The organism is Rhizobium sp. BK399 (assembly GCF_014194695.1).
Lineage (GTDB): Bacteria > Pseudomonadota > Alphaproteobacteria > Rhizobiales > Rhizobiaceae > Rhizobium.
The window spans coordinates 167,992-225,380 of record NZ_JACIAH010000004.1; the positions used below are offsets into that span (position 1 = coordinate 167,992).

Sequence of the window (57,389 nt, forward strand, 5' to 3'; positions counted from 1 at the left end):
CCCTTCTCGTCATGGAAGCGGTGCGCCTGACGTTCTTCGTGTCACCCGTCACACCGGATCCATCCGTTCTGTTCAATCTTGGGGACTGATGACCGACCATTCCATCCGATGGAATGCGGTAAACCGTTGGAGATGCTTGGCGGGCCTATTGGGTCAGAAAGGGCGGTGGCTTGTTGGCGTAGTATTTGGCCGCCTGCTCGATCTCTTCCGCGCTCATTGCGCGAGCGACGTTGCGCATCTGCTTGCTGATGTCGTTCTGCCTGGATCCGGACACGAACGCCTCAAGCTGCGTTTTGAGATACAGATCGGACTGCCCCTCCAGCCATGGGCTGCCAAGTTTGTTCTCGATATTGCCGTGGCATGATCCGCACGGAGCAATGCCACGCAGCGGAGCGCCGCTTTCGACAATTCTCGGCACCTCCATGCTTTCCGGTGGATGGAACCCCGGTAGTCTCGGCAGGTAGGCGTAGTAGGCGGCCAGATCCTGCATGTCCTGTTCCGACAATTTCAGGGCGAAAGGAGTCATTACGGCGTTGACGCGCACGCCATCCTTGAAATCGCGGAGCTGTTTATAGACCACACTTGCGTACTGCCCGGCGAGATTGGGCGAGTCGGCGCGGCTGACACCCGTCGGTCCATGACAAATGGCACATTGTTGCGCCAAGGTTGCGCCTCGACCGATCGCCTCCTCGTCGCGCTTGTGAGACACCGCAGTCGCAAGCTTTACCAATGATGTCTTATAGTCTGCGGTTACAACGTCGCCCGGATCCTGTTGCCGCGGCAGGCCTGCAGCCCGGCAAATCGAGTCCCAAATACCGGCGACCTGGGCCCCGGCCTCCCATCGGGGCAGCAACACAAAGCCAAGGACTGCGGACACTAGGAAGATTGCGGCCGTGATGGCAACACTGGTGGTTGTCCAGCGGTCCCGCGACGTCGTGACCTTGCGGCTATCTCCCATCAGCGTTCTCCAACGTAGACTGCCGGAACCGATGTGTCGTTGCGAACGGCCAGTTGGAGGATCGGATAGCCGTAATTCGTAACGGTCAGTCCGACCATTAATGCAATCCAGATCCCATGGCTGTTCAGGGCCGCTAGCACACGGACCGGCGGATGGACGGCTACGGCGAAGCGGTATTCCTCGATTTTGTCAGGTGCCCCCAGATGCGACCTCACCAGGACGACGATGAACAGGATACCCGACGCCACGAGGATGAAGCCACCGAGTGCCGACAGCACGACAGAAATGGCGTCGATAGCGAGCGCTGGATCGGAGTAATCGAAATACGACATTCTGCGGGGCATGCCGAGGATTCCGACCCAATGCCAAGGAAAGGTCGTGATGATCATTCCGATGAACCAAAGCCAAAGCTGCAGGCGGACAAGGTGCAGGCTCGCGAGAGGCCGGCCCGTGAGGTGGGGCCAGAAATCATAAGCGATCGCAAAATACATGATCACGATCGCGCCGCCGAAGATGAGGTGAAAATGCCCGGTGATCCACTGCGTGTTGTGTATCGAGGTGTTGAGCTGGTAGCTCATGTTGATGAGACCACCTGCTCCGCCGAACCCGAGCATGATGAACGAAAAGGCCATCGCGAGCATGATAGGATTTCGCCACGGCAGCGCCTTGATCCAGCCGAACGCCCCCTTCCCTCCTCGCAGCCTTGCGGCGATCTCGATCGATGCGCAAATCGTAAAGACCGTGAGAAGCGTCGGAAGCGCGACAAGCGCCGTGAACGCCGAATGGATGAACTTGAAGCCGGCGCCGACCTGCGGATCCTCGAACGCATGATGGATGCCGATCGGCATCGCCACGATAAGAAACAGAATGAAGGAGACCCTCGCCATCGTATCGCTGTAGATGCGTCCGCCAATGGAGCGCGGCACGATCGTGTAGTAGGCGATGTAGGTGGGCATCAGCCAGAAATAGACGATCGCATGCAGCGTCCAGGAGAAGAAGACACGTGCGAGCCCTGCGTCTATCGTGGATCTGAGGCCAAGCGCGACAGGAATGATCTGCAGCAGAAGTTCAAGCGCCGCGCCGACGGCGGTCCAGGCCCAGAGATACGATCCCGCGACGTTCGCAAACATGGCCAGCGGCACCGGCTTTGCCGGATTCGCCCGCTTCCATATCCTGAGGTTGACGGACATCAGGGCAACCCAGAACCAGGAACCCACCACGACCATCACCACGCCGATATAATAAAACGGGTTGCCGATTAGCGGAGGATAGAAGGTATAGAGGACCGAAGCCTGACCGAGTGCCACCGGGATCATCGCAACGACAGCACCGACGGCGATCAGCCAAAAACCTGCCCAAGCCCACCGCCCTCCGACGAGTTGCTGCTGGAGCGCGGCTTCACTGATCGCATATCCGAAGCCCATGGCAACGAGCGTCGGAAAGACATAACCCATGACGGTGCCATGCGCAGTCAACGACCGGTAGTACCATTCCGGATTGCTGATCCACGGGGAAAGTGGGCTGCGGATATACATCTGCCATGCGCCGAGCACCAGCGCGAGCGCGAATACCGCGAATGCCAGCCAGAAATGTGCGAGGATCAATTTCCGGTTATGGAGCACAGGAAAGCCTCCTCTTGTCCCCCATCTGTGAAAGGAACTGCTCTTTCGTGACAACCTGGACCTTGCCCCACATGCCCTCATGGCCAACGCTGCAGAATTCCTGGCAAGGCATCAGATGCTCGCCGGGCGCGTCAAACGTCGCCTTCTGAACGGACACGTAGCCCGGGACCAGCATCGTGTTGATGTTGGTGCCTTGGACGAGGAAGCCATGGACGACATCGGCGCTTGTCGCGCGGAAGGTAATCGGCGTTTCCGCGGGAACGAGAATGCAGGGCGGCGAGAAAGAATACTGCTGCCCGATCGCTCGCACCGTCACCGTGCCATCGCCCTCGACGGCGCTCCCGAGGTTGGATTCGATAAATTCTCCGGCCAAGTGAATGCTGGTCGGGTCGATCGTTTCAACGGTTGCCTGCGGCATCGTCGCCTGATGGATGCCCGCAAACGCGGCCATCCCGGCCAAAAAGACGATGATGAGGACCGAGACCGATGCCCATCTGCGCTCGACCCGTTCGGCGACGCCGGCGGAGGGATTGTGACCGTTGGCCATCAGCCGCTCCTCGGTATGAAAACAAGCAGATAGAAGAGCACCCAGATCAGCACCACGATAGCGGTCGCGATACCCGCAAGTGCAATGGCTCCGCTCGGTCCCTCTGACACGATGCGCTCGACCGTGGCATCATCTGGACCAGCGTTTGGTTCTTCCGAATTGATCATCGCGTCCTCACTGAAGTGGAGCCGATCGAAGCTTGTTTGCCTCTGCCGCATTGACGGGCGTGCCCCGGTTGCCCCAGGCGGTCCGGATGTAGGAAACGACCGCGGCGACTTCGTCGTCCGACAGACTGACCGCAAACGGCGGCATTCCATGCGGCATCGGATTCTTGTAGGTCGCGGGTGGGTACCCACCGTTCAACACCATCCGCACAGCGTTTACGGAGGATTCCATCTGGATCGACTGGTTCCCGGCGAGCGGCGGATAATGCGGCGGCCTGCCCTCGCCTTCCGCGCCGTGGCAGCTGGCGCACTGTTTGTCGTAGACGGTCTTCCCCAGGCTTCGAAGCAGACTAGCTTCCTGCGATCCGACGGAGGCGCGCGCCGGCTTCGGTTCGTCTTGCGCTATGCTCTTAAGATAGACGGCCATCGCGCGTGTATCTTCGTCGGTCATGTATTGAAGGCTGTTGTAGACCACCTCGGCCATAGGGCCGTAAACCGCACCGCGCGCGGAAATGCCCTTCTGCAGCAGGTCGGAGATTTCCTCGATGGACCAATCGCCCAAACCCGCCTCCTTGTTGGAGGTCAGAGAGGGGGCGTACCAGTCCTGCATGGGTATCAGTCCACCCTGAAAGGCTTTGGATTCCGAGCTACCGCCCAAGGCGTTGATCGGTGTGTGACACATTCCGCAGTGTCCTAGCCCTTCGACCAGATAGGCGCCACGGTTCCATTCATCCGACTGCTTCGGGTCGGGCTGGAACTCCCCTTCCGTGAAGAACAGCGTCCTCCAGCCAAGGATCAGCGATCGGTTGTTGTAAGGGAACTGCAACTCGTGGGGGTGGTCCGGCTGCCGCACGGCGGGGACGGTCTTCAAGTAGGCAAAGATGGCGTCGCTGTCTTCGCGCGTCACTTTCGTGTAGGACCCGAACGGCATCGCCGGGTAGAGCAGTCCTCCATCCGGGAAGCGACCGTCGTGCATGGTCTTGTAGAAGTCGTCTGCCGTCCATTTGCCGATTCCGGTTTCCGGATCCGGAGTAATGTTGGAGGTGTACAGCGTCCCGAACGGGGTTGGCATGCCACGGCCGCCGGCAAACAGTTTGCCCTCTGGTGCGGTATGACAGGCGATGCAATCCCCTGCACGCGCGAGATACTCACCTTTCTTGACGATGGCCTCAGGCGGTTGCTGTGCTTCCGAGTTCTGTGCGCCGGCGGGAACTAGCGTTCCGACAACAATCGCTGAAATCGTGGTGAGCAACAGTTGGCAACGTCGATTTTGCCTGCTCATGGCTTGTGTCCCCCATCTGGCTGGCTGCCACAAGCAAAGGGCAAGGCGAACGAACCGGCAGGTGCTGGCACCGGGTCCGTCGGAAGAGGCTGCCCGGCGAGATAGGCGGCAACAGCCCTGACATCGTCCTCGGTAAGCCTCCCGGCCACGAGTTGCATACAGTCGGGCGCGTTCGCCGTTCTGGTCCCATAACGCCAGCCACCCAATTGGGCGCTGATATAGCTCGCGCGCAGGCCGAGAAGACCGGGAATTCCCGGAGACTGACCTGTTAGTGGCCCACCGTGACAGCTGACGCAGGCTGGAATGGCCCTGTCCAGATCCCCTTGGGTGACTAGCGCTTGCCCATGTTCGAGGACGCTTTTGCTCGCGTCGGTGGCGGGGGGGCCGGGCAGCGCGGGGTGTTGATCGGTGAAGTAGTCGGCGAATTGTCGGAGATAGTCGTCAGTCAGAAAGGCCAACAGGTAGTTCATCGGCGGGTATTTCCGCCTGCCGCTCTTGAACGCTTCCAGCTGGTTGTAGAGGTATCCGGCGGGCTTCCCGGCCAGACGTGGAAAGTACGGGTCGTTCGTCCCCCTGCCTTCCTGCCCGTGGCACGGGGTGCAGGCCTGCACCCGATCCGCCATGTCGGCAGGATAGCTCTTGCCTTCCTGGGCAAGTCCTACGTCAAGACCCAGGAAGCTGAGACAGCACGTTAGAAGCAACGTCTTCACGAACACCGCATACCCTCCGTAGCAGTATCACATGAAATTTTCAGGCTTGAGCCGTAACAATATTCCCTTCCGGTAAAGCTGCAAGAGGCAATCGCCGGCACGAAGTAGCCCAAACGCCAAAGTGGTGGCACGCCTCGTCGGCGCGCTACGGGTTGTTGTAAAACGACCCGCTGTCGTAGGTGCAGGCGTAATCTAGGACGCACTGTTTACCGGTCGCATCCCGGAAGCTGGCGGTGGTGCGCGCATAGCCCAAGCCGCATTTCGCGGGCGGATAGCGGAAGCTGCTGCCGCCGAAACCGGACCGGACGAACACCTTCTTGTTCTGGCGGATGATCTGCGAGATCTGGCTACAGGTGTACGAGCGCGCATCGACGTTCAGCGCCGCGGCCGAAAAGGCTGTCGACGGCATCAATAACACAGTGGTTAGTATCGCGGCATTGATAGTGCGGGATGCGGCGCCCATTTCACCCTCCGAGAATGAGCATGGCGGGAAGACTATACTCGTTTTTGGCGAGCCGATAAATCGGCTGAAGGATCCCCGAAGTCGCGACAAGGCTCGAGGCTCGCCGGCGATGCCGGGCGATCGCAGAAAGCAGAACGCCCGCCAATGCGCGGGCGCTTCGTTCGATTTCATACGCAATGCGAGCCGCACTACATGCAGGCGGATGCGGTCTTCATGGCCGCCTCGGCAAGCGCCTTCGTCTTGTACGCACTTCCGACCGCCATCGCGTTCTTGCCGTCAGGACGTTTCGACACGACGCTACATTTGTTGCTGTTTGCAGCGTGCTCCACATAGTAGTGGCTACTTGCGGCCAGCGCCGGAGCGACGCCAAAGGCAAGGATGGCAACACTCAGAGCAATCTTCCTGATCATCGCATTCCTCCATCTTAGCTAGACCGGCGGTCTTGCTGCCGGTCCAACCGGTAGCTATCGCGCATGCTGGCTTTGACCAAGCGTCATTTCACCGCATGCCCAGGCTACCGAGATCTAGAGTCGTGCCTGTCGACCAATTTCGAACACAGAAGAGTGGCAAGTCGCTGCCGATACAACAGCACTGCTGAGACATGCATTACGAGGTAAACACATGAGACTGGCAACTTTGGCCGCTGCTTCGCTGCTCGCCGCAACACTGACCACGACGGCGGGCGCGGCGCCGCAGAATTTCCCTGGCGCCCCGGGGGCGCTGACGCTTGCCGGCAAGTGCGCCAAGCTCGTCGTCGGCAAGCTCGATGCGACGAAGGGCTGCGAAGGCGAACTCGCAAGTGTTACGCTGGTAAACGGCCAGGTCACCTTCATCTTCACTTCAGGCGGCAAGATGCTCGGCTTCCAGGGCGATGGTACTGCCATCAAGCCAGCCTCCAACGGCAACGCCCGCATGCCGCTCAACCTCGTGGTGACGGGCGTCGGCCAGAAGATGACAGGTCAGGTAAAGGTCGCCGGAACCTGCACGATGGGCAACCCGTACGGCGGCAAGCCGGTCGCGATCGAATGCACCGCCGAAAGCAAGGATACCGCCTTTACCGGCAGCTTCCGCACCAACGGTAAAGCGCCGAAGCAAAAATAGGCCAACGTTCGCAATTGCTGGCTGCGCTCAGGCGCACCAGCTGTTGCTCGCTCCGGGTTTGCGGGCCAATCCCTCGTTGATCATCTGCACGCCGATCGACCGACCCTCGCGCGACACGACATGCGGCGCGCCTGCTTTGCCGGGCTGCCCGGCGGGATTCATCGAGAAGGATCCGGAGTTCAGAATGTTGAGGAGCCGCAGTTTGGCGGCGAACCCCAACCGCTTCTCGTTGTCGCAACGGGCTGTCTCGATGGCGGGGCTGACGACGTCGGCGATCGCGACCTTCTCGCCCTTGTACCAGAACGTGCTTCCATCGGCGACGCAGTTGATGTGCTCGCCCTGCCCACAATAGCCGAAGGCCGCGCGGCCGGTCTGTGCCTGTGCCGGCGAGATGGAGACCGGGATTGCCTTTTCAGGCACGACGGGTGCCTTCGCGGGAATGGGGACCGCAGCAGGCGGCACCATTCGCGTCGCCGTGGTGATCGAAGCCGTCTGCCGTGGGCTGGGATCGCTCGCAGGCTCGCTTCGCGCGTTCGAGACCGGGCGGGAGACAATCGAGGCCGGCGCATGCGCAGCCAGCATCGGCTTCACGCTCTTCCAATTGTCATAGGTTGCAATGCCGCCCACGGCGATCGCCCCGATGACGACCCAGGGGAGCGCGCTGCCGCCGCCTCCCCTTCCCTTTGATCGTGCCGATGATTTGCGGCGGCGTGTCGCAGTCTTTGCCATCTGTCCGATTCCCGTGAACGCACGGGATTATCGCCGGGCAATCCTTTCCGAAAGGTTGGCAGCCGCTTCATTTCCAGCACTGATGTGACGATCCCGATGCTGCAGAGTGCTGCGACGACACGGCTGCACGGTCGCCACGGCTTTAAAGCCGCACCACCGCAGATGCCGTGTCCGCCTTCAAACGTATTGCCGGTTCCCAACGCGAACCCAGCGAATTAGTGATCTCGACTCTTTCCAGATCGATCTGAATATCTGCGGCTGCGCGAAGCGCCTGCCATTCGATTTCATGCTTCATGTAAATGTCGTGCGGCACCAAAGTCGTTTTCATCTTTTCTCACCGGTTGTCGCGAATGGAAGCGTCGAAGTTGGGAACACCGAGACCTCAACGGGTCGGCTTAGCGATCGTGGAATCGCCATCCGTGACCGGCTTTGGGCCGCCCTTCGAAAGGTCGCCACCGGTGACGTGGGCGGGAACGTGGACGTCATCGAAAACGCCATGTGGCAGTGTCAGGTCGACGTGATGCGGCGGCAATACCTGCGCCTTCTGCATGCGGTTCGGGCGCGCCCGCTTCATTCGGTCGGACTTTTCCGTGCGCTTGTCGGGGGTATGGGTCGAGGGATGCATCATCGGCCTCCTTGTTATTGCGCGTGACACTGGGGAACCTAGGACTAACGACCGCGCCGTCGGATGGTTCCAAAGAAAAGAACAAAGCCCATGGCGTCGATCTTGACTGGCGTGGCAAGATCACTACCTTCGCCTTATCCCGCGGCCTCGGACATCGGCCGATGGGTCAACCTGGTGCCGGGCCCCTCTGGCGAGAGTTTTTACGGCGCTCTCGTGATGTCGGTACCGCCTGCAGCTTAAGCCGGCGGATTTTTCATCGATGAAAAAGCTCACCATGCCTTACGCGCATGCCCTTTGTGGTATGTCGCGTTTTTCACGTACACATTCTCTGTTCGACATCGTTCTTGGTTGCGAGGTGCGGCCATGACCAACGGTATCCCGCAAAAATCGGCGCTCAGCTATTTCACCTGGGCCTTCATTGTCACCGGCCTCGGCCTTGTCCTCGGAGCGGCCCTTGGCTGGCAGACGACAGGCACCATCGGCGGCATGGCGACCGTCTTCTTCATCTGCACGGTGCTCGCCGTGCTGGAGATTTCGCTCTCCTTCGACAATGCCATCGTCAATGCCAACAAGCTCAAGGAGATGACGCCGGTCTGGCAGCATCGCTTCCTCACCTGGGGCATCGTCATTGCCGTCTTCGGCATGCGTATCGTCTTCCCGTTGGCGATCGTCGCGATCGCAGCACAGATCGGTCCATGGGAAGCCCTGGTGCTCGCAGCCCGGGAGCCCGCGGAATACGCCCGCATCATGAACGATGCGCACCTGCCGATCGCAGCCTTCGGGGGCACCTTCCTGATGATGGTCGGCCTCAACTACTTCTTCAACCATGAGAAGGATGTCCACTGGATCGCTGGACTTGAAAAGCTGATGGCCCGCTCGGCCACGATCAAGGGTATCGAGATTGCCTTCGTTCTGGCGCTGGTCCTGGTGTTCTCGTCCTTCCTTGGCGAGGAAGAAGCCACGACCTTCGTGCATTGCGCCATCTATGGACTTCTGACCTTCCTGGCGGTCGAGGTGATCGGCGGTCTGCTCGATGCCTCGCAACAGACGATGAGCGCTGCCGCCAAGGGTGGTCTTGGTGCCTTCATCTATCTCGAAGTGCTGGATGCCAGCTTCTCCTTCGACGGCGTCATCGGCGCCTTCGCATTGACGCAAAACCTCTTCGTCATCGCGATCGGCCTCGGCATCGGCGCCATGTACGTGCGTTCGATGACGATCATGCTCGTCGAAAAGGGAACACTTGCCGAATATCGTTATCTCGAGCACGGCGCGTTCTATGCGATCCTGATCCTCTCGGTGATCATGTACGTGCAGACGATGTTCCATATCCCCGAGGTGATCACCGGCCTTGGTGGCGCGGCCCTGATCGGCATCTCGCTCTGGTCGTCGATCCGCTACAACAAGAAGGAGCAGGCGGAAGAACGCGCCGAGACGCACAAGGAACTGCACGCCTAATCCTTGCAAGCCGCATCGGCCGATGCGCCTTCATCACCAAAAAATAAAGCCCGCGACCATCCGGTTGCGGGCTGTTTCGTATCTGGCGATCCCAGATCGCCAAACCGCGCCGAGGCGCGCGGATAAGTTAGTGATTGATTCTGCCGAACATGCTCGGATCGATGCCGAGCTCGCGCAGATCGCGTGCTTTCGGACGGCGGCCAGATTCGACGGAGGCGCTTACAGCATTTGCAGCACCGATCATCGCAAAGGCGCGGCCAAGGAAACCATCGCGAATGGACTTACGGAAGGACATTTTCTTTCTCGCTTTTCTTTATGATTGACTGCTCACATATGGCGAGGCACCGGCTGGCCGACAAGCGGCGGGAATTCACCCCTGCCATGCAAGAATAGGCGATCAGAGTAGGCACGCGACAAGCGCGCTTAGCGGATACGAATCTAGCCAGATGGAATTTATTACTTTAGCATCCCTACAATAAGGGGAGTTAGTCTATGAAGTTGCACTTAGCGGCCGGAGACCCGGCGCCGCGCTTTATTCAGCGTACACTTTCCAACCCGCGTTATGTTTTCGACGTCGCTGCCGGGCGATACATGGTCCTTTACTTCTTTGGCTCCACGGCAAGTCCCAACGTCACCCAAGCGCTGGAAAAGATCCGGTCGAGACCGGCAGTCTTCAACGGAAGCAAGGTTGCCTTCTTCGGCGTAACAGTCGATCCGAAAGACGAAACCCATCAGGGCATTGCCGATCAGAAGCCCGGCATCAAGTTCTTTCTCGACTTCGATTTGAGCGTCAGCAAGCTCTACGGCGCAGTCAGCGCCGATGCGCAGCAAGGCGGCGTCGGCGTGACCTACCGTCAGGTATGCGTGGTTCTGGATCCGACGATGCGAGTGCGGGCGACCTTCGTGCCCGGCAAGGAAGGAAGCGGCATAGACGAATTGATCGCCTATCTAGAAACGCTACCACCGGTGGAGCGGTCCAGCGGCCTGGAAATGCATGCCCCGGTCATCGTGCTTCCCGATGTCTTTGAGACCGATCTCTGCCACGAACTGATCAACCTTTACGAACGACATGGCGGCCAGGAGTCCGGATTCATGCGCGAGATCAACGGAAAAACCGTGCTCGTCTCGGACCACAATCACAAGCGCCGCAGAGATCACACGATCGAGGACGATGCGCTGATGGCCGAATTGCGTGGGCGGTTCATCCGGCGCATCATTCCCGAAATCAAGAAGGTCCACCAATTCGAAGCCACGCGAATGGAGCGATACATCGTCTCCTGCTACGATGCCGATGAAGAGGCTCACTTCAAGCCGCATCGTGACAACACCACGAAAGGCACCGCGCATCGGCGCTTCGCGGTTTCGGTCAATCTCAACAATGATTTCGACGGCGGCGAGGTCAGTTTTCCTGAGTATGGCAACCGAACCTACAAGGCCCCTCCGGGCGGCGCGGTGGTATTTTCCTGCTCGCTCCTGCATGCCGTATCAAAGGTCACCCGTGGCCGCCGCTATGCGTTCCTGCCCTTCCTCTATGATGAGGCTGCCGCCAAAGTGAGAGAGGAAAACAGCGCAAACATCGAAGATGGCGCCAACGCTACGGCGTGACCCGCGGCGAAGTCCGCCGAACGACAACAAAGGGGAGTGCAAAGCCGTTCGTCTTGACGAGGCGGCAAGTCATTCGGTACCTGCGCTGGTGGATTTATCCAATGCCTGCCATAGCTTATGCGTCAGGAGGCGCCTGATGGCTGAGGTCTTGCTGTTTCATCACGCACAGGGATTGACCGCTGGCCTGCACGCCTTCGCTAAGCAGTTGCGGAACGCCGGGCATATTGTTCATGCGCCGGACTTGTTCGATGGGCAGACCTTCCGAAGCATCGACGAAGGGCTTTCCTACATCAACGAGATCGGGTTCGAGGAAATGCGCGAGCGCGGCGTCCGCCTGGCGGAGGAACTGCCCTCGCGGCTCGTCTACGCCGGCTTTTCCTTTGGCGTGCTGCCGGCACAGAAGCTCGCACAGACGCGATCCGGGGCGCGGGGAGCGTTGCTCTTCTATTCCTGCCTGCCGATCAGCGGCGAGTGGTCGTTCGGACCATGGCCGGAGGGCGTCCCTGTTCAGATCCATGGGATGGACGCCGATCCGATCTTCGTCGGCGAAGGCGATATCGATGCGGCCCGCGAAATCGTCGCAACAGTCAAGGATGCCTCGCTCTTTCTATACCACGGCGACCAGCACTATTTTGCCGACTGCTCGCTACCATCCTACGATGCCGAGGCCACCGCAGTGCTGACCCAGCGGGTGCTTTCGTTCCTGGAGCGCCTGTAACGCGCGTGGACGGCGCATCGGCATAGATCGCATCCATATTCCCCAACATAGAGCGCAAGGATCGATTGGACACCGATTGCTAACGCGAGGCATCAGCGTGCATGTCATCTGATCGTTCGTCTCGATGGACTTTCCTGATCAGCCATGCCACCGGTGCGTAATGGAGGCGAGGAGGCGCTATGTCCGAAGATCCGATAACATGCGAGGTTCGTTATCGCATCGATGCGAGCGCGCTCAGCGAATTCAAAGCCTATGCGCAAACCTGGATCAGGCTTATCGAACGTCACGGCGGGACACACCACGGATACTTCATTTCACGTGAGCCGCCGAACGGGGCCGGGGTGAGCTTCCGGGGCCTAGGAAAGGACGGTGGTAACGACATCGCTATCGCGCTGTTCACTTTTCCAGACGACGCAACCTATCTTCGGTATCGTGATGCAGTCGCCATCGACCCTGACGGTATCGAGGCAAACGCACGGTATGGGAAAAATCCGCCGTTCAGCAGCTATGAGCGTGTTTTCTTTCAACCACTTGAATAAGTGACATTTTTTGCAAATGCGCTCATTTGGCGAAGCCTCGCGAGACAAGAGTTTGGCCCTGTCGACGTAGCTGCCTTCCCCCTGGGGGTCGACCTTGGTCTCAGGTTTGCCGCGACCAAGGTGCCAGACCGCTCACTCCTTAGTCGCAAAGACCGCGGGACCTTGTTCTCTACAAGGATCGCGCGAGCGATGCTGAAATACGGGCAGCGTTTCAAAAAACCTCGTTGCTGAGCGGAGGGCCACCGCCTTCCGAGCGGTTTGCTGCGTCCAAATCCGGAGAGCAGAAATGGCTACGTTCAAGTTCAACGTTCAGGACACGATATTCAGCACAGCACGGACCGACGAAGGTCCGCCATCCCCTCAAGTGGCGAGCATAAGGGCCTATTTCACCCCGCTTCTCCTCGAGGCAACCCTCTGCATTCTCGCGATAGCGACGTTGATGGTGTGGTCAACACCCGCCGAAGCCCATGTCAAATGGTTCACATCATTTGACATCGCTACGCCCGCGAGACCTTTTTCGGAAACGCTGGCAAGCCCCTGGTTCTGGCTTGCCGTCGCCATCGCGGTCCCACTTTTCGCAATGACCGCCGTCGTTGAACGGACCGTCATCGGCACCAGAATTCTGATGCTGATGGACAGCGTGTCGGAACCGCTGTGGAATCGGGCCGACGACTTTGTTCGCGCCATAACGGCAGCCTTTTTTGTCGCCATCTTCGTCATTGGTGGCGTCTACCTCACCCCTGATCTTCCGACCCCTTCGGAGTGGGTTTCATGGAGCCAACTGGCAATTGCAGCCGGTCTCTTCTCCCGCCGAACAATGTGGCTTTCTGCCATCGGTGTACTCGGGCTTTGGATTGCCGCTCTTCATCAGTATCAGATTTTTCATCTTCTCGACTATGTTGTGCTTGGGGTCGGCGTTGCCGGCTATCTGGTGTTGTTTTCGGTCAGCGAGTCCCGGTGGCACAAACAGCGCTTCAACGTTCTACGCTGGGCGATCGCCGTCACGCTGATGCGCTCCAGCTTTGAAAAATTCGCCTATCCTGAATGGTTCCAGCCGCTGGCGCAGCAAAAGCCGTTCCTGACCTTCGGGATGCCGATCGATGTATTTCTGCCGATGGCCGGTGTCGTCGAATTCACCCTTGGCCTTGGATTGCTCTGGACACCACTTATCCGCCGATCTTCAGCCATTGCGTTGATTGTCATCTTCAGCGCGGCGGTGGTGCCGTTCGGAAGGCTGGACTTGGTGGGCCACAGCCTGATCATCATGATGTTGGTGATTGCGACCGTTGACCCGACACGCGATACACAGGTCGCACCCGCATTCAAAAGGGCGATTGTCGGTGTTCCCGCCGGTTTTGTCGCGGCTCTGGCGATCTTGGCGCCCACCTATTGGAGCCTGCACATGGCGCTCTATGGTCACTAAGGCCAAAAGCGGGTCGACACGCTCCGGCATCCCCCTTACCAGATGAAAAGGCCGGCGAAGGTTTCCCATCGCCGGCCACAGTAAGAGAGGTTCGGGCAGTCTTTTTCTTTTAATCCTCGTTTGCCGCAAGCTGCGACAGAACCTCGCCGCGTCCACGCAGGCGCAGGATCAGTGGGATGATGAAGGCGGCAGCTGCGACGATCAGCAGTCCGGCCGCGATCGGGGACATCACCAGCGTCGTCACATCTCCCTGGCTGATCGCGAGCGCGCGACGCAATTGCTGTTCAGCCAGCGGGCCAAGGATCAGGCCAACGACCGCGGGCGCGATTGGATAGCCGAAGAGCCGCATGATGTAGCCGAGGACGCCGAAGCCGAGCAGCATGCCGAGTTCGAACACCGACGGGTTGGCGCCAATCGTGCCGAGCGTTGCAAACAACAGGATGCCGGCATAGAGCCACGGCTTCGGGATCGTCAGCAGCCGCACCCAGAGACCGATCAGCGGCAGGTTGAGCACCAACAGCATCGCATTGGCGATCAGCAGGCTGGCGATCAGGCCCCAGACGATCTGCGGGTTGTTCGCAAACAGCAGCGGGCCGGGCTGCAGCCCGTATTGCTGGAAGCCGGCGAGCATGATCGCCGCCGTCGCCGTCGTCGGCAGGCCGAGCGTCAACAGCGGCACCAGCGTACCAGCGGCCGACGCATTGTTCGCAGCCTCCGGACCGGCAACGCCTTCGATCGCACCGTGGCCGAACTCCTCGGGGTTCTTCGCCAAACGCTTTTCCGTGGCATAGGACAGGAACGTTCCGATCTCGGCGCCGCCCGCCGGCATCGCGCCGATCGGGAAACCGATCAGCGTGCCGCGCAGCCATGCCTTCCACGAACGACCCCAGTCGGCCGCTGTCATCCACAGCGAGCCTTTGACCGCCTCGACCTTCTCCTCGCCACGATTGCCTTGAGCGGCGATATAGAGGGTTTCACCGATCGCAAACATCGCGACCGCAAGCGTCGTCACCTCGACGCCATCGAGCAGATCGGGAACGCCGAACGAAAGGCGCGCTTGCCCGGTCTGCTGGTCGATGCCGACCATCGCAAGGGCAAAGCCGATGAAGAGCGAGGTCAAACCGCGCAGGGCCGAATCCCCGAAGGCCGAGGAGACCGTCACGAAGGCGAGAACCATCAGCGCGAAGTATTCCCGTGGCCCGAAGACCAGTGCGAGCTTGACGATATAGGGGGCGATGAAAGCCAGGCCGAGTGTTGCGATCAGGCCGGCGACGAACGAACCGATCGCCGCTGTCGCGAGCGCCGGTCCGCCGCGGCCGGCCCGGGCCATCTTGTTGCCCTCCAAGGCCGTCACGATCGAGGCGCTTTCGCCGGGCGTATTGAGAAGGATCGACGTCGTCGAGCCGCCATACATGCCGCCGTAGTAAATGCCCGCGAACATGATCAGCGAGCCGGCAGGATCGAGCTTGTAGGTAACGGGAAGAAGAAGGGCGACGGTCAGCGCTGGGCCGATGCCCGGCAGCACGCCGACCGCGGTGCCGAGCGTCACGCCGACGAGCGCATAGAGCAGGTTCATCGGCTGCATGGCGACCAGGATGCCCTGGAAGAGGAATTCGAAGGTGCTCATCGCATCCAATCCTAGAAGAAGATGTGTTCGAACGGCCCGGCAGGCAGGGTCAGCTGCAGGAGCTTCGCGAAGATCACCCAGACCACGAAGCTGAAGGCGATGCCGGCGGGGATCGAAAGCCAGAGCTTGCGACGTCCGAAGCCAGCGGCGGTGAACGCAAACAGAATGCCGGTCGCGATCGAAAAACCTGCGGTTTTCAGGAGCAGCATCTGCGCGGCGAGACCGGCGACCACCCATACGACAGGGGCGACTTCCTGGTGCTCGCGCTCCGGAAACTCGCCGCGCCAGGCCTCGAAGATCGTCCAGATGCCGAGACCGATCAGCCCGAAGGCGACCACCTTAGGCGCCGTTGCCGGGCCGATCCGGGCATATTGCGCGATCGCCTTCATATGGAAGGCATCCCAGAGCATGACGGCAGCGACGGCGAAAAGACAGATGGCAATGACCAGCGCCGCCCAATCAGGGCGGCGCTTCGTTGCCAAGGGTTCATTGACCCTGCTCATTGAACAAGTCCGATCTCTTTGAGAATGCCTTCGGTTGCCGAAACATCCTTGTCGAGCTGCGCCTTGAAGGCGTCGCCGGCAAGGTAGGTGTCAGCCCAGCCCTTGGTCTTCAGGATTTCCTGCCAGCTGGCGGACTTCGAAAGCTTGTCGAAATCGGCCGTAATCGCCGCCGTCTGCTCAGCCGAAAGGCCGGGAGCAGCGGCAACCATGCGCCAGTTCTGCACCGACACGTCGAGGCCGGATTCCTTCAGGGTCGGAGCGTCGACGCCGTCGATACGCTGCTCGCCGGATACGGCCAGAAGCCGCAACTGTCCGGCCTTTACCTGCGATTCGAATTCGCCGTAGCCGGAAATGCCAGCCGTGACCTGACCGCCGAGAATCGCGGCGAGCGCTTCGCCGCCGCCGGAGAAGGCGACATAGTTGATCTTCGTCGGATCAACGCCGGCAGCCTTGGCGATCAGGCCGACCGCGATATGGTCGGTACCGCCCGCCGAACCGCCGCCCCAGGAAACCGAGCCCGGATCCTGCTTCAGCTTGGCAACGAGATCGGCCATGGTCTTGATGTCGGACGCGGCCGGAACGACGATCGCTTCATACTCACCCGTCAGACGGGCGATCGGCGTAACGTCCTTGAGCGTCACCGGCGACTGATTGGTCAGGATCGCTCCGACCATCACGTAGCCGCCGACGATCAGCGCGTTTGCATTGCCGTTATTCTGGCCGGTGAACTGCGCCAGACCAATGGTGCCGCCGGCGCCCGGAACGTTCTGAACCTGAACATTGCCAGAAATGCCTTCCTTCTGCATGACCGTTTGCAGCGAGCGGGCCGTCTGGTCCCAACCGCCGCCGGGAGCGGCGGGCGCCATGATGGTGTAGTCGGCCGCATAAGCCGGCAGCGCGACCGCGGCCGCGAAAATAGTTGCAAGAAGAGTATACTTCACGAGTGTGTCCTCCGTGGGCACGGCTGAGAAACCGCGCATTGTTCTCGATGGAATCGGGAAGGACACCGCAGACGGACTCCGAGGTCCGATACGCTGGCAGTTCCTCCCGAAACTTCATCTCTCCGCCTCCACGGAGCTGAAGTTCTGCAAAGCGGACCACAACAAGCTGTCATTTAGCTGACATAGCTTAGGTATCCACCCCGTACAGACACTTTTTTGCCGCAATCTTGGCCAGACGCAAAAAAGATAAAACTTCAGAGCCGATGGAACCCGAGTGCCATTCCAGCGTTAAGAGCGCTGAGGAGGATTGCGCCATGAGTTCTCACGTCGATACCAATCAAATCGAAAATGAGGGCTTGCGCCAGGTGTGGAGTGTGCGCGATTTCGCACGCCGACACCGGCTGGACAAGGAGGAGGAAAAACGTCTCCTCGCGCTCTTCGGATCCTTCGCGACGAAGCAGGAATTGCTGGCCAACGCTCAGCGGCCCTGCTCTTTCCGATAACTCAATCCGCAGTTCCTATTGGGTACGCAGCACTTCATTCCAGTGCGCGATCAGTCGCGCACGCTTGACCTGATCCAGATACACCATCAGCCCAGGGCTGACGGGCACAGGACGGAGTTGCGCACCAAGAAGTTCCTGCATGGTATTGGCCGTATTCTCGCCGGCGACTTCCGGGCTGACGGCCGGAATCTGCAGCTCGCGCGCCATGATCGTCTGGCCCTCTTTCGACATGAAGAAGGAGAGGTAGCGCCGTCCGAGTTCCGGCTCGCCCGCCGCCTGCGGCACGAGGCCGATGCGCGACATCACGACGGTATAGTCCTTCGGCAGCACGATCCCGACATCCGGGTGACGCTTGGCCCAATCGGCGGCGTAGGAACCAAGAATATTGTAGCCGAGAACGAAGCGGCCATCCGACACGCGCTCCAGAATGGCCGAACTCGTCGAATACAGCTTGACGCCCGCGGCTCCCATGGCGCCGATGACCGACCAGATATCTCCGAACTGCTCCTGGTCGCGGGCCATGAACAGAAAGCCGACACCGGAACGCTCGATGTCATAGGTGCCGATCCGCCCATGGATCGCATCGCCCTTCCGCTTGAGGTAATCAACGAACTCGGCGCGCGAACTCGGCGGCGGCTCGTTCACGAAGCTTGGCTTGTGATAGACGAACACGGCCGGCTCGAAGGTCAGCGCATAGGCGGTATTGCGCCAGTTTGCCCATTTCGGCCAGCGCGCGCTCATCGGCAGGTTGCTCACCTGCGCATAGCCGTCGTTGGAGAGCTTCACCTGCAGGTCCATCGCCGAGGAGAAGGCGAAATCGGCGGTGCGTTTGCCGGCATCCGTCTCGCGCACGATGCGGTCGTAGATTTCGCCGGTCAGCATGTCCTCATACTTGACCGCGACATCCGGATTGGCCTCTTGAAATCCGCGGATCATCGGCTGCGCAAGCGGCTCGTCAAGCGAGGAATAGACGACCAGTGTCGGAGCCGCAGCATTGCCTGACGGCGCGGGATAGAACACCTCATCGGCCAGGGCCAAACCCGGACAAAGCAACAGGCACGCAAGTAAGAACAGTCTCCTCATCCCCCTAAGATGCATGACCGCGAAGGGCGACACAAGGCACCCGCCAATTGCGTAGCCGATCGCTCCTCGTCCGGCGGCGCAAAACACGCTAGAGTTCTGTGGGTTCGACCGGAGAGCACCTTGGAACGACGTTTGACCGCCATTCTTGCCGCCGATGTGGTTGGCTACAGCAGGCTGATGGGCATCGACGAGACCGGGACGCTTGCCGCGGTCAACCGTCACCGAAAGGAACTGATCGAACCTGCTCTCGCCGGGCATGGAGGACGGCTGGTCAAATTGATCGGCGACGGTCTGCTGGCGGAATTCTCCAGCGTCGTCAACGCCGTGGCATGCGCCGTCGACATTCAGCGCGGAATGCAGCAGCGCAATATCGGGGTGGAGCAGGAGCAGCGGATCCAGCTTCGGATCGGCATCAATCTCGGCGACGTCATCGTCGAGGATGGCGACATTTTCGGCGACGGTGTCAATATAGCCGCACGGCTCGAAGGCATAGCCGCGCCGGGCGGAATCGCCGTGTCCGCCTCGGTGAACGACCAGATCGGCTCGAAGCTCGACCTGCGCTTCGAGGACATGGGCCATCAGACGCTGAAGAACATCCGCCAGTCGGTGCGCGTCTATACCGTACTGTTAGACCGGCCAGCGGAGCGACCGGCGCCGGCGACCAGCATCGGCCGATCGAACGAACAATCGATCCTTGTCTTGCCGTTCACCAACATGAGCGACGATCCCGACCAGGAGTATTTCTCGGACGGCCTGACCGAAGACATCATCACCGACCTCTCGAAAATCTCCGACCTCGCCGTCACGCCACGCAACACGACCTTCACCTACAAGGGCCAGCAGGTGAAGCTCGGGCAGATCGCACGGGAATTGTCGGTGCGCTATGTGCTGCAGGGCAGTGTCCGCAAGGCGGGTGCACGCGTCAGGATCAGCGCCCAGATGATTGATGCCGGAAACGAGAACCATCTATGGGCCGATCGCTATGATCGGGACCTCACCGACATTTTTGCGATCCAGGATGAGATCGCTCACGCAATCGTCCACCAGCTGAAAATCAAGCTCCGCCCTGAGGAAAGGCTGGCGATCGAAAGCGATCCGACGACGAGCGCCGAGGCCTATACCTACTATCTGCGAGGTCGCAAATTCGCGCGGACGATGACCATGCCATATCTCAACCTGGCAAGACGCATGTTCGCGAAAGCCGTGGAACTGGACCCTTCTTACGCGCGTGCCTATGCCGGCATTGCCGATTGCGATTCCGCCCTGCACATCTGGTATGCCGCGCAGCTACCGATCAACGACATCCTGGCGATGAGCGCCAAGGCGCTGGCCCTAGATCCCAACCTCGCAGAGGCGCATGCCGCCCGCGCGATGGCGCTCCATCATGACGGGAAGGACGCCGAAGCGCTCGTCTACTTCGAAAGCGCCCTCGCCCTCGATCCCGACCTCTTCGAAGCAAACTTCTACTTCGCCCACAGCCACTTCCGGCGGGGCGCCTTCGAGCAAGCCACCTTCTACTTCGTGCGTGCGGCCGCACTTTACGAAAACGACTACGTTTCCCCCATTCTGCTAACGGCATCCTACCGCTCTCTCGGCCAGCCGGACGCGGAGCGCCAATGGGCGCAAGAAACCATCCGGCGCTGCAACCGAGCGGCGGAGCAGAGCCCGGATAGCTCATCACCGGTGCACCGCGCTGGTCTCGCCTACGCCCATCTCGGCGATCGCCAGCAGGCCCTGTCATGGACGGAACGCGCGCTCGCACTCGATCCGAGCGACGCGATCACGCGCTACAATGCCGCCTGCGTCTACGCCATCCTCGGAGACACCGAACGCGCCATCAATCTCCTGGAGCAGCTGCGCCCGAACAGCTCCTTCTACCAGCTCGAATGGTTCGCCAACGACTCCGACCTCGACAACATCAGGTCCGACCCGCGGTTTCAGAAGCTGCTCGCGGACATCGCGGCACAGCGGTAGATCCTGCGCTCAGCCCGTCGTGACATCGGCCGCGCCACCCTGTATCCTTTTCAAAAATAAAGGGAACATCCGTGCGCATTCTACTGGTGGAGGACAATATCGCGCTGGCTGACGGGCTTTCGGCGATCTTGCGCGGCACCGGCCATGCCGTCGATGTCGTACATGACGGCGCTTCCGCCAATGCCGTGACGGCAGCCGAGAATTTCGATCTCGTCGTGCTCGACCTGAACCTGCCGGAAATGGATGGCCTCGAGGTGCTGCGCGCCATGCGGGCCCGGCAGAACCAGTCGGCGGTGCTGATCCTGACGGCGCGCGGCACGCCGGAGGAGCGCGTCAAGGGCCTCGATCTCGGCGCCGACGATTATCTCATCAAGCCCTTCGATATCGCCGAATTCGAGGCGCGCGTCCGCGTCCTCCTGCGCCGCCAGGCCGGGCTGCATTCGGCAACCGTCAGTTTCGGTGGCCTGTCGCTCGATCTTAACTCGCGCGCCTTTTCTGCCGGCTCGACGCCGCTAGATATCCCCGCCCGCGAACTCGGCCTGCTCGAAATCCTCTTCATGCGCGCCGGCAAGGTCGTCGCCAAGGAAGCGATCATCCAGTCGCTGACTGCCTTCGACGACGACATTTCGGCCAATGCCATCGAGCAGTACGTCAGTCGTCTCAGAAAACGCCTGTTGCCACACGGCCTGACGGTGAAGACCGCGCGCGGTATCGGCTACTATCTCGACAAGCTGCCCGAGGCCTCATGACGACGGCCTATTCGCTCCGACGAAGGCTGCTGTTCTGGCTGCTGATCTCGACCGCCATCATCGGCATGGTCGCGCTCGCGGACACTTATCGCGAGGCCGTGCAGACCTCCAACATCGTCTCGGACCGCGTGCTGGCAGGCTCGGCGCTCGCCATCGCCGAACGCGTCGTCGTTGCCGAAGACGGCACGCTCGAGGTCGATATCCCCTATGTAGCGCTGGAGATGCTGACCTCGGCGGCGCAGGACCGGGTCTTCTACCGCGTCGACGGGCCTCCCGGAAAATTCATCACCGGCTACCAAGCGCTACCCGTGCTTTCCGAGACCGTGGGCGACACCGCCGCGTTTGCCGATGACACCTTCCGCGGCGAGCCAATCCGGGTGGCGACACTGAAGCGGTCGGCCTCGACAGGCATCCGCTCCGTGCCCTTCGCCGTGACCGTCGCGGAGACGACGATTGCCCGCCGCCAGCTCGCCCGCGCCATCCTGTTCCGCTCGGCACTGCGCCTCTCCCTGATGATCGCAGGCGCCGCCGTCATCGTCTGGATTTCGGTCACCGTTGCGCTCCGCCCGCTCTACAAGCTGCGTGACGCGATCGGCGAGCGCAGCCCCGATGACCTGCATCCGATCGAACAGTCCGTCCCGAGCGAGGTGCAGCCGCTCGTCGATACGGTCAACGGCTTCATGGTGCGCCTGCAATCGGCGCTCGACGCGCTCCGCAATTTCACCGGCAATGCCAGCCACCAGCTGCGCACGCCGCTTGCGATCATCCGCACCCAGCTTGCCCTCTCGGCCCGATCAGGCACCTTGGCCGAAGCCCAGGGCTCGGCCTTGAAGGGCGACCAGGCCGTCGCTCGCGCCGAACGAATCCTCGCACAGCTGCTGCTGATGGCGAAGATCGATGCGGCCGTGGCAAAGGAAGCGCTGACCGCCTCTTCGATCGACCTGACGGCAATTGCCCAGGAGATAACCGGCGAATTGATCCCCACGGCCGCCGAGGCCGGCATCGATCTCGGCTTCGAAGGCGACCGCCCTGCCCTTATCCGCGCCGAGCCGCTGCTGATCGGCGAACTGCTGCGCAACCTTGCCGGAAACGCCATCGCCTATGCCGGCACGGGCGCCGAGGTGACCGTCCGGATATCCGAGACCGACGACGCCGTGCGCCTCGAAGTCGAGGACAACGGCCCCGGCATTCCCGCAGAGAAGCTCGCCGCCGTCCGGCAGCGTTTCTCGCGGGGCAGCAACTCCGGAGCACCGGGCGCAGGCCTCGGCCTGCCGATCGTCGAGGAGATCGCCGGCCTCTTCAATGCCGCCCTCGCGCTCGAGGCCGGCTGCAACGGCAGAGGCCTCAAGGCCTCCGTAACCTTTGCAAAGGCGACGTAAAGGCTTAGCCGGCTTGGCCTTTCCGCCTTGCATTCTTTCGCTGCATTGCACACACTGCTTTCGGGAACAGCAATGCCGCGCAACGTCGCGGCGCCGGATAAGGCGAAATATGTCGATCAAGGCCAGCATCTATCACCTGACGCATTACAAATACGACAAGCCGGTCCGCCTCGGACCCCAGATCATCCGCCTCAAGCCCGCGTCGCATTCCAAGACGCGGGTGATGAGCCATTCGCTGAAGGTCTCGCCAGCGAACCATTTCGTAAACCTGCAGCAGGATCCCTACGGCAATTATCTGGCCCGTTACGTCTTCCCCGACCCGGTCACCGAGTTCAAGATCGAAGTCGATCTCGTCGCCGACATGACGGTCTACAATCCCTTCGATTTCTTCGTCGAGGAGAGCGCCGAAATGTGGCCCTTCTCCTATCCCGAGGAGATCAGGGACGACCTGAAGATCTACATGCAGCCGCAGCCGCTGGAGCCGGCGCTGGCGGCCTACCTCGCCGGCATCGACCGCACGCCGATGCGCACCACCGATTTCATCGTCGGCCTCAATGCCAAGCTCAAGGGCGACATCGAATATGTCATCCGCATGGAGCCCGGCGTGCAGTCGCCGGAGGAGACGCTGAAGCTTGCGCTAGGCTCCTGTCGCGACACCAGCTGGCTGCTGGTCGAGATCCTGCGCAATCTCGGCTTCGCCGCCCGCTTCGTGTCCGGCTATCTCATCCAGCTGACGCCGGATCTGAAGGCGCTCGACGGCCCCTCCGGCACCGAGGTCGATTTCACCGACCTGCATGCCTGGGCGGAAGTCTATATTCCCGGCGCCGGCTGGATCGGCCTCGACCCGACCTCGGGCCTCTTGACCGGCGAAAGCCACATCCCGCTCGCCTCCACGCCCCACTATCGCAACGCCGCCCCGATCTCGGGCGCCCTCTACGGCCACGCCAACACCGAATTCGCCTTCGACATGAAGGTCTCGCGCGTCGCCGAGCATCCGCGCATCACCAAGCCCTTTTCCGACGACAGCTGGGACGAGCTTAACGCGCTGGGCCGCAAGGTCGACGACATCCTCAAGGCCGAAGACGTCCGCCTCACCATGGGCGGCGAGCCGACCTTCGTCTCGATCGACGATTTCGAATCCGAGGAATGGAACACCGCCGCCGTCGGCCCGACCAAGCGCGAGAAGGCCGATATCCTGATCCGCAAGCTGCGCGAGCGCTTCGCCCCTGGCGGCTTCCTGCATTACGGCCAAGGCAAGTGGTATCCCGGCGAAAGCCTGCCGCGCTGGACCTTCTCGCTCTACTGGCGCAAGGACGGCAAGCCGATCTGGCGCAATCCTGATCTCATCGCCGGCGAAGGCAAGGACACCGGCGTCGTCGCCGACGATGCCGGCAACCTTCTGAGCGCCATCGCCCGCGAACTGGCTATCGACACCGACATGGTGCTACCGGCCTACGAAGATCCGGCCGAATGGATCATCAAGGAAGGCAGCCTCCCTGATAATGTCGATCCCTCCAATTCCAAGCTCAAGGACCCGGAGGAGCGCAGCCGCATCGCTCGCGTCTTCGAGCGCGGCCTGACGACGCCGACAGGCTACATCCTCCCCGTCCAGGCCTGGAACGCCAAGGCGTCGGGCCAGCGCTGGATGAGCGAGCGCTGGAAGACCCGCCGCGGCAAGATCTTCCTCGTCCCCGGCGACAGCCCCGTCGGCTACCGCCTGCCGCTCGGCACCCTGCCCTACGTGCCGCCCGCCCGCTTCCCCTATATCCACCCGGCCGATCCCTCGATCCCGCGCAAGCCTTTGCCCGAGGTCTTCGTCCCCGCTGGCCGCGCCATGCCGGAGGCCTCGCGCCACAGCGACGACACATCGGCGCAGAGCCGCGTCGAGCAGACCATCAGTGACATCGGCGGCGCCGTGCGCACCGCGATCTCGGTTGAGCCGCGCGACGGCAGGCTCTGCGTCTTCATGCCCCCGGTCGAGCGCATCGAGGATTATCTCGAACTGATCGCGGCCGCCGAAAACGCCGCCGCCGAGCTCGGCCTGCCCGTCCATATCGAGGGCTATTCGCCGCCGCAGGACGAGCGCATCAACGTCATCCGCGTCGCCCCCGATCCCGGCGTCATCGAGGTCAACATCCACCCGGCGTCGAACTGGCAGGACTGCGTCGACATAACCACCGCCGTCTACGAGGAAGCCCGCCAGACGAGGCTCGGCACCGACAAGTTCATGATCGACGGCCGCCACACCGGCACCGGCGGCGGCAACCATGTGGTAGTCGGCGGCGCCAATCCCGGCGACAGCCCCTTCCTGCGCCGACCGGACCTGTTGAAGAGCCTGGTGCTGCACTGGCAGCGCCATCCCTCGCTCTCCTACATGTTTTCAGGTATGTTCATCGGCCCGACCAGCCAGGCGCCACGCATCGACGAGGCCCGCCACGACAGCCTCTACGAACTGGAAACCGCGCTCGCCCAGATCCCCGCGCCGGGCCGTGGACCGACACCCCTGCCCTGGATCACCGACCGCCTGTTCCGCAATCTCCTGATCGACGTGACCGGCAACACTCACCGCGCCGAGATCTGCATCGACAAGCTGTTTTCGCCCGATGGCCCGACGGGCCGCCTCGGCCTCGTCGAGTTCCGCGGCTTCGAGATGCCGCCGAACGCACGCATGTCGCTGGCCCAGCAGCTTCTGGTCCGCGCCCTCATCGCCCGCTTCTGGCAGAACCCCGCGGATGGCCGCTTCGTGCGCTGGGGCACCACGCTGCACGACCGCTTCATGCTGCCGCACTTCGTCTGGCAAGATTTCCAGGACGTGCTGGCCGACCTCAAGCAGAATGGCTTCGATCTCAGCCCGGAATGGTTCAAGGCGCAGCTCGAATTCCGCTTCCCCTTCTGCGGCGAGGTCGAATACGAGGGCGCAAAGCTGGAGCTGCGCCAGGCGCTGGAACCTTGGAACGTCATGGGCGAGGAAGGCGCGATCGGCGGCACCGTGCGCTATGTCGACAGCTCCGTCGAGCGCCTGCAGGTGCGGCTCGAGACCGGCAACGCCGCCCGCTACACCGTCACCTGCAACGGCCGCACCGTGCCGCTGACGCCGACGGGCACCTCAGGCGTCTCGGTCGCCGGCGTCCGCTTCAAGGCTTGGCAGCCGGCGTCGGGATTGCACCCGCTTCTGCCGGTCAACACGCCGCTCACCTTCGACATTTATGATACATGGTCGAAGCGTTCGATTGGCGGCTGCATCTATCATGTTGCCCATCCGGGCGGGCGTAACTATGACACCTTCCCGGTCAATGGTAACGAAGCTGAAGCAAGGCGTCTGGCGCGATTCGAGCCGTGGGGGCATACGGCGGGCGGCTATATTCCGCCGGTCGAGAACGCCTCGCCGGAATTCCCGCTGACGCTGGATCTGAGGCGGCCAGCGGGCATCTAGACTTTAGGGCGACATGGGCAAGAAACCGACGGCAGAACTGAGGGAAGAGCCAGCGATCCGTACCGGAAACGATGCGGTATCAGACTATGCCCCGCTGCCCGGCGTCGCCGACGAAATGGTCGATACCGACGGCGCCATCCGGCCCGTCTGGCAACGCTTCTTCGCGCATTTGAGCGGAATGCCCGAGAAGGATCTGACCGAGCGCTTCGCCCGCGCCGATCGCTATCTCCGCGATGCCGGCGTGTTCTACCGCGCCTACGGCAGCACCGGCAGCGCCGAGCGCTCCTGGCCGCTGTCGCATGTGCCTGTGCTGATCGACGCCCGCGAATGGGAAGCGGTGTCGGCCGGTCTCGTGCAGCGCGCCGATCTGCTCGAGGCGATCGTTGCCGACATCTATGGTGAGAACCGTCTGGTCGCGGATGGCGTCCTGCCGCCGGCGCTGATCGCCGCCAATCCCGAATACCAGCGTCCGCTCGTTGGCGTCACGCCGGCCGGCGGACACTACCTGCATTTCTGCGCTTTCGAGATCGGCCGCGGTCCTGACGGCAACTGGTGGGTGCTCGCCGATCGCACCCAGGCGCCATCGGGTGCCGGCTTTGCGCTCGAGAACCGCGTTGCAACGACCCGTGCCTTCTCCGACATCTATGCCGAGACGCCGGTCCATCGGCTGGCCTCCTTCTTCGGCGCCTTCCGCGATTCCCTACAGAGCATGAAGCACAGCGGCGATGACCGGATCGCCGTGCTGACCCCCGGCCCCGCCAACGAAACCTATTACGAACACGCCTATATCGCCCGTTATCTCGGCTTCATGCTGCTCGAAGGCGAGGATCTGACCGTTGTCAACGGCAAGGTGATGGTGCGCACCGTCTCCGGCCTGAAGCCGATTACCGTGCTGTGGCGCCGCCTGGATTCGGCCTATGCCGATCCGCTCGAACTGAACCAGAACTCGCATATCGGCACGCCCGGCCTCGTCGAGGCGCTTCGTGCCGAAAGCGTGACGATCGTCAACGCGCTCGGCAGCGGCATCATCGAGACGCGCGCGCTGCTTGCCTTCATGCCGACGATCTGTCGCCAGCTTTTCGGCGAGGAACTGAAGCTTCCGTCGATCGCGACCTGGTGGTGCGGCCAGAAGGGCGAGCGTGAGCATGTGGCCGAGAACATCGAGAAGATGGTCATAGGCCCGGCCTATTCGCGCGCGCCCTTCTTCGACGACAGCGGCGAATCCGTGCTTGGCTCGAGCCTGCGCGCCGCCGCCAAGGATTCGATCGGCGACTGGCTGAACTCCGACGGCGCAAAGCTCGTCGGCCAGGAGGTCGTGACGCTGTCGACGACGCCGGCCTGGATCGGCGGCAAGCTGACGCCGCGGCCGATGTCGCTGCGCGTCTTTGCCGCCCGCACCGCCAATGGCTGGCAGATCATGCCCGGCGGTTTTGCCCGCATTGGCGGCAGCGACGATGTATCAGCGATCGCCATGCAATCGGGTGGCGCGGCCGCCGACGTCTGGATCGTCAGCGACAAGCCGGTCGAGCGCCATACGCTGCTGCCGGCCGAAGGCAGCTTCACCCGCAACATGCCGGGCAGCCTGCCAAGCCGCGCCGCCGACAACCTCTTCTGGCTCGGCCGCTATATCGAACGCGCCGAAGGGGCGCTGCGCATCCTGCGCGCCTGGCACGCCCGCTTCGCCGAGGCTGCCGATCCGAACCAGCCACTCCTAGCCGACGTGTCAGCCTATCTGGCGGCCGTCGACATCGACACGGCAGATGCCGTCCCGGAAAATCTCCTGCGCAACATCGACAGCGCCGTCTATTCCGCCAGCAACATCCGCGACCGCTTCTCACCGGACGGCTGGCTGGCGCTGACCGATCTGGCCAAGACCGCGCGGCGCTTCCACGAGACCATCCTGCCCGGCGACGACGCCAGCCATGCCATGACCGTGCTCTTGCGTAAGCTCGCCGGTTTCGCGGGCCTTGTGCACGAAAACATGTATCGCTTCACCGGCTGGCGCTTTCTCTCGCTTGGTCGCCATATCGAACGTGGCCTGCACATGACGCGCCTGCTCGGCCACATGTCGGGCCCGGACGCCCCCGACGGCGCGCTCGACATGCTGCTCGAGATCGGTGACAGCGTCATGACCCATCGCCGCCGATACAACGTTAACACCGCGCGCCTGACGGTCACCGATCTCTTGGCGCTCGATCCGCTCAATCCGCGCTCAATCCTCTTCCAGATGAACGAGATCCACCGCGAGGTGGAGCAACTGCCGAACGCCTTCGTCAACGGCCAGATGTCACCCTTCTATCGCGAGGCGATGCGGCTGCACTCCGGCCTTGCCGTGATGACGCCGGAGACGATGAGCGTCGATGTCTATCGTCGCTTGGAGCGCGAGCTGGAACAGCTGTCCGACCTTCTTGCCCACACATATCTCGGGTGACCCTGGTGCTCTACGATCTCTCGCTGCACATGGGTTACATCTACGATACGCCGGCTTCTGGCGCGCGCCACATCATGCGGCTGATGCCGCTGTCGCTGCCAAACCGCCAGCGGCTGATCGCCGGCTCGATAAAGGTCTCGCCGACACCCGACGAGCAAGCGCATTTCACCGATTTTTTCGAGCATCCGGCAACCTCCTTCCTAGTGAGGGCACCACACGAAAAGCTCGACATTCGCATGCACGCCCGTGTGCAGGTGGAGAGCCACTCGATCACGGCTGATTTTTCTCCCCTGCTTGCGGAGCTTCCGGATGAGATCGCAGGGGTCTGGTCGTTGAAACCCGACGCCCCGCACCACTTCCTCGGCAACAGCCCGCGCCTGTTGGAAACCCGCGCCATCTCGGACTATGCGAAGGCCCGTGCCGAGTCGTCATTGACCGTGCTGCAGATCGCCACCGCGCTCTGCACGCAGATCTATCGCGACTTCACCTACGATGCCGAGGCGACGACGGTAGACAGCACTCCGCTCGAAGCCTTCCAGTTGAAAAGCGGCGTCTGCCAGGACTTCGTGCATGTCATGATCCTTGCGCTGCGCAGCCTCGGCATTCCGGCAGGCTATGTCTCCGGCTTCCTGCGCACCATCCCCCCGCCCGGCAAGGAACGGCTGGAGGGCGCCGACGCCATGCATGCCTGGGTCAGGGTCTGGTGCGGCGAAACGATCGGCTGGGTCGAACTCGACCCGACCAACAACATCCCGGCCGGCACCGACCACATCGTCGTTGCCTATGGCCGCGACTATTCAGACGTGGCCCCGGTCATTGGCGTGCTGAAGAGCTACGGTGGGCAGCGCGCTGTGCAGGCGGTGGATGTCGTTCCGCTGAGTTGACACACGCCATAAGCGCACACATTAACTCGAAAGATCGCTCAGAAAGCGCATTTCACCCAAGCGGCGCGCAAGAAAGCGACATTCCGTTAAAATCTTAACGACTTGATAAAGGTGAACTCAAGAATTGCCAGGCATGAATGAGGCATTATTGGGGCACTAACTCAGGTGAACATGATGAGCACCTTTCAAGGACTGAAGTCGAGCCTGTCTCGGCTACAGAAAGATCGCAGTGGCAACTTCGGAATGGTGACCGCCATCGTCGTCCCGGTTCTGATCGGGACCGCCGGCGTCGCAATCGACTTTTCCAACATGGTCCTGCAGCAGCGCCAGCTTCAGGAGGCTTCCGATGCGGCCGCGCTTGCAGCGGCCACGGCGCTTGCAAAAGGTACGGTCGCTGATGGCACCGCGGCCGAAGCTTTGGCGAAAGATTTCGTCGTCGGTCAGATGGCGAACTATATGAGTAGTACCGATGCGGCCTCCCTGAAAAACTCAACAACGGCTTCTGTCACGACGACCACCACGGCCACCAGCAAGAGCTATAAGGTCAAGGTCGACGCTGCTTATGCGATGAGTTTGACTCCGTTGATGAATGTGCTCGGCAAGAAAACGGTCAACATCGCGACCTCCAGCTCAACGAGCAGCGGCACGAGCGAAGTAAAGAGCGCTTTGTCTATGACCCTTGCTCTCGACGAGTCAGGTTCGATGCTGGCTGACACGACGACCAAGCTGAACAACAACAAGTGCGACCACTACAACACCAGCGGCACCAAGATCGGCAGTTCCAGTCCGTGCTACGTCAAGAAGATTGATGCCTTGAAGACGGCTGCGAATTTGCTTCTGGATCAGTTGGATAAAGCCGATCCAACCTCCAAGTATGCGCGCACGAACGCAATTGGCTGGAGCAGCAAAATTCAAGTATCAAGCAAGTTTGCCTGGGGCACCTCTCAAACGAGAAACAGCGTCATTAACGTCTTGTCGGCGGGTGGCGGCACGGAATCGGCTGCACCTATGAAAGCGGCGCTTGACGGGCTGACAACCACCGGCTCCACGTCAGAAACGCAGATTCAACAGCAAGCCGGAAACGAAAAGCTTACAAAATATATTGTATTAATGACTGACGGTGAAAACAACGCTTCGTCGTCCGATACAAAAACCCTGGAATACTGCACCGACGCGAAGCAAAAGGGCATCAAAATCTACTCGGTGGCTTTCATGGCGCCCACCGCCGGAAAGAACCTCCTCCTCAGTTGCGCGAGCGGTGCCGGCTACTACTTCCAGGCGGAAAGCATGACCGACCTGCTGGGAGCGTTTACGGCGATTGGCTCGGAAGCTGCCTCGGACAAGGTGCTGGTCACCCAATAGACGGCAAGCTATCACCCTCAAACGAAAAGCCGCTCCGGAACAAACCGGAGCGGCTTTTCGTTTGCCTGCGAAATCGCGCGTATGAAAATCGGAAAACCGATTGAAATCAAGTTCTTTCCGCTGCCAGGCGGCGCGCTTGGCCAATTTTTTCGTTTGGGTAATTCCTTTGTTGCAACTGCGTAGTAACGATGCATAAACTGCGTCTTTAGTGCGCGGTAAACCGATTGAAATTGGCATAACGTACTGAAACCGAACCGAAATTGGCGAGGACTAACGATGAATACCGTTTCGAAGCCGACGATCCCCTCCCCCGCGCCCCGCAGTTCCAAACCGGAAATTCTCGCCGAAGAAATCATTGAACGCCTGACCTACCGCATCGGCAAGGACGCGAAGGTCGCCAAGCCGCATGACTGGCTGACCGCCACCATTCTCGTCATCCGCGACCGCATCATCGACAAGTGGATGGAATCGACCCGCAAGGTCTATTCGACCGGCGACAAGCGCGTTTACTATCTATCCCTCGAATTCCTGATCGGCCGCTTGATGCGCGATGCGGTCTCGAACCTCGGCCTGATGGAGCAGGTTCGCGATGCACTGACCTCGCTCGGTGTCGATGTTTCCGTCATTGCCGGCCTCGAGCCCGACGCTGCGCTCGGCAACGGCGGCCTTGGCCGTCTCGCCGCCTGTTTCATGGAAAGCATGGCGACCGTCGATGTGCCGGCCTATGGCTACGGCATCCGTTACGTGCACGGCCTCTTCCGCCAGCAGCTTGCCGACGGCTGGCAGGTAGAGTTGCCGGAAAGCTGGTTGGCGCACGGCAACCCCTGGGAATTCGAGCGCCGGGAAAGCGCCTACGAAATCGGCTTCGGCGGGACGGTCGATGTCGTCAACAACCCCGAGGGCGAGCCGCGGTATGTCTGGAAACCGGCCGAGCGCGTCATCGCCGCCGCCTTTGACACCCCCGTCGTTGGCTGGCGCGGCAAGCGGGTCAACACGCTGCGCCTCTGGTCGGCCCAGCCGATCGACCCGATCTTGCTGGATGCCTTCAACGCCGGTGACCACATCGGCGCGCTGCGCGAAAGCAACAAGGCCGAAAGCCTGACGCGCGTTCTCTACCCGGCTGATGCGACACCCGCCGGCCAGGAGCTGCGTCTGCGCCAGGAGTTCTTCTTCTCCTCCGCATCGCTGCAGGACATTTTGCGCCGTCACCTGCAGCAGTACGATGATTTCACCTCGCTGCCGGACAAGGTGGCGATCCACCTGAACGATACGCATCCCGCCGTCTCGGTTGCCGAACTGATGCGCCTGCTGTGCGATGTTCACGGCCTCGACTTCGACCAGGCCTGGGATATCACTCGGGGCACGATTGGATACACCAACCACACGCTCCTACCAGAAGCCTTGGAAAGCTGGCCGATCCCGCTCTTCGAGCGCCTGCTGCCACGCCACATGCAGATCATCTACGCGATCAACGCGAAGGTCCTCGTCGAAGCGCGCAAGACCAAGACATTTTCGGAGACGGAAATCCGCTCGATTTCCCTAATCGAGGAAAGTGGCGAGCGCCGCGTCCGCATGGGCAATCTCGCCTTCGTCGGCGCCCATTCGATCAATGGCGTTTCGGCTCTCCACACCGATCTGATGAAGGTCACGGTGTTTGCCGATCTGCACAAGCTCTATCCCGACCGCATCAACAACAAGACGAACGGCATCACGCCGCGCCGCTGGCTGCAGCAGTGCAATCCCGGCCTGACCTCCCTGATTCGTGAAACGATCGGCGACGACTTCCTCGACGACGCCGAGAAGCTGAAGCCACTGGACAAGTTCGCGAAGGATGCAAGCTTCCAGGAGAAGTTTGCGGCCGTGAAGCGCGCCAACAAGGTGGCCTTGTCGAACCTCGTCGCCAGCCGCATGGGCATCAAGCTCGATCCGTCGGCGATGTTCGATATCCAGATCAAGCGCATCCACGAATACAAGCGCCAGCTCCTGAACATCATCGAGGCCGTCGCGCTTTACGACCAGATCCGCTCGCACCCCGAGCTGGACTGGGTTCCGCGCGTCAAGCTTTTCGCCGGCAAGGCGGCGCCGAGCTACCACAACGCCAAGCTGATCATCAAACTGATCAATGACGTGGCCCGCACGATCAACAATGACCCGGCCGTCCGCGGCCTGCTGAAAGTGGTCTTCGTCCCGAACTACAACGTCTCGCTCGCCGAGGTGATGGTGCCCGCCGCCGACCTTTCCGAGCAGATCTCGACCGCTGGCATGGAAGCCTCCGGTACCGGCAACATGAAGTTTGGCCTCAACGGCGCTCTGACGATCGGCACGCTCGATGGCGCCAACGTCGAAATGCGCGATCATGTCGGCGAGGACAACATCATCATCTTCGGCCTGCGTGCCGACGAGGTCGCCGCCGCCCGTGCCGATGGCCACAATCCCCGCGCCATCATCGAGGCGTCGCGCGAGCTATCGCAGGCGCTCCAAGCCATCAGCTCCGGCGTGTTCTCGCATGACGATCGAAACCGGTACTCCGCGTTGATCGAAGGCATCTATGCCCATGACTGGTTCATGGTGGCCGCCGATTTCGATGCATACGCCCAAGCCCAGCGCGAAGTCGACCAACTCTGGACCGATCCGTCCACGTGGAGTTCGAAGGCGATCTGCAACACGGCCCGTATGGGCTGGTTCTCGTCCGACCGCACGATCCGTCAATACGCCAAGGAAATCTGGAGAGCCGGATGAAAACGCCGAAAGCCACCCCTGAAGTCAGACTTCCCTGGGAGATTTCGGCAGACGAGATAGCGGCAATCCTCGCAGGGTCGCATTCCAATCCATTCGCGGTTCTGGGCGTCCACAAATCAGGCGACGCCTATGTGGCCCGCTGCTTCATTCCGGGTGCCGAAGAGGTGACGGCGATGACGCTCGACGGCAGCGTCATTGGCGAACTGAAGCTACAACATCCTGACGGCTTTTTTGCCGGTGCGGTCTCGGTGACGAAGCAGCGACCGGTGCGCTATCGGGCACGGCGCGGCGATGCCGAATGGGCGGTCACCGATCCATACAGCTTCGGGCCGGTCCTCGGACCGATGGATGACTATTATGCGCGCGAGGGCTCGGACCTGCGCCTCTTCGACAAGATGGGCGCGCACTGGATCAACCACGAAGGCGCACAGGGTATCCATTTCGCCGTCTGGGCGCCGAACGCCCAACGCGTCTCAGTGGTCGGAGATTTCAACGGCTGGGATGGCCGCCGTCACGTCATGCGGTTCCGTTCCGGCGCCGGCATCTGGGAAATCTTTGCGCCCGATGTCCCCACCGGTGTTGCCTACAAGTTCGAAATCCGCGGCCAGGACGGCGTCCTTCTGCCGCTAAAGGCCGATCCGTTCGCACGACGCAGCGAGTTGCGCCCGAAGACCGCCTCGGTCGCGGCCCCTGAACTGCTGCAGGAATGGGACGACGAGGCGCACCTGAAGCACTGGGGGACGACCGACAAGCGCCGTCAGCCGATCTCGATCTACGAGGTGCATGCGGGCTCCTGGCAGCGGCGCGACGACGGTTCGTTCCTCTCCTGGGACGAACTTGCCTCTCGCCTGATTCCCTACTGCGTCGACATGGGGTTCACCCACATCGAGTTCCTGCCAATCACCGAACATCCCTACGATCCATCCTGGGGATACCAGACGACGGGGCTCTATGCGCCGACCGCCCGCTTCGGCGAGCCCGAGGGTTTCGCCCGCTTCGTCAACGGCTGCCACAAGGTCGGTATCGGCATCATCCTCGATTGGGTACCGGCCCACTTCCCGACCGACGAACACGGCCTCGGCTGGTTCGACGGCACGGCGCTCTACGAACACGAGGACCCGCGCAAGGGCTTTCATCCCGACTGGAACACGGCGATCTACAATTTCGGCCGCACCGAGGTCGTCTCCTATCTCGTCAACAATGCGCTCTACTGGGCGGAGAAGTTCCATCTCGACGGGCTGCGCGTCGATGCCGTGGCCTCGATGCTCTACCTCGATTATTCCCGCAAGCATGGTGAATGGATACCGAACGAGTACGGCGGCAATGAAAATCTGGAGGCGGTGCGCTTCCTGCAGAACATGAATACCCGCATCTACGCTGAACATCCTGGTGTCATGACCATCGCCGAGGAATCGACCTCCTGGCCGAAGGTCTCGCAGCCGGTACACGAAGGCGGCCTCGGCTTCGGCTTCAAGTGGAACATGGGCTTCATGCACGACACGCTGAGCTACATGAGCCGCGAGCCGATCCATCGCAAGCATCACCACAACGAGCTGACCTTCGGCCTGCTTTATGCCTACTCCGAAAACTTCGTGCTGCCGCTCTCGCACGACGAGGTGGTGCACGGAAAAGGCTCGCTGATCGCCAAGATGCCCGGCGACGACTGGCAGAAGTTCGCCAATCTGCGGGCCTACTACGCCTTCATGTGGGGCTATCCGGGCAAGAAGCTGCTGTTCATGGGTCAGGAATTCGCGCAGTGGAGCGAATGGAACGAAGCGACGTCACTCGATTGGAACCTGCTGCAATACCGCATGCACGAAGGCATGCGGCGGCTGGTGCGCGACCTGAACTTCACCTACCGCAGCAAGCCGGCACTGCACGCCCGCGATTGCGAGGGTGACGGTTTCGAGTGGCTGATCGCCGATGACCACGAGAATTCGGTCTTCGCCTGGCTGCGCAAGGCACCGGGGGAGAAGCCGGTTGCCGTCATCTGCAACCTGACGCCGGTTTATCGCGAAAACTATACGGTGCGCCTGCCGATCGAGGGGCGGTGGCGCGAAATCCTGAATACCGATGCCGACATTTACGGCGGCAGCGGCAAGGGCAATGGCGGTCGCGTTCAGGCCGTCAACGCCGGCGGCAGCATTGCCGCGTCGATCACCTTGCCGCCCTTGGCGACGATCATGCTTGAACCTGAGAACTGACGACTGGTGGGAGGATAAAAATGGTAGAAAAACGCGTTCAGCCACTTGCCCGCGACGCAATGGCCTATGTTCTCGCTGGCGGCAGGGGGAGCCGCCTGAAGGAACTCACCGATCGCCGCGCCAAGCCGGCGGTCTATTTCGGCGGCAAGACCCGCATTATCGACTTCGCGCTGTCGAACGCCTTGAACTCGGGTATCCGACGAATCGGCGTCGCCACCCAGTACAAGGCGCACTCACTGATCCGACACATGCAGCGCGGCTGGAACTTCTTCCGCCCCGAGAGAAACGAAAGCTTCGACATTCTGCCGGCCTCCCAGCGCGTCTCCGAGACGCAATGGTATGAAGGTACAGCCGATGCCGTCTACCAGAACATCGACATCATCGAGGACTACGGCGTCGAATACATGGTCATTCTCGCCGGCGACCATGTCTACAAGATGGACTATGAATACATGCTGCAACAGCATGTGGATTCCGGTGCCGATGTGACTATCGGCTGCTTGGAGGTGCCGCGCATGGAAGCCGTCGGCTTCGGCGTCATGCATGTCGACACGACCGACCGGATCATCGACTTCGTCGAAAAGCCCGCGGATCCGCCCGGCATCCCCGGCAATCCGGATTTTGCCCTTGCCTCGATGGGCATCTACGTCTTTCACACCAAGTTCCTGATCGATGCACTGCGCCGCGACGCAGCCGACCCGAACTCCAGCAAGGACTTCGGCAAGGACATCATCCCCCACATCGTCAAGAACGGTAAGGCCGTCGCCCATCGCTTCGCGCAGTCCTGCGTGCGCTCCGATTTTGAGCACGAGCCCTACTGGCGCGACGTCGGCACGATCGACGCCTACTGGCAGGCCAACATCGACCTGACCGCAGTGGTTCCGGAACTGGATATTTACGACAAGTCTTGGCCGATCTGGACCTACGCCGAGATCTCACCGCCGGCCAAGTTTGTCCACGACGACGAAAGCCGCCGTGGCTCGGCGACGTCATCGGTCGTCGCCGGCGACTGCATTATCTCCGGCGCGACCCTTCACAGAAGTCTGCTTTTCACCGGTGTGCGCGCCAACTCCTATTCCAAGCTGGACGGCGCGGTCGTGCTGCCGAGCGTCAAAATCGGACGGCACGCGCAACTCAGCAACGTCGTGATCGATCACGGCGTCATCATACCGGAAGGTCTGATCGTCGGTGAGGATCCGGTCCTCGACGCCAAGCGCTTCCGCCGCAGCGAGGGTGGCATTTGCCTCATTACGCAGCCGATGATCGACAAGCTGGGTATGTGAGACATGAAAGTTCTTTCGGTTTCGTCCGAAGTCTTCCCGCTCATCAAGACAGGGGGCCTCGCCGACGTGGCGGGCGCCCTGCCGATCGCGCTCAAGCGTTTCGGCGTCGAAACCAAGACCCTCATGCCCGGCTATCCGGCTGTGATGAAGGCGATCCGCAATCCGGTTGTCCGGCTTCAGTTCGATGATCTGCTCGGCGAGCCCGCGACAGTCCTCGAAGCGGAGCATGAGGGGATCGATATCCTCGTGCTCAATGCGCCCGCTTATTACGACCGCACGGGAGGCCCCTATCTCGATGCGACCGGTCGGGACTATCCCGACAACTGGCGTCGTTTCGCAGCGTTGTCGCTGGCCGGTGCCGAGATTGCCGCGGGTTTGATGCCGGGCTGGCGACCCGATCTCGTGCACACGCACGATTGGCAGTCGGCGATGACCTCGGTTTACATGCGCTACAACCCGACGCCGGAGTTGCCGAGTGTTCTGACGATCCACAATATCGCGTTCCAGGGACAGTTCGGCGCGGATATCTTTCCGGGTCTACGCCTGCCGCCGCACGCCTTCGCAACCGAAAGCATCGAATATTACGGCAATCTCGGCTTCCTGAAGGGCGGCCTGCAAACCGCCCACGCCATCACGACCGTTAGTCCCTCCTACGCCGGCGAGATCCTGACCCCGGAGTTCGGCATGGGCCTCCAGGGCGTCATCGCAAGCCGAATTGATTCCTTGCATGGCATCGTCAACGGCATCGATACCGACGTCTGGAACCCGTCGACCGATCCCGTTGTCCACACCCACTACAATGGCACGACGCTGAAGAGCCGCGTCGAAAACCGTACCTCGATTGCCGAGTTCTTCGGGCTTCACAACGACAACGCACCGATTTTCTGCATCATCAGCCGCCTCACCTGGCAGAAGGGCATGGACGTCATCGCCGCTACCGCGGATGAGATTGTCGACATGGGCGGAAAGCTTGCGATACTTGGTTCCGGAGATGCAGCAATCGAAGGTTCGCTGCTTGCCGCCGCGGCCCGCCATCCGGGTCGAATCGGCGTCTCCATCGGTTACAACGAGCCGATGTCGCACCTCATGCAGGCCGGCTGCGACGCCATCATCATCCCTTCGCGTTTCGAACCCTGCGGCCTGACACAGCTTTACGGCCTGCGCTACGGCTGCGTGCCGATCGTCGCTCGCACCGGTGGCTTGAACGACACCGTCATCGACGCCAATCATGCTGCTCTTGCAGCGAAAGTGGCAACCGGGATACAATTCTCGCCTGTGACGGCATCGGGCCTGTTGCAGGCCATTCGCCGTGCGTTACATCTCTACGCCGATCAAAAAGTCTGGACCCAATTGCAAAAGCAGGGCATGAAATCGGATGTCTCGTGGGAAAAGAGCGCCGAGCGCTACGCTGCCCTCTATTCAAGCCTCGCCCCCAAAGGCAAGTGAGAGAAAATGATAAAATCCGTATCCACTACGCCCTACCAGGATCAAAAGCCGGGCACGTCCGGCCTCCGAAAGAAGGTTCCGGTATTCCAACAGCCGAACTATGCCGAGAACTTCATCCAGTCGATCTTCGATTCGCTGGAAGGGTTTCAGGGCAAGTGCCTCGTCATCGGTGGCGACGGACGCTACTACAATCGCGAAGTCATCCAGAAGGCGATCAAGATGGCCGCCGCCAATGGCTTCGGCAAGGTGATCGTCGGCAAGGGCGGTATCCTGTCCACCCCGGCAGCCTCGCACATCATCCGCAAATACAAGGCTTTTGGCGGCATCATCCTGTCGGCCAGCCATAACCCCGGCGGCCCGACCGAAGACTTTGGCATCAAATACAACATCAGCAATGGCGGCCCGGCACCGGAGAAGATCACCGACGCGATCTATGCGCGAACGAAGGTGATCGACACCTACAAGATCGCCGATTTCGCAGACGTCAATCTCGACCGCATCGGCAAGGACGAACTGCCGGGCGGCATGATTCTCTCCGTGCTCGATTCGGTGGAAGATTACACGGCACTCATGGAAGAGCTGTTTGACTTCCCCGCGATCCGCAACCTCATCAGCCTTGGTTTCCGCATCGCCTTCGACGCGATGAGCGCCGTCACCGGCCCCTACGCCAAGGAGATCTTCGAAAATCGCCTCGGCGCGCCGTCCGGCTCGGTCCGCAATTTCATGCCGCTGCCCGATTTCGGCGGCCACCATCCGGATCCGAATCCGGTTCATGCCAAGGAACTCTACGACGAGATGATGGGCGACGACGCGCCTGATTTCGGCGCGGCGTCCGATGGTGACGGAGACCGCAATCTCATCATCGGCCGCGGCATCTTCGTCACGCCCTCCGATAGCCTTGCGATTCTCGCCGCCAACGCCAATCTCGCGCCCGGTTATTCGGGCGGCCTCGCCGGCATCGCCCGCTCCATGCCGACATCAGGCGCTGCCGACCGCGTGGCCGAGCGCCGCGGCATCGGCATGTACGAGACCCCGACCGGCTGGAAGTTCTTCGGCAACCTGCTCGACGCCGGCATGGCGACGATCTGCGGCGAGGAAAGCGCCGGCACCGGCTCCAACCACGTGCGCGAGAAGGACGGCCTTTGGGCGGTTCTGCTGTGGCTGAATATTCTCGCGGTGCGTGGTGAAAGCGTGCAAGAGATCGTCACGCAGCACTGGCAGACCTACGGCCGAAACTACTATTCGCGTCACGATTACGAGGGCGTGGACACCGAGGCAGCAAATGGCCTGGTGGCAAATCTGCGCAGCCAGCTCGCTTCGCTGCCCGGCCAGAGCTTCGGTCCGCTGAAGGTCGAGAAGGCGGACGACTTTGCCTATCACGACCCGGTCGACAAGTCGGTCAGCGAGCATCAGGGCATTCGCATCCTGTTCGAGGGCGGCTCGCGTGTCGTCTTCCGCCTTTCCGGAACCGGAACATCTGGCGCCACTCTGCGCGTTTATCTCGAGCGATACGAGGCGGATTCCACCCGTCACAACATCGAGACGCAGCATGCGCTAGCCGACATTATCGCTGCCGCGGAGACCATCGCGGATATCCGCAGCCGCACTGGCCGCGACGCTCCCTCCGTGATTACCTGACCGGAACATGGCGGCGAACAAGACCCGGCAAGGCGGAGCAACCCTCTTCGAGACCGGCGTCGATTTCGCCGTGTGGTCGCATAATTCAGGACAGATCGAACTGTGCCTGTTCGGCGACGACGACAAGGAACTGGCCCGCTTGCCGATGGAGCGAGGCGATGACCACGTGCATCGCCTCTTCGTCGACGGATTGAAGGAAGGCGCGCGCTACGGCTATCGTGCCGACGGTGTCTACGCCCCCGATAGCGGCCTCTGGTTCGATCCATCGAAGCTTCTCGTCGATCCCTATGCCAAGGAACTCGATCGCCCGTTTAGCCACGATCCGCTGCTCGGTAGCTTCGGCGCCGACACGCAGCATCTGGTGCCGAAGGCTATTGTCACCCGCGATGTGCCGGTGAAGCAAACAAAGCCGCTCTTCGAGCCGGGTGGCTTCGTCTACGAGGTCGCTGTTCGCTCCTTTACCAAGCTGCATCCGGATGTACCCGAAGCCCAGCGCGGCACGGTCGCCGCCTTGGCGCATCCCTCGGTGATCGCCCACCTGAAGCGGATCGGCGTCGATGCCGTCGAGCTCATGCCGATCACCGCCTGGATCGATGAGCGCCATTTACCGCCGCTCGGCCTGAGAAACAGCTGGGGCTACAACCCCGTCGCCTTCATGGCGCTCGATCCGCGGCTCGTGCCGGGCGGCATGGCGGAACTTCGCGACACCGTTGCGAAACTCCACGGAGAAGGCATTGCCGTCATTCTTGACCTCGTCTTCAATCATACCGGCGAGAGCGATCGCTTCGGCACGACGCTGTCGCTGCGTGGCCTCGACAATCTCTCCTTCTATCGCCATTTGCCACAGCGCCCCGGCGATCTGGTCAACGATACCGGCACCGGCAACACCGTCGCCTGCGATCACCCCTATATCAGGCAGTTGATCATCGACAGCCTGCGGAATTTCGTGCTCGGCGCCGGGATAGATGGTTTCCGCTTCGACCTTGCCCCCGTCCTAGGCCGCACCGCAAGCGGCTTTGAGGGCACTGGGGAAACGCTGACGGCGATGCTCGCCGACGAGGTTCTAAAAGATCGCGTGATGATCGCCGAGCCTTGGGACATCGGCCCCGGTGGCTATCAGCTCGGCAATTTCCCGGTGCCATTCCTCGAGTGGAACGACCGTGTCCGCGACGATATCAGGTGTTACTGGCGCGGCGACGACTGGAAGACCGGCCCATTGGCGACTGCGCTTGCAGGATCCTCTGACATCTTCGGCCGCAACGGCGGACAGGCGACGCGCAGTGTCAATTTCCTCGCGGCCCATGACGGCTTCACGCTCAACGATCTCGTCTCCTACAGCGGCAAGCACAACGAGGCGAACGGCGAGGAAAACCGCGACGGCCATAATGAAAACCACTCCTGGAATAACGGCATCGAGGGCGAAACTCGCTATCCCGATATCATCCGCCGGCGACGCGACGACCTGAAGGCGCTGCTGTCGACGCTCTTTACCAGCCGCGGCAGCATCATGCTGACGGCGGGCGACGAAGCCGGCCGCACTCAGCGCGGCAACAACAATGCCTACTGCCAGGACAATGAAATCACCTGGATGGATTGGGCAGCGCTCGACGACGAACTCGTTGCCCACACCGCCTTCATCTCCGGCCTGCGCAAGCGCTTCTCCGCCTTCTCTCAAGCAGCCTTCCTCAACGGCAACGGCGATGTCGAATGGATATCGCCTTCAGGCCAGCCGATGACCGTCCAAGAGTGGGAAACCCCGAATTTTTCGACGCTCGGCATGCTACTTGCAACCCGAGACGAGCAAGGCGGCAAGGCCACGCGCTTGGCGGTGCTCTTCAATCGCTCGGGCGGCGAGGAAGTCTTTACGCTCTCTGGCTCCGGCTCTTGGCGGCATCTGGCCCCCGATGCCGCCAAGAAGTCGGTGGCATCGGCCATCGTGCCGCGCCGTTCGGTGGCTTTCTATCTCGAAAGTTGATCAGCCGAGTTCAACCCTGCAATTCCTTGTCGCAATCGTCACAATCCCATTGTAAGGCTTGCGCAGCCGCTTTCTCATGAGGAATCAATGGTCAAGGAAATTTCGCTCGCGGACGTCCGTGGGCTGGTGGGCACTGAAACCGGCCTCTCGGACTGGATCGTCGTCGATCAGACGATGATCGATGCGTTCGCGCATGCGACCAACGACCATCAGTATATCCACGTCGATCCGGAGCGCGCCGCCGCGAGCCCGTTCGGCGGCACAATCGCCCATGGCTTCCTCACGCTCTCCCTGCTCTCGGCCATGAACTACAACGGGTTGCCCAAGGTCCGCGAACAGACGATGGGCATCAACTACGGCTTCGAGAACGTCCGCTTCCTGTCGCCCGTGAAATCAGGCGCGCGCATCCGCGGCCACTTCGTCCTTGCCGAAGCCCGCTTCCGCGGCGCCGGCATGTTGATGACGACCTACGAGGTCTCGATCGAGATCGAGAACGAGAAGAAGCCGGCGTTGACCGCACGCTGGATCACCATCATCCAGTTCGACCCAAAGGACCGGCCTGAGGACGCCTAGCGCCGACCTTAACGAGCGACCATGCGCGGTTCGCGGCTATGGCGCACCGTTGATCTCAACGATGTTGCAATCGGGATCGAGCAGATAGGCTTGCGGAAAACCTGCCGGCCCGTCACGTCTCAGACGCAGCCGCCAGGGATCGCCCTCGGGCGCATCCTCGCGAAAACCCTTGGCGATCAGTCCGCGGATGCAGCCGTCGAAATCATCGGTGCGGAACGCGAAATGTCCGTCGGCCGTGTCTATCGTGGCTGCGCGCCGGAAGGTGCCAGTCGGATGGACGATGAGGTGAACCTGCAGCGCGCCGCAGGCGAACCACGCTCCAACGGTACTGAACGCTGGCCGCTCAATTTGTTCGAGGCCGAACACATCGCGATAGAAGGCGACCGAACGGTCGATGTCCGTGACGACAATGGAAACGTGATGCAGCATCATCGAAGACACCCCGCATTCGTTGCGATGGCGCTCCGATCGGGACCGCGCCCAGCGGATGATGGCACAAATGTCGGCAATCCTGCAACGTGAAGCTGATCGGGGGGCGGCACAAGGGCATTCCCCCGATCAGCAATTGCATCCTGGTTGCACTTCAGTGCCCGGCGTCTTCAGCGCCCTCAGCCAGCAGGCCAAAAACGAAATCCGCGAACGAACGCCAGCACTCGACGCGGAAAGTATCGTCCTCGGTGCGGAAAAGCACGATCTCGGCCTTTCCGAACAGCGTGCGCGAGCAGGCGCCCACGGGGAAGGCCTCGAGCGACAGATCCTGCGGGCAGCCCGCCGAAATTGTCGCTTCCGCCCCGGGACCGGAGACGATGATCGCGACGTTGCGGTGCGAAACGTCGGTTGCCGAATGCAGCACGGCCGACTTGGCGAGCGGCGCCATCAGGTCTGCACCGGCCTCGTCGATGACAAGCCATTCGTCCGGCCCGAGCCAGAGGGCCGCACGGCCACCCTTGCGGCCTGACGTTTTCGGGGACGGCGGGACCGTGACACCGAGCGCGGAGGAAAGAGCCTTGAGCGACTCCGCTGGTGCGCGAAGCGCCACGCGGGTTGCCGCTGGCGCTGCCGTCAACCGTACCGTGGCCGAACCACCGTGACGGCCGGAAAGCACCGACTTGCGAACTGCCGTATCAGCCATTGATGCGGCCTCCTTCCTTGTCAAAGAACACCATATCCGTCACCTCGACGGCAATCGTCTTGTCGGGCATCGGCACGTAGAGCGTCTCGCCCATCCGCTTGCGACCACCGGCGACCAGCGCAAACGCGATCGACTTTCCGAGGTTTTCCGACCAGTAGGACGATGTGACGTGCCCCAGCATCGTCATCGGCTTCGGCTCGTTCGGGTTGGCAACGATCTGCGCGCCCTCCTCGAGCACGATCTTCGGATCCTTGGTGATGAGGCCGACCAGCTGCTTGCGGCCTTCCTTGACCAGATCCGGGCGCTTCAGGCCACGAATGCCGACGAAGTCGGTCTTCTTCTTCGATACCGCCCAGTTGAGGCCGGCATCATCAGGCGTCACGGTACCATCCGTGTCCTGGCCGACGATGATATAGCCCTTCTCGGCGCGCAGCACGTGCATGGTCTCGGTGCCGTAGACGCAGGCGCCGAGCGGCTCGGCATTGGCCCAGACGGCTTCGAGCACCGACTGGCCGTAATCGGCTGGAACGTTGATTTCGAAGCCGGTTTCGCCGGTAAACGACACGCGGAAGAGACGTGCCGGAACGCCCATGACCGTGCACTCGGCAACGCTCATATGCGGGAAGGCCTCGTTGGAGATATCGACGCCCTCGACCAGCGGCGCGATGATCTCGCGCGCCTTCGGACCCTGCACGGCGATAACGGCCCACTGCTCGGTCACCGAGGTCAGCCACACCTTCAGATGCGGGAATTCGGTCTGCAGATAGTCTTCCATGTGATTGAGCACACGCGGCGCGCCGCCCGTCGTCGTCGTCACGTGGAAGCGATCGTCCGCCAGACGCCCGACGACGCCGTCGTCGTAAACGAAGCCATCATCGCGAGTCATGATGCCGTAGCGGCACTTGCCGGGCTTCAGCGTGTCCCAGGCGTTGGTGTACATCAGGTTCATGAACTCGGCGGCGTCAGGCCCGACGACCTCGATCTTGCCGAGCGTTGAGGCATCGAACACGCCAGCCACATCGCGCGCCGTCTTGCATTCGCGCGCGACCGCCTGGTGCATGGTTTCGCCGGCACGCGGATAAAACCACGCGCGCTTCCAGTTGCCGACATCCTCGAACACGGCGCCCTGGGCTTCTTCCCACTGGTGCAGCGGCGTCTTGCGCGTCGGGTCGAACAGATCGCCCCGCGAATGCGCGATCAGCGTACCGTAGGTCACAGGCGTATACGGCGCGCGGAAGGTGGTAAGACCGACCTGCGGGATCTCCTTGCCCAGCATCTCGGCTGCGATCGCCAGGCCGTGCATGTTGGAGAGCTTGCCCTGGTCGGACGCCATGCCGTTCGTGGTGAAGCGCTTGATGTGCTCGATCGAGTGCATGCCTTCGCGCACGGCAAGGCGGATATCCTTGGCGCAGACGTCGTGCTGGAAATCGATGAAGGCCTTGGCGCTGGTCTCGGGACCTGCCCCTTCCGCCGCACCGATCATGCCACCCGTCCACTGATGCGCCTGCTCGGACGAGATGCTGATCTTGCCGCCCGCCTTCTTGCCCGCCGCCTGTGCCATCAGTTCGCCCGCGGCCAGCGATTCCTCGATCGTCTGCTGCAGGTCGTCGGTGCCGTTGCAGGCGCCGACGGAGAGGCAATCCTGCGCATAGGTGCCGGGCAGGAAGCGCTGCGTTTCCGGCTCGAAAGCGACCTTGCCGCGCGACTGCGAGAACAGGTGGACGGAAGGCGTCCAGCCGGCGGAAACCAGCAAGGCATCGACCGCGATCTTGCGTGGCGAGCCGCCGCCGTTGCGGGCAACGGTCATCGACGAGATGCGCAGCTTGCCTGAGGTGTTGACGACCGACTGGCCAGCGAGAACATCGATGCCGAGCGAACGTGCCTCCGCCAGGACCGCCGCGCCCGGCGTCTGCCTGCAATCGACGATCGCCGCGATCTCGACACCTGATCGCTTCAGGTCGAAGGCCGCCTCGTAGGCCGAGTCGTGCGCCGTATAGACGCCGACCTTCTGGCCGACGGCAACGCCGTACTGGTTGAGGTACATGCGCGCGGCCGATGCCAGCATGATGCCCGGACGGTCGTTGTTCGGGAAAACCATGTGGCGCTCGATGGCGCCATTGGCGAGGATGACGCGCTTGGCGCGCAGCTGCCACAGGCGCTCGCGCGGCAGATGGCGGCTCGGGTTTGCGACATGGTCGGTCACGCGCTCGGCGAGACCGATGAAGTTATGATTGTAATAGCCGAAAGCGGTGGTGCGGGTCAAAACCTGCACGTTGCTCATCGCCTTCAGGCTGGCAACCGTCTTCTGTGCCCATTCATAACCATCGAGGCCGTCGATCTTGACGCCGCTGTCAAAACGCAGCGCGCCGCCGACATCGGCCTGCTCGTCGCAGAGGATGACCCTGGCCCCCGATTGCGCTGCCGCGAGCGCTGCCGAAAGACCGGCAACGCCGGCACCGACGACAAGCACGTCACAATGCGCATAGCGGCTGGCATAGTGGTCCGGATCGGCTTCCTTGGGCGCGACGCCGAGACCGGCCGCACGGCGGATCATCGGCTCGTAGACATGCTTCCATGCCGCCTTCGGCCACATGAAGGTCTTGTAGTAGAAGCCGGCCGCGAAGAAGGGGGACATCAGGTTGTTGATGCCGCCGATATCGAAGGAAAGCGACGGGAAACGGTTTTGCGATTCGACGATCATGCCGTCGAACACTTCCTGCACCGTGGCGCGCACGTTCGGCTGCTTGCGGGCGCTGTCGCGCGCCACGTCGATCAGCGCGTTCGGCTCTTCCGCACCGGCCGAGAGAATGCCGCGCGGGCGGTGATACTTGAACGAGCGGCCGACGAGATGGATGTTGTTGGCGATCAGCGCCGAGGCGACGGTATCGCCCTCGAGCGCCGTGTAGCTCTTGCCGTCGAAGGTGAAGCGCGCGGTTCTGGCCGGCGTCAGGCGACCCTTGCCTGCGATACGGTTCGTGCCGCTCATTGTGCCTCTCCTTCGAGTTGTTCGTAGGTCTCGACGGGAGCATGCGGAACGGCGGCCTCGCCGATCGTGGGCTTCGGCTCGCCTGCCTTGTAGGTCATGATGAACTTGTCGCTGATCGTGTCGCGCGCCGCGTTGAAGAAGCGGCCGCAACCGTTGAGGTGGCGCCAGCGTTCGAAGATCAGCCCCTTCGGGTTGTCGCGCAGGAAGAAATATTCCTCGAACGCCTCGTCGGAGATGTCCGCGATATTGGTGGGGCGGGCGATATGCGCATCGCCGGCGCCGCGGAATTCGAGCTCGGAGCGCTCTTCCTGACAGTATGGGCAATAGATAAGAAGCATGGTGTCCTCGTGTCAGTGCGCGACGGCGGCGGCGGCGGCTTCGTCGATCAGACGGCCGGTGCGGAAGCGGTCCAGCGTCAGGCCGGCATTGAACTTGTGCGCCTCGTCGCGGGCAATGAGGTGCGCGAAGAGATTGGCCGAGCCCGGCGTCGCCTTGAAGCCGCCGGTGCCCCAGCCGCAGTTGACGTAGAGCCCCGGAACCGGCGTCTTCGACTGGATGGCCGAACGATCCGGCGTGTTGTCGACGATACCGCCCCACTGGCGCATCATCTTGACGCGGCGGAACATCGGGAAGAGCTCGCAGATGGCATCGAGCGTATGCGTGATGATCTGCAGGCCGCCGGTCTGGCTGTAGGAATTGTACTGGTCGGTGCCGGCGCCGATGACGAGCTCGCCCTTGTCGGACTGCGAGATATAGGCATGCACCGTGTTGGACATGACCACGCAGGGGAAGATCGGCTTCAGCGGTTCGGAGACCAGCGCCTGCAGCGGGCTCGATTGCAGCGGCACGCGCACATCGGCCATCTTCATGACCGTCGTCGTGTGGCCGGCGGCCGAGACACCAACCTTCTTGGCGCCGATGAAGCCGCGATTGGTCTCGACACCGGTAACCCGCCCATCGGGGCCGCGGCGGATACCGGTCACTTCGCAGTTCTGGATGATGTGGACGCCGCGATCGGACGCAGCACGCGCATAGCCCCAGGCCACCGCGTCGTGACGCGCCGTGCCGCCGCGACGCTGGAGTGCTGCACCGTTGATCGGATAGCGGGCGCTGGCGGAGATATCGAGCGGCGGACAATAGGCCTTGGCCTGTTCCGGCGTCAGCCATTCATTGTCGATGCCGTAGAGGCGGTTGGCATGGATATGGCGCTTGAAGGACTGCTGGTCGTGCACATTGTGCGACAGCATCATCACGCCGCGCGGCGAGTACATGACATTGTAGTTGAGATCCTGCGAGAGGTTCTCCCAGAGCTTCATCGAATGCTCGTAGATGTGCATGCTCTCTTCATAGAGATAGTTCGAGCGGATAATGGTCGTGTTGCGGCCGGTATTGCCGCCGCCGAGCCAGCCCTTTTCGAGCACCGCGACATTGGTGATGCCGTGCTCCTTGGCGAGATAGTAGGCCGCACCCAGACCATGCCCGCCGCCACCGATGATGATGACGTCGTATTCAGCGCGCGGCTCCGGCGAGGTCCACTGCTTCTCCCAGCCCTTGTGGCCTCTGAGGGCCTCCCTTGCCACGGCAAAAACCGAGTATCTGCGCATCCGCCTTCATCTCCTTCGGGAAAATGGTCCCTTCTCGTCGGCATACAAATCGCAAATCCAAAAGCGGCACAACGTTTCTTTTGCGACGCGGACCGGCTTTTGTTTTGACACGACGCGAAGAATGAATGAGGTCGCGCGATCTCAGCGCGTCGAAGCAAGCCGAACAGGAATGCTGCAAGTGCCGGCAGTGGCCTCTCGCCCGCCACTCCTGTTATTTTAGACTGTTTGCACTTACAATTTTTGGGCGCATAGTTCACCCGCTGCCAAGCGCTCCTTTTGCGCGTTGAGGGTTTCGAGTCGGCAGCAATGACAACATTCATAGGCCAGACGCCGGCGTCGTATGGGTTGCTGTCCAATCTGGCATAAATGTAACCGGCCGACACGGCACGATGCCCGCTGTCTGGTCTCAGGGAGGATTAGCCATGCAATCGCATTTCATCACCCTTACCGTTAGCCTGCTTTTATCAGGGGCTTGCCTGAGCGGCCCTGTCGTCGCCGCCGAGGACGCCCTGACGAAGGAGGAAGCGGCGTCGATCGGCGTCGACGCCTATCTCTACCTCTACCCGCTGGTCACCATGGATATCACCCGCGCGCAGGCAACCAACGTCGAGGCCGGCAAGACAATGGGCCGAGGCCCGGCCAACATGTTCACCAACGTCCCGCAATTTCCGACTGCCGACTTCAGGGACGTCGTTCGACCCAATTTCGATACTCTCTACTCGATTGCCTGGCTCGATATGACAAAGGAGCCGATGATCGTCTCGGCTCCTGATACGAACGGCCGCTTCTATCTGCTGCCCATGCTGGATATGTGGTCTGATGTATTTGCCTCGCCGGGTTGGCGCACAACAGGAACGGCGAAGGCCGATTTCGCCGTTGTCCCGCCTGGCTGGACAGGCAAAGAGCTGCCCGCCGGAACACAACGGATCGATGCGCCGACGCCGTATGTCTGGGTCATCGGACGCACGAAAACGGATGGGCCACCCGATTACGACGCCGTTCACAAGATCCAGGCTGGCTACACAGTCACGCCGCTGTCGCAGTGGGGCAAGACGGTTGAGCCGGTGAAGGTCACGATCAATCCTGACATCGACATGAAAACCCCGCCAAAGAAGACAGTGGACGGGATGACGGCAGTGGATTTCTTCGCCTATGCAGCGGAGGTGCTGAAGGTCAATCCGCCGCACATCACCGATCAGCCGATCATCAGCCAGATGAAGCGAATCGGGATCGAACCGGGAAAGAGCTTCGATAAAACCAAGATCGCACCCGACATCGCCGCCGCTTTGAAGGATGTACCGGCCGCAGCACAAAAGCTGATGGAATGGAAAGTCCCGTCGCTTGCGCGCGTGGCCAACAACTGGTCGATGAACACCGACACGATGGGCGTCTATGGCAATTATTATCTGAAGCGGGCGATTGTCGCGCAGCTTGGTCTCGGCGCCAACCTGCCGGAGGACGCGATCTATCCCCTCAACCTCGGCGACGAGAAGGGAAACCCGCTAAACGGAACGAACAGCTACAAGCTTCACTTCGACAAGTCGAACCTGCCGCCGGTCAAGGCGTTCTGGTCCGTCACACTTTATGATCCGGAGGGTTTTCAGGTCGCCAACGATCTGAACCGGTTTGCCGTCAGCAGCTGGATGCCGTTCGTCTACAACGCCGACGGGTCGCTTGATCTCTATTTCCAGAACAAGAGCCCAGGCGAGGACAAGGAAGCGAACTGGCTACCAGCACCCGCCGGGTCATTCAACCTGACCATGCGCCTTTACGGACCGGCAAGCGAAGCGCTCACCGGGAAATGGAATCCGCCCCCGATAGAAATGGTGCCTGCGCTCCAACAGGTTACCGCACAGTAGTGCATCCGCACCTACGGCATCTCGCGCTCCGAGCCCAGCTCGGCTCGACCAATGAGAGCCCTCGCGCCCAAAGGCGCGAGGCTGTCTGGGGATTAAGCCGACTTTGACACAGTTCGACGCTTCTTGGCCGGGGCGGCCGCCGGCGGCGCTTCGGCCTCCTGCTGCAGGCGCAAGGCCTTCAGTCGCTCCGTTTTCTTTTCGCGCGCCGCAGCTTCGGCCGTGATGATCGCTTTCGCGGTCGTATCGGTGGCAGCTGCCTTGTCGCGCGGAGAGAGCTTGGCCGGATTGAAGAGTTCGTCTTTTGAAGTCATCTGCTTCCTCTGTCTAGACCTGCCAGACGGCAGGTCAGCGGGCCGGGCGCACTGCCTTCTTCGGAGCCGGAAGAAGACCTTCACGCTGAAGCTTCTTGCGCGCCAGCTTGCGCTGACGGCGAACGGCTTCGGCCTTCTCACGAACACGCTTCTCGGAGGGCTTTTCGTAAGCGCTGCGCGCCTTGAACTCGCGGAAGAGACCTTCGCGCTGCATTTTCTTCTTCAGGACACGGAGCGCCTGGTCGACATTGTTGTCTCGAACGAGAACCTGCAAATTCTTTCCTTTCGTGCGGCAAACTCATTTGCCGATTGGTCAGAGTGGAGACTACTTCCTCACCCTGAGGCTTGACGTTTTCAGCCAGGATCCGCCCTGGATATCCGCAATGGCGTCGTCTCTCGGCGTAGGGGATGCCGACTGACTCATGTCGATATCGCTCTCAAGGATCCGCCGATCAAAGTTTTCGCCTTCAAAGCGAACACGATATTGTGCGCGACTGCCGTCAGACGGAAGAATCGCCGCGATCCTGCAGGTCCTGCTCGCCTGTTCGGTACGGACGAAACCGCCCTTTAGAACGATGCTGTCGCCGATAGCATATCTTGGCATAGGTGCCATTTGGTTTTCACCGAACTGTCTTGATCATCAAAAGCATAAAAGGCCGGGTTTGATCCCGACCTTCGCCATCAGGCTCTCGGCTGCCAGTACATCCGTGGTCAGCCAGGCCGAATGAGAATTAAGCTGAGCGCAGGTTGTCGGCAGAATTCTTGCCGGACTTCTTGTCGCGAACGAGATCATAGGTGATCTTTTGGCCGTCGGACAGGTTTCCTAGACCAGCACGTTCAACCGCGGAGATATGAACGAAAACGTCCGTGCTCCCATCGTCCGGCTGAATGAAGCCGAAACCCTTGGTGCTGTTGAACCACTTAACGGTACCTGAATTCATAACGATCTCCTTTCAATAGTCGTTACTGCCCATGCGTTTATTCACAAGGCTAAGATCGATTTTGAGAGGAAATCTGACGGAGCTTCGCGCTCTTTGACAAAGGTCACAACCAACAGTCGATGGCTTACATATAAGGCAAACTACGGAATAAACAAGGCAAGGAACCGGGCTTTTGATCCCGACACGTGCACAAGGCCGCGGTGCAGCCCCCATTGGCGACGCCCCAGCTATGCTGATGTCGCCGTCTTCCACACTCAAAAAAAACTGGTTTTGCGGCGCCGCGGGCGGTTTTTTGCGGCAAGACTTGTGAGACCATATGGACTTCCCCCCGCCATTCTGCTATCCGCATCCTCAATCGCAAGGCTCCGGCCGCGCGAACCGTATATTTTTTTGCCTCTGGCGTCTTGCCGTCGCCGGCATCAACCAAACCAAAGGAACGTGATTCTCGTGCAGGTACTTGTCCGCGATAACAATGTCGACCAGGCTCTCCGCGCTCTCAAGAAAAAGATGCAGCGCGAAGGTATTTTCCGCGAAATGAAGATGCGCGACTACTACGAAAAGCCGTCGCAGAAGCGCGCTCGCGAAAAGGCCGAAGCCGTTCGTCGTGTTCGCAAGCTGGCTCGCAAGCGGGCACAGCGCGAAGGTCTCGTCGCACGCTAAGCGTAGCTGTCGTTATTTCGACGTTTTCAGATGCATGTTGGCGGGGGCGATCTGTTCGCCACCGCTTTTTTATTTGCTGCTGAAGCTTGCCCGTCCCTTGAAACGGACCGGCTGCACTGGGGGAAAACGAGCCCGCATGGCTGACATCACCAAGACCCGCTCTCTGCGTTCGCCGAAAATCGCTGTTCTGCCGGTTTTCGCAATCGTCACCGCGCTAGGCCTTGCTGGCTGCACGACAAGCAACACCACCGATGCCGTGATCCGCATCGACAAGGCACAGGGTTCGCAGGAAAACATCGCCTCGCTGACTTCTGTCATCAACGCCAATCCGAAAGATCCGGAAGGCTACAACGTCCGCGGTTCTGCCTACGGCCGTGGCGGCGATTTCCGCGCCGCACTGAACGACTTCAATACGGCGCTGCAGCTGAACCCGCGCTTCTACCAGGCCTACGCCAACCGCGCCTTGGTCTACCGCAACATGGGCCAGCAGCAGCAGGCGATCCAGGATTACAATTCCGCGCTGCAGATCAACCCGAACTACGACGTGGCCCTGATCGGCCGCGGCAATGTCTACCGCTCCGCCGGTCAGGACGATGCCGCCTTCAACGATTTCAACAAGGCGATTCAGAACGGCACGACCGACGGCCGCGCCTATCACAATCGTGGCCTGATCTATCAGAAGCGCAATCAGCAGGACAAGGCGATCGACGACTTCTCGAAGGCGATCTCGCTCTCGCCGAACGCGCCGGAGCCCTATAACGGTCGCGGCATTTCCTACATCGCCCTGAACGACGACGACAACGCGTTTGCCGACTTCAATCACGCGATAGAACTCAATGGCAACATTGCCGAATCCTGGGCCAACCAGGCGCTGGTCTACGAGCGCCGCGGCGAAAAGGACAAGGCCGCTCGCTCCTACCGCCACGCGATCGGCCTCGATCCGAAGTACCAGCCGGCCAAGGACGGTCTTGCCCGCGTGGGCGCTGCGACGACCGGTTAAGACGTAAAAAGCACGGAGACGACGATGGCAGCGAAACAGCATGTGGTCGTCGTCGGATCCGGCATTGTCGGAGCCTCCATTGCCTGGCACCTGACGCGTAGCGGCGCGGCCGTTACCATGGTCGCGGAAGACATTGGCGGTGTCGCCACACCCAATTCCTTTGCCTGGATCAATGCAAGCTGGGGAAACCCGGAGTTCTATTTTCATTTTCGCCGCCGCGCGATGGCCGAGTGGAAGCGCTTGGCCCGTGACCTGCCTGGACTGCCGTTATCCTGGTGCGGCGGTATCAGCTGGGATCTGCCGGACGATCAACTCGAGGCCTTTGCCGTCGAACACTCATCGTGGGGTTACGGCATCGAGCGGTTGGACGGCGCGGCAATTGCAGCACGCGAGCCCTACCTGACACAGGTTCCCGATCTCGCGCTTTCGGTCGCGGAAGAAGGCGCGGTCGAGCCCGTTGCGGCCGCTCGGTTGCTCATCGCCGATGCGGAGGCCAGGGGCGCCAGGTTTGTCAGCGCCGCGGTCGACGGTCTTGTGCGCAGCGGTGAGCGGATTGTGGGCGTGGTCTCCTCGGCAGGCATGATCGACGCCGACCACGTCGTGCTGGCGGCGGGTGCCGGCAGCGTACCGCTTGCCGCTTCCGTCGGCGTTACACTGCCCTTGGAAGCGCCACCCGGGCTGATCGTTCACTCACGTCCATTCGAAACACGGTTGATCGGCTTGGTCATGGCGCCCGACCTGCACATGCGTCAGACTGCCGACGGCCGTATCATCGCCGGCTCCGATTTTGGCGGCACCGATCCCGGCGCCGACCAGCACGCGACTGCCGCTGCGCTCTTTGCGAGGCTCAAGGAACGCCTGAAAGGGAGCGAACGGCTGAGCATGGACTTCTTCACCGTCGGCTACCGTCCAACACCCAAGGACGGCTTCCCCATTATCGGCAATTGCGGGCCGGACGGCCTCTATCTTGCCGTAATGCACTCGGGCGTGACGCTGGCGCCGCTCGTCGGCGTACTCGCGTCTAACGAGATTCTTTCTGGCCACGCGGATCCATCCCTCGGGTCGTTCCGTCTCAAAAGATTTGGCTGAGAGGCAGTCGAACAAAGATTTGCGAATTGGCGGACGACATGTTTTAGTATGTTGCAAGCAGCAGCACCTGTCCCTAACATGCAGCGACTTCGATAGCAGGCTATCAGGAAGACCCGGGGGCGCGTTGAAGGCAATTGCGGTGGTCCAGTTTTTTGCTTTCATGCCTGTAAGCGGTGAGCACACCGATGTTTCCGGCCGCGTGCTTCAGCGAAGCGTAGGCTCATGAAGGGCCGCTTCCGCTTCTTTCCCAAAGCATCGATCGGGACCTACCTGATCGCGATGGCCGTTGCGACGGCGTTGCCAATTTTCGCCCTCGTTGCTCTTCTTCTGGCACAGTTGGAAGACAACCAACGGTCGATTTTGAAGCGTGAGACAGCCCAGGATGCCACCGCGCTTGCCCGCTCCATTGATCGCCAGCTTCAGGACATGGCTACAACTTTAAGATTGCTTTCCAACTCTCCGGAATTGGAGAGCAACGACTTTGCGTCGTTCCATGCGCGAACCGAAACGTCTCTGCGGGCTGACAACCTCTACGTCCTCGCCGTCGACGAGAACGGGCAGCAACTCTTGAACACGCGCAGAGACTACGGCGAGGCGCTCGGCAAGGCTGGCAATCTCCCCTCCATCGAAGCAGCTATCAAATCGGGGCGAATCGAAGCGTCCGACGTGTTCATGGGGCGAACGAGCGGCGAATTCGTCTACAACGTCACGATGCCGATGCAGGCTGGCAGGGTCCGGGCGTTGATCATCACGCAGAATGCCAGGGACCTGGCAAAACTTGTGACCACCGAGGGCCTACCGAACGATTGGTCTGCCGCTGTGATCGACCAGAGCGGCCACGTTGTTGCCTCCGCCGGCGCCACCAGTATCGGCTTCGGCCAACCCTTCAATCCAAGCATCCTTCCGTCACTGATCAATTCCAGCGGCGTCTACGAGAACAAGCAGGTCCTGCCGAGGGCAATGCTCGGCTACGCGCAGATCCCGGGCTGGTCCTGGAAGGCGGTGATATGGGGACCAGTCGCCACGGCGCAGGCGTCGATACTGACAACGTGGCGCTTTCTGGTTATCGGCGGCCTGGCGCTGATGTTGGTCGCCATTCTGGCCGCCTATGTGGTGGCGCGCCAGGTCCGCACGACGATACGATCGATCGCCGACATGGCCAATCGCATGGGCGAAGGCCACATCGTGGCGCCGATCGAAACCAGCGTCATCGAGGCCAACCAAGTCGCGATCGCGCTCTCCAATGCCTCTTTTGACCGGAGTCAGACCGAGGATCGGCTGCACTTCGTGATGAACGAACTCGTGCACCGCACCAAGAACCTCCTGACCCTGGTTCAGGCGATGATGCGGCAGGTCGCCAAGCGCGCCGACAGCGTCGAGGCATACCAGGCGGCTGTTGCTGATCGCCTCGAAGGCCTGTCCCGCTCGATCGATCTTCTGACCAGCGAGCAATGGGCGGGCGCATCGCTGCGCCGGGTGATCGACATTCACTTCAAGAGCTTTCCGCAGGCGACCGAGCAGGCCGAGATTTCGGGCAAGGACTTCACCCTGAAGCCGGACGTCGTGCAGAACCTCGGCCTCGTGTTGCATGAACTGGCGACCAATTCGGTAAAGTACGGGGCTCTCTCTGTCCCCCATGGCCGTGTTCGGCTGAGCTGGCGGGATGCCCAGGATGAAACGCGCAAGGAGCCCCTCATTATCTTTACGTGGGAAGAACGAGACGGCCCGCACACCCGCACGCCTGGGGGCTCGGGTTTCGGTACGACGATCATCAAGAACCACGCCGCTGCAGCCTTTTCCGGTACCGTCGAGATCGAGTTCCGGCCCGAGGGCTTCTACTGGACGTTGACGGCACCGCGCCGCTCCTTCGAGCGCGCCTAGCGCGGAACAAACCTCGCAAACGCTCGTTTCCGACAGGCTACTCGAAAGGAGAAGACCATGTTCAGGGAAACGATGATTGCCGCGGCGGCGGCTGCAGTAGCCGCCATCGCCAACCCGGCAAGTGCTGCTAACTATATGACGCTTGGCCAGCTCGTCTGCGGATCGCAGGGTGGCCAGGGAATGATCGTCACGTCTCAGAAAAACCTCCTCTGCACCTACACACCGGCAGAGGGCGGACCGAAGGTCGTCTATGCCGGTACGATCCAGAAATTCGGGCTGGATGTCGGCCAGACGGGCAAAACCGTCATGATCTGGCAGGTGCTCGCCAAGACCGGAACCAATATTCCCGATTTCGCGCTGGCCGGTGAGTATTATGGCGTAGGCGCCGATGCGAGTTTCGGCGCCGGTGCTGGTGCCAAGGTCATTGCCGGCGGCACCAACCAATCCTTCATGCTGCAGCCGTTGAACGTGCAGGCCCAGGAGGGTCTGAACCTCGCGCTCGGCGTGGAGAAACTGACGCTGGCGCCGGCTGCCACCTGACTTCAGGTGGCGCCGAAAGGAGAGAGGTCGACCGACCTCTCTCTTTGCGTGTCAGGCGGAGCGGTGCGTCAGCGCCAGAGCGCCGCCGAACAGCATCATCATGGAACCGCTGATCCGATTGACCAAGCGAACGGCCCAGGCATTGCGCATGACACCGCGCAGTCGCGAACCGACAAATGCGTAGATGGCGATCGCCACGACCTCCAGAACCAGGAAGATTGCCCCAAGCATGAAGAAACTCTGCCAGTAGGCACTGGGTTCGACGAACTGGGGCAGAAACGCCGTAAAAATCAGGATCGCTTTGGGATTGCTCGACGCGACGAGAAATTCCTGCCGCAGATAGGCCCTGAACGTTGAAGGGTGTTGGGCAGCCGCCAGTTCCGAAACATCCACCTTCGCGCGGAACAGCTTGAAACCAATCCAGAGCAGATAAGCGACACCCAGCCACTTCACGATCGAGAAGGCCACTCCTGATGCCATCAAGAGGGCGCCGAGACCGAAGGCTGTGATCGCAATCATGATGGCGAAGGCGACGATGCGGCCGGCGGAGGCCGCAATCGCCATGCCCATTCCAGCTCGCGCGCCGATTGTCACCGAGAGCAGGTTGTTTGGACCAAACGCCATATTCAGCGCAAAACAGGCGGGAACGTAGAGAAGCAGCGTTTCGAGGGACATGACATCACCGTGCAAAACAAAGGACGCAGGCCAAGCCTGCGCC

Annotated in this window: 52 protein-coding genes; 27 read left to right on the forward strand and 25 right to left on the reverse strand. The window is 61.3% G+C overall.

All coding sequences use genetic code 11. The annotated features are described in order from the left end of the window. Window positions 1-145 precede the first annotated feature (145 nt). The 8 genes from FHT97_RS11580 to FHT97_RS11615 form a co-directional block, all read right to left on the reverse strand. Window positions 146-958 (reverse strand): c-type cytochrome, encoded by an 813-nt coding sequence (locus FHT97_RS11580; protein WP_183862258.1) that lies wholly within the window; start codon window positions 956-958, stop codon window positions 146-148. Continuing rightward, a complete protein-coding gene (locus FHT97_RS11585) occupies window positions 958-2,580 on the reverse strand; it encodes a b(o/a)3-type cytochrome-c oxidase subunit 1 (protein ID WP_183862260.1) in 1,623 nt (540 codons plus the stop codon). The genes FHT97_RS11580 and FHT97_RS11585 overlap by 1 nt, the downstream gene beginning before the upstream one ends. Continuing rightward, the gene (locus tag FHT97_RS11590) at window positions 2,570-3,127 is read right to left on the reverse strand and encodes a cytochrome C oxidase subunit II (RefSeq protein WP_183755802.1); all 558 of its coding nucleotides are present in this window, start codon (window positions 3,125-3,127) and stop codon (window positions 2,570-2,572) included. The genes FHT97_RS11585 and FHT97_RS11590 overlap by 11 nt, the downstream gene beginning before the upstream one ends. Next, window positions 3,127-3,294, reverse strand: coding sequence for a hypothetical protein (locus FHT97_RS11595; RefSeq protein WP_016557089.1), 168 nt, complete (start codon window positions 3,292-3,294; stop codon window positions 3,127-3,129). Before FHT97_RS11595 ends, FHT97_RS11590 begins: the two co-directional genes overlap by 1 nt. A gap of 7 nt (window positions 3,295-3,301) precedes the next feature. After that, on the reverse strand, window positions 3,302-4,573 hold the full coding sequence (locus FHT97_RS11600) for a cytochrome c (protein ID WP_183862262.1): 1,272 nt from the start codon (window positions 4,571-4,573) through the stop codon (window positions 3,302-3,304). Beyond that, window positions 4,570-5,247, reverse strand: a complete 678-nt coding sequence (locus FHT97_RS11605) for a c-type cytochrome (RefSeq protein ID WP_246712615.1) — start codon at window positions 5,245-5,247, stop codon at window positions 4,570-4,572. Before FHT97_RS11605 ends, FHT97_RS11600 begins: the two co-directional genes overlap by 4 nt. Window positions 5,248-5,428: 181 nt before the next feature. After that, entirely contained in the window at window positions 5,429-5,746 is a 318-nt protein-coding gene (locus FHT97_RS11610) for a hypothetical protein (RefSeq protein WP_183862266.1), read from the reverse strand. 188 nt (window positions 5,747-5,934) lie between these two features. Further along, window positions 5,935-6,156: a hypothetical protein gene (locus FHT97_RS11615; RefSeq protein ID WP_114714454.1), complete on the reverse strand. Its 222-nt coding sequence runs from the start codon at window positions 6,154-6,156 to the stop codon at window positions 5,935-5,937. A gap of 211 nt (window positions 6,157-6,367) precedes the next feature. On the opposite strand from FHT97_RS11615, the gene FHT97_RS11620 reads away from it, so the two are divergent. Beyond that, the gene (locus FHT97_RS11620; protein ID WP_183755807.1) at window positions 6,368-6,847 is read left to right on the forward strand and encodes a hypothetical protein; all 480 of its coding nucleotides are present in this window, start codon (window positions 6,368-6,370) and stop codon (window positions 6,845-6,847) included. Window positions 6,848-6,874: 27 nt separating this feature from the next. Here the strand turns inward: FHT97_RS11620 and FHT97_RS11625 are convergent, their stop codons facing one another. The 3 genes from FHT97_RS11625 to FHT97_RS11635 all read right to left on the reverse strand — a co-directional run bounded on the left by FHT97_RS11625 (window position 6,875) and on the right by FHT97_RS11635 (window position 8,204). Next, window positions 6,875-7,576 carry a hypothetical protein gene (locus tag FHT97_RS11625; protein WP_183862268.1) on the reverse strand — a complete coding sequence of 234 codons (702 nt, stop codon included), beginning with the start codon at window positions 7,574-7,576 and terminating at the stop codon, window positions 6,875-6,877. A 142-nt stretch (window positions 7,577-7,718) separates the two neighbouring features. Next, a complete protein-coding gene (locus FHT97_RS11630) occupies window positions 7,719-7,904 on the reverse strand; it encodes a hypothetical protein (RefSeq protein ID WP_183862270.1) in 186 nt (61 codons plus the stop codon). Between the two features lie 54 nt (window positions 7,905-7,958). After that, a complete protein-coding gene (locus FHT97_RS11635; RefSeq protein WP_183755810.1) occupies window positions 7,959-8,204 on the reverse strand; it encodes a hypothetical protein in 246 nt (81 codons plus the stop codon). Between the two features lie 360 nt (window positions 8,205-8,564). Here FHT97_RS11635 and FHT97_RS11640 point away from each other — a divergent pair, with 360 nt between their 5' ends. Then, window positions 8,565-9,656 carry a DUF475 domain-containing protein gene (locus tag FHT97_RS11640; RefSeq protein WP_183862272.1) on the forward strand — a complete coding sequence of 364 codons (1,092 nt, stop codon included), beginning with the start codon at window positions 8,565-8,567 and terminating at the stop codon, window positions 9,654-9,656. A 127-nt stretch (window positions 9,657-9,783) separates the two neighbouring features. Here the strand turns inward: FHT97_RS11640 and FHT97_RS11645 are convergent, their stop codons facing one another. Beyond that, a complete protein-coding gene (locus tag FHT97_RS11645) occupies window positions 9,784-9,951 on the reverse strand; it encodes a hypothetical protein (RefSeq protein WP_183755812.1) in 168 nt (55 codons plus the stop codon). Window positions 9,952-10,148: 197 nt separating this feature from the next. On the opposite strand from FHT97_RS11645, the gene FHT97_RS11650 reads away from it, so the two are divergent. The 4 genes from FHT97_RS11650 (at window position 10,149) to FHT97_RS11665 (ending at window position 13,941) form a co-directional block, all read left to right on the forward strand. Beyond that, window positions 10,149-11,261, forward strand: a complete 1,113-nt coding sequence (locus FHT97_RS11650) for a 2OG-Fe(II) oxygenase (protein ID WP_183862274.1) — start codon at window positions 10,149-10,151, stop codon at window positions 11,259-11,261. A gap of 136 nt (window positions 11,262-11,397) precedes the next feature. After that, window positions 11,398-11,979, forward strand: coding sequence for a dienelactone hydrolase family protein (locus FHT97_RS11655; protein WP_183862276.1), 582 nt, complete (start codon window positions 11,398-11,400; stop codon window positions 11,977-11,979). A 179-nt stretch (window positions 11,980-12,158) separates the two neighbouring features. Continuing rightward, entirely contained in the window at window positions 12,159-12,518 is a 360-nt protein-coding gene (locus tag FHT97_RS11660) for an NIPSNAP family protein (protein ID WP_183862278.1), read from the forward strand. A gap of 286 nt (window positions 12,519-12,804) precedes the next feature. After that, entirely contained in the window at window positions 12,805-13,941 is a 1,137-nt protein-coding gene (locus FHT97_RS11665) for a DoxX family membrane protein (RefSeq protein WP_183862280.1), read from the forward strand. A gap of 109 nt (window positions 13,942-14,050) precedes the next feature. On the opposite strand, the gene FHT97_RS11670 is transcribed toward FHT97_RS11665, so the two are convergent. From FHT97_RS11670 to FHT97_RS11680, 3 genes are read right to left on the reverse strand one after another with little or no spacing between them, the layout of a single operon-like run. Next, on the reverse strand, window positions 14,051-15,568 hold the full coding sequence (locus FHT97_RS11670) for a tripartite tricarboxylate transporter permease (protein WP_183755818.1): 1,518 nt from the start codon (window positions 15,566-15,568) through the stop codon (window positions 14,051-14,053). Window positions 15,569-15,579: 11 nt separating this feature from the next. Continuing rightward, window positions 15,580-16,071: a tripartite tricarboxylate transporter TctB family protein gene (locus tag FHT97_RS11675; protein ID WP_183862282.1), complete on the reverse strand. Its 492-nt coding sequence runs from the start codon at window positions 16,069-16,071 to the stop codon at window positions 15,580-15,582. Then, entirely contained in the window at window positions 16,068-17,012 is a 945-nt protein-coding gene (locus tag FHT97_RS11680; RefSeq protein WP_183862284.1) for a tripartite tricarboxylate transporter substrate binding protein, read from the reverse strand. Before FHT97_RS11680 ends, FHT97_RS11675 begins: the two co-directional genes overlap by 4 nt. Before the next feature lie 314 nt (window positions 17,013-17,326). Here FHT97_RS11680 and FHT97_RS30800 point away from each other — a divergent pair, with 314 nt between their 5' ends. Further along, window positions 17,327-17,515 (forward strand): hypothetical protein, encoded by a 189-nt coding sequence (locus tag FHT97_RS30800; RefSeq protein ID WP_246712607.1) that lies wholly within the window; start codon window positions 17,327-17,329, stop codon window positions 17,513-17,515. 15 nt (window positions 17,516-17,530) lie between these two features. On the opposite strand, the gene FHT97_RS11685 is transcribed toward FHT97_RS30800, so the two are convergent. Continuing rightward, window positions 17,531-18,598: an ABC transporter substrate-binding protein gene (locus tag FHT97_RS11685; RefSeq protein ID WP_183862286.1), complete on the reverse strand. Its 1,068-nt coding sequence runs from the start codon at window positions 18,596-18,598 to the stop codon at window positions 17,531-17,533. Window positions 18,599-18,718: 120 nt separating this feature from the next. Here FHT97_RS11685 and FHT97_RS11690 point away from each other — a divergent pair, with 120 nt between their 5' ends. The 14 genes from FHT97_RS11690 (at window position 18,719) to FHT97_RS11755 (ending at window position 42,668) form a co-directional block, all read left to right on the forward strand. Further along, window positions 18,719-20,572, forward strand: a complete 1,854-nt coding sequence (locus tag FHT97_RS11690; RefSeq protein ID WP_183862288.1) for an adenylate/guanylate cyclase domain-containing protein — start codon at window positions 18,719-18,721, stop codon at window positions 20,570-20,572. Between the two features lie 71 nt (window positions 20,573-20,643). Next, window positions 20,644-21,321 (forward strand): response regulator transcription factor, encoded by a 678-nt coding sequence (locus FHT97_RS11695; protein ID WP_183862290.1) that lies wholly within the window; start codon window positions 20,644-20,646, stop codon window positions 21,319-21,321. Continuing rightward, entirely contained in the window at window positions 21,318-22,700 is a 1,383-nt protein-coding gene (locus FHT97_RS11700) for a sensor histidine kinase (RefSeq protein WP_183862293.1), read from the forward strand. Before FHT97_RS11695 ends, FHT97_RS11700 begins: the two co-directional genes overlap by 4 nt. Window positions 22,701-22,809: 109 nt before the next feature. Beyond that, complete coding sequence (locus tag FHT97_RS11705; protein ID WP_183862295.1) at window positions 22,810-26,133, forward strand: transglutaminase family protein; 3,324 nt, start codon at window positions 22,810-22,812, stop codon at window positions 26,131-26,133. A gap of 13 nt (window positions 26,134-26,146) precedes the next feature. Then, window positions 26,147-28,564, forward strand: a complete 2,418-nt coding sequence (locus FHT97_RS11710; RefSeq protein WP_183862297.1) for a circularly permuted type 2 ATP-grasp protein — start codon at window positions 26,147-26,149, stop codon at window positions 28,562-28,564. Next, window positions 28,561-29,448, forward strand: a complete 888-nt coding sequence (locus FHT97_RS11715; protein ID WP_183862298.1) for a transglutaminase family protein — start codon at window positions 28,561-28,563, stop codon at window positions 29,446-29,448. The genes FHT97_RS11710 and FHT97_RS11715 overlap by 4 nt, the downstream gene beginning before the upstream one ends. A gap of 171 nt (window positions 29,449-29,619) precedes the next feature. Beyond that, entirely contained in the window at window positions 29,620-30,810 is a 1,191-nt protein-coding gene (locus FHT97_RS11720; RefSeq protein WP_183862300.1) for a TadE/TadG family type IV pilus assembly protein, read from the forward strand. 276 nt (window positions 30,811-31,086) lie between these two features. Further along, the gene (locus FHT97_RS11725) at window positions 31,087-33,549 is read left to right on the forward strand and encodes a glycogen/starch/alpha-glucan phosphorylase (RefSeq protein WP_183862302.1); all 2,463 of its coding nucleotides are present in this window, start codon (window positions 31,087-31,089) and stop codon (window positions 33,547-33,549) included. After that, entirely contained in the window at window positions 33,546-35,753 is a 2,208-nt protein-coding gene (gene glgB / locus FHT97_RS11730) for a 1,4-alpha-glucan branching protein GlgB (RefSeq protein WP_183862304.1), read from the forward strand. Before FHT97_RS11725 ends, glgB begins: the two co-directional genes overlap by 4 nt. Before the next feature lie 20 nt (window positions 35,754-35,773). Continuing rightward, the gene (gene glgC / locus FHT97_RS11735) at window positions 35,774-37,036 is read left to right on the forward strand and encodes a glucose-1-phosphate adenylyltransferase (RefSeq protein WP_016557061.1); all 1,263 of its coding nucleotides are present in this window, start codon (window positions 35,774-35,776) and stop codon (window positions 37,034-37,036) included. A gap of 3 nt (window positions 37,037-37,039) precedes the next feature. Further along, window positions 37,040-38,482, forward strand: a complete 1,443-nt coding sequence (gene glgA, locus FHT97_RS11740) for a glycogen synthase GlgA (protein ID WP_183862306.1) — start codon at window positions 37,040-37,042, stop codon at window positions 38,480-38,482. 6 nt (window positions 38,483-38,488) lie between these two features. Beyond that, window positions 38,489-40,120, forward strand: a complete 1,632-nt coding sequence (locus FHT97_RS11745; protein ID WP_183862308.1) for an alpha-D-glucose phosphate-specific phosphoglucomutase — start codon at window positions 38,489-38,491, stop codon at window positions 40,118-40,120. Between the two features lie 7 nt (window positions 40,121-40,127). Continuing rightward, a complete protein-coding gene (gene glgX / locus FHT97_RS11750) occupies window positions 40,128-42,095 on the forward strand; it encodes a glycogen debranching protein GlgX (protein WP_183862310.1) in 1,968 nt (655 codons plus the stop codon). Window positions 42,096-42,182: 87 nt separating this feature from the next. Beyond that, on the forward strand, window positions 42,183-42,668 hold the full coding sequence (locus FHT97_RS11755; RefSeq protein WP_016557057.1) for a MaoC family dehydratase: 486 nt from the start codon (window positions 42,183-42,185) through the stop codon (window positions 42,666-42,668). Window positions 42,669-42,704: 36 nt separating this feature from the next. On the opposite strand, the gene FHT97_RS11760 is transcribed toward FHT97_RS11755, so the two are convergent. The 5 genes from FHT97_RS11760 to FHT97_RS11780 all read right to left on the reverse strand — a co-directional run bounded on the left by FHT97_RS11760 (window position 42,705) and on the right by FHT97_RS11780 (window position 48,390). Then, window positions 42,705-43,100, reverse strand: coding sequence for a VOC family protein (locus tag FHT97_RS11760; RefSeq protein ID WP_183862312.1), 396 nt, complete (start codon window positions 43,098-43,100; stop codon window positions 42,705-42,707). A gap of 151 nt (window positions 43,101-43,251) precedes the next feature. After that, window positions 43,252-43,800: a sarcosine oxidase subunit gamma gene (locus FHT97_RS11765; RefSeq protein WP_183862314.1), complete on the reverse strand. Its 549-nt coding sequence runs from the start codon at window positions 43,798-43,800 to the stop codon at window positions 43,252-43,254. Then, on the reverse strand, window positions 43,793-46,786 hold the full coding sequence (locus FHT97_RS11770) for a sarcosine oxidase subunit alpha (RefSeq protein ID WP_183862315.1): 2,994 nt from the start codon (window positions 46,784-46,786) through the stop codon (window positions 43,793-43,795). Before FHT97_RS11770 ends, FHT97_RS11765 begins: the two co-directional genes overlap by 8 nt. Next, window positions 46,783-47,124: a sarcosine oxidase subunit delta gene (locus FHT97_RS11775; RefSeq protein ID WP_183862317.1), complete on the reverse strand. Its 342-nt coding sequence runs from the start codon at window positions 47,122-47,124 to the stop codon at window positions 46,783-46,785. The genes FHT97_RS11770 and FHT97_RS11775 overlap by 4 nt, the downstream gene beginning before the upstream one ends. Before the next feature lie 12 nt (window positions 47,125-47,136). Continuing rightward, window positions 47,137-48,390 carry a sarcosine oxidase subunit beta family protein gene (locus FHT97_RS11780; RefSeq protein ID WP_183862319.1) on the reverse strand — a complete coding sequence of 418 codons (1,254 nt, stop codon included), beginning with the start codon at window positions 48,388-48,390 and terminating at the stop codon, window positions 47,137-47,139. A 422-nt stretch (window positions 48,391-48,812) separates the two neighbouring features. On the opposite strand from FHT97_RS11780, the gene FHT97_RS11785 reads away from it, so the two are divergent. Next, window positions 48,813-50,249 (forward strand): DUF1254 domain-containing protein, encoded by a 1,437-nt coding sequence (locus FHT97_RS11785; RefSeq protein WP_183862321.1) that lies wholly within the window; start codon window positions 48,813-48,815, stop codon window positions 50,247-50,249. Window positions 50,250-50,341: 92 nt separating this feature from the next. On the opposite strand, the gene FHT97_RS11790 is transcribed toward FHT97_RS11785, so the two are convergent. The 3 genes from FHT97_RS11790 to FHT97_RS11800 all read right to left on the reverse strand — a co-directional run bounded on the left by FHT97_RS11790 (window position 50,342) and on the right by FHT97_RS11800 (window position 51,501). Next, entirely contained in the window at window positions 50,342-50,560 is a 219-nt protein-coding gene (locus FHT97_RS11790) for a hypothetical protein (RefSeq protein WP_183862323.1), read from the reverse strand. A gap of 34 nt (window positions 50,561-50,594) precedes the next feature. Continuing rightward, window positions 50,595-50,834, reverse strand: a complete 240-nt coding sequence (rpsU, locus tag FHT97_RS11795) for a 30S ribosomal protein S21 (RefSeq protein ID WP_007527643.1) — start codon at window positions 50,832-50,834, stop codon at window positions 50,595-50,597. A 457-nt stretch (window positions 50,835-51,291) separates the two neighbouring features. Further along, complete coding sequence (locus FHT97_RS11800) at window positions 51,292-51,501, reverse strand: cold-shock protein (RefSeq protein WP_016557048.1); 210 nt, start codon at window positions 51,499-51,501, stop codon at window positions 51,292-51,294. Window positions 51,502-51,948: 447 nt separating this feature from the next. Between FHT97_RS11800 and rpsU (FHT97_RS11805) the strand changes: the two genes are divergently transcribed. The 5 genes from rpsU (FHT97_RS11805) (at window position 51,949) to FHT97_RS11825 (ending at window position 56,671) form a co-directional block, all read left to right on the forward strand. Then, on the forward strand, window positions 51,949-52,161 hold the full coding sequence (gene rpsU, locus FHT97_RS11805) for a 30S ribosomal protein S21 (RefSeq protein ID WP_003585885.1): 213 nt from the start codon (window positions 51,949-51,951) through the stop codon (window positions 52,159-52,161). Between the two features lie 136 nt (window positions 52,162-52,297). Continuing rightward, window positions 52,298-53,161, forward strand: a complete 864-nt coding sequence (locus tag FHT97_RS11810) for a tetratricopeptide repeat protein (RefSeq protein WP_016557047.1) — start codon at window positions 52,298-52,300, stop codon at window positions 53,159-53,161. Between the two features lie 24 nt (window positions 53,162-53,185). Then, window positions 53,186-54,250 (forward strand): FAD-dependent oxidoreductase, encoded by a 1,065-nt coding sequence (locus FHT97_RS11815; protein ID WP_183862325.1) that lies wholly within the window; start codon window positions 53,186-53,188, stop codon window positions 54,248-54,250. A gap of 222 nt (window positions 54,251-54,472) precedes the next feature. Beyond that, window positions 54,473-56,131 carry a sensor histidine kinase gene (locus FHT97_RS11820; protein WP_183862327.1) on the forward strand — a complete coding sequence of 553 codons (1,659 nt, stop codon included), beginning with the start codon at window positions 54,473-54,475 and terminating at the stop codon, window positions 56,129-56,131. 57 nt (window positions 56,132-56,188) lie between these two features. After that, on the forward strand, window positions 56,189-56,671 hold the full coding sequence (locus FHT97_RS11825; protein ID WP_183755842.1) for a DUF992 domain-containing protein: 483 nt from the start codon (window positions 56,189-56,191) through the stop codon (window positions 56,669-56,671). 51 nt (window positions 56,672-56,722) lie between these two features. On the opposite strand, the gene FHT97_RS11830 is transcribed toward FHT97_RS11825, so the two are convergent. Beyond that, window positions 56,723-57,346, reverse strand: a complete 624-nt coding sequence (locus FHT97_RS11830) for a LysE family translocator (protein WP_183862329.1) — start codon at window positions 57,344-57,346, stop codon at window positions 56,723-56,725. Between the last annotated feature and the right edge of the window lie 43 nt (window positions 57,347-57,389).

What these genes read in the sequence shown, in the direction of transcription:
- FHT97_RS11580 (WP_183862258.1), bottom strand. Translation starts at nt 958, where the DNA reads ATGGGAGATAGCCGCAAGGTCACGACGTCGCGGGACCGCTGGACAACC.
- FHT97_RS11590 (WP_183755802.1), bottom strand. Translation starts at nt 3,127, where the DNA reads ATGGCCAACGGTCACAATCCCTCCGCCGGCGTCGCCGAACGGGTCGAG.
- FHT97_RS11595 (WP_016557089.1), bottom strand. Translation starts at nt 3,294, where the DNA reads ATGATCAATTCGGAAGAACCAAACGCTGGTCCAGATGATGCCACGGTC.
- FHT97_RS11600 (WP_183862262.1), bottom strand. Translation starts at nt 4,573, where the DNA reads ATGAGCAGGCAAAATCGACGTTGCCAACTGTTGCTCACCACGATTTCA.
- FHT97_RS11610 (WP_183862266.1), bottom strand. Translation starts at nt 5,746, where the DNA reads ATGGGCGCCGCATCCCGCACTATCAATGCCGCGATACTAACCACTGTG.
- FHT97_RS11615 (WP_114714454.1), bottom strand. Translation starts at nt 6,156, where the DNA reads ATGATCAGGAAGATTGCTCTGAGTGTTGCCATCCTTGCCTTTGGCGTC.
- FHT97_RS11620 (WP_183755807.1), top strand. Translation starts at nt 6,368, where the DNA reads ATGAGACTGGCAACTTTGGCCGCTGCTTCGCTGCTCGCCGCAACACTG.
- FHT97_RS11625 (WP_183862268.1), bottom strand. Translation starts at nt 7,576, where the DNA reads ATGGCAAAGACTGCGACACGCCGCCGCAAATCATCGGCACGATCAAAG.
- FHT97_RS11630 (WP_183862270.1), bottom strand. Translation starts at nt 7,904, where the DNA reads ATGAAAACGACTTTGGTGCCGCACGACATTTACATGAAGCATGAAATC.
- FHT97_RS11635 (WP_183755810.1), bottom strand. Translation starts at nt 8,204, where the DNA reads ATGATGCATCCCTCGACCCATACCCCCGACAAGCGCACGGAAAAGTCC.
- FHT97_RS11640 (WP_183862272.1), top strand. Translation starts at nt 8,565, where the DNA reads ATGACCAACGGTATCCCGCAAAAATCGGCGCTCAGCTATTTCACCTGG.
- FHT97_RS11645 (WP_183755812.1), bottom strand. Translation starts at nt 9,951, where the DNA reads ATGTCCTTCCGTAAGTCCATTCGCGATGGTTTCCTTGGCCGCGCCTTT.
- FHT97_RS11650 (WP_183862274.1), top strand. Translation starts at nt 10,149, where the DNA reads ATGAAGTTGCACTTAGCGGCCGGAGACCCGGCGCCGCGCTTTATTCAG.
- FHT97_RS11655 (WP_183862276.1), top strand. Translation starts at nt 11,398, where the DNA reads ATGGCTGAGGTCTTGCTGTTTCATCACGCACAGGGATTGACCGCTGGC.
- FHT97_RS11660 (WP_183862278.1), top strand. Translation starts at nt 12,159, where the DNA reads ATGTCCGAAGATCCGATAACATGCGAGGTTCGTTATCGCATCGATGCG.
- FHT97_RS11665 (WP_183862280.1), top strand. Translation starts at nt 12,805, where the DNA reads ATGGCTACGTTCAAGTTCAACGTTCAGGACACGATATTCAGCACAGCA.
- FHT97_RS11670 (WP_183755818.1), bottom strand. Translation starts at nt 15,568, where the DNA reads ATGAGCACCTTCGAATTCCTCTTCCAGGGCATCCTGGTCGCCATGCAG.
- FHT97_RS11675 (WP_183862282.1), bottom strand. Translation starts at nt 16,071, where the DNA reads ATGAGCAGGGTCAATGAACCCTTGGCAACGAAGCGCCGCCCTGATTGG.
- FHT97_RS30800 (WP_246712607.1), top strand. Translation starts at nt 17,327, where the DNA reads ATGAGTTCTCACGTCGATACCAATCAAATCGAAAATGAGGGCTTGCGC.
- FHT97_RS11685 (WP_183862286.1), bottom strand. Translation starts at nt 18,598, where the DNA reads ATGAGGAGACTGTTCTTACTTGCGTGCCTGTTGCTTTGTCCGGGTTTG.
- FHT97_RS11700 (WP_183862293.1), top strand. Translation starts at nt 21,318, where the DNA reads ATGACGACGGCCTATTCGCTCCGACGAAGGCTGCTGTTCTGGCTGCTG.
- FHT97_RS11705 (WP_183862295.1), top strand. Translation starts at nt 22,810, where the DNA reads ATGTCGATCAAGGCCAGCATCTATCACCTGACGCATTACAAATACGAC.
- FHT97_RS11710 (WP_183862297.1), top strand. Translation starts at nt 26,147, where the DNA reads ATGGGCAAGAAACCGACGGCAGAACTGAGGGAAGAGCCAGCGATCCGT.
- FHT97_RS11720 (WP_183862300.1), top strand. Translation starts at nt 29,620, where the DNA reads ATGATGAGCACCTTTCAAGGACTGAAGTCGAGCCTGTCTCGGCTACAG.
- FHT97_RS11725 (WP_183862302.1), top strand. Translation starts at nt 31,087, where the DNA reads ATGAATACCGTTTCGAAGCCGACGATCCCCTCCCCCGCGCCCCGCAGT.
- glgB (WP_183862304.1), top strand. Translation starts at nt 33,546, where the DNA reads ATGAAAACGCCGAAAGCCACCCCTGAAGTCAGACTTCCCTGGGAGATT.
- glgC (WP_016557061.1), top strand. Translation starts at nt 35,774, where the DNA reads ATGGTAGAAAAACGCGTTCAGCCACTTGCCCGCGACGCAATGGCCTAT.
- glgA (WP_183862306.1), top strand. Translation starts at nt 37,040, where the DNA reads ATGAAAGTTCTTTCGGTTTCGTCCGAAGTCTTCCCGCTCATCAAGACA.
- FHT97_RS11745 (WP_183862308.1), top strand. Translation starts at nt 38,489, where the DNA reads ATGATAAAATCCGTATCCACTACGCCCTACCAGGATCAAAAGCCGGGC.
- glgX (WP_183862310.1), top strand. Translation starts at nt 40,128, where the DNA reads ATGGCGGCGAACAAGACCCGGCAAGGCGGAGCAACCCTCTTCGAGACC.
- FHT97_RS11755 (WP_016557057.1), top strand. Translation starts at nt 42,183, where the DNA reads ATGGTCAAGGAAATTTCGCTCGCGGACGTCCGTGGGCTGGTGGGCACT.
- FHT97_RS11760 (WP_183862312.1), bottom strand. Translation starts at nt 43,100, where the DNA reads ATGATGCTGCATCACGTTTCCATTGTCGTCACGGACATCGACCGTTCG.
- FHT97_RS11765 (WP_183862314.1), bottom strand. Translation starts at nt 43,800, where the DNA reads ATGGCTGATACGGCAGTTCGCAAGTCGGTGCTTTCCGGCCGTCACGGT.
- FHT97_RS11770 (WP_183862315.1), bottom strand. Translation starts at nt 46,786, where the DNA reads ATGAGCGGCACGAACCGTATCGCAGGCAAGGGTCGCCTGACGCCGGCC.
- FHT97_RS11775 (WP_183862317.1), bottom strand. Translation starts at nt 47,124, where the DNA reads ATGCTTCTTATCTATTGCCCATACTGTCAGGAAGAGCGCTCCGAGCTC.
- FHT97_RS11780 (WP_183862319.1), bottom strand. Translation starts at nt 48,390, where the DNA reads ATGCGCAGATACTCGGTTTTTGCCGTGGCAAGGGAGGCCCTCAGAGGC.
- FHT97_RS11785 (WP_183862321.1), top strand. Translation starts at nt 48,813, where the DNA reads ATGCAATCGCATTTCATCACCCTTACCGTTAGCCTGCTTTTATCAGGG.
- FHT97_RS11790 (WP_183862323.1), bottom strand. Translation starts at nt 50,560, where the DNA reads ATGACTTCAAAAGACGAACTCTTCAATCCGGCCAAGCTCTCTCCGCGC.
- FHT97_RS11800 (WP_016557048.1), bottom strand. Translation starts at nt 51,501, where the DNA reads ATGAATTCAGGTACCGTTAAGTGGTTCAACAGCACCAAGGGTTTCGGC.
- FHT97_RS11810 (WP_016557047.1), top strand. Translation starts at nt 52,298, where the DNA reads ATGGCTGACATCACCAAGACCCGCTCTCTGCGTTCGCCGAAAATCGCT.
- FHT97_RS11815 (WP_183862325.1), top strand. Translation starts at nt 53,186, where the DNA reads ATGGCAGCGAAACAGCATGTGGTCGTCGTCGGATCCGGCATTGTCGGA.
- FHT97_RS11820 (WP_183862327.1), top strand. Translation starts at nt 54,473, where the DNA reads ATGAAGGGCCGCTTCCGCTTCTTTCCCAAAGCATCGATCGGGACCTAC.
- FHT97_RS11825 (WP_183755842.1), top strand. Translation starts at nt 56,189, where the DNA reads ATGTTCAGGGAAACGATGATTGCCGCGGCGGCGGCTGCAGTAGCCGCC.
- FHT97_RS11830 (WP_183862329.1), bottom strand. Translation starts at nt 57,346, where the DNA reads ATGTCCCTCGAAACGCTGCTTCTCTACGTTCCCGCCTGTTTTGCGCTG.